Below are 41,568 nucleotides of genomic sequence, written 5' to 3'. Positions count from 1 at the left end.
GAAACAGGGCAGCCGGCTGGGTTCCATTCTGGGAGCCCACGGCGCTCTCTATGCGATTCGCCGTGCCCTTTACCCGCCGCTCGAACGCAATGCCATCAACGATGATTACCTGATCCCTGTGAGGATCCGGGCGCAGGGCTTTAGAAGCATCTATGAGCCCAAGGCCGTGTGCCGGGAGGAATCCCAGACCAACGTGGAAGGGGAGCTTCGCCGCCGCGTGCGTATCACGGCCGGCAATTACCAGCAGATTTGGCACCTGCGCTCCCTGCTGTGGCCGCCCCGCGGCTGGCTGGGCTTTCAGTTTCTCTCGCACAAGGTGCTCCGGACCCTTCTGCCGCTCTGGCTGCTCGGCGCGTTTTTCGCCAGTTGGGGGGAGCCCGCAGTCTTTTACCGCACCGCCGCCCTGGGCCAGACCGCCTTTTACGGGCTCGGGCTCACTGCCCCCGCCTTCCAGCGGCTGGGACTGCGCTCCAAGCTGCTCACCATTCCCTTCTACTTTCTGCTGGTCAATGTGGCCGGGGTGTTGGGAGTGGTCGAACTCCTGCGCCCGCGTCCCTCCCATCTGTGGAAACGGCCTGAGGAGTGTTGAAGGATTCAGACTCCAAACTCCCGAAGTGAGGCGCTCAGACAACACGATCCGTAATGGAGCTCCGAAGTCATGCAGTGTTTCTTTGTAAAATTGGTAAATTGTACGTAAGAATACGATCAGAATAACACCTAACTCTAAGTTAAACAACAGGTTATAGAGTGAAATAAGTTGCCCGTTTTGGGTCGCCGGGCATTGGCATACAAGCTGCTAGGTATATGGGGTACTCATTCAGAGATGCTGTGCCTGAGTACGACCCTATGATTGATCTCATACTGAAACAAAGTCGTTTGAAACCCGTTAGCGAGGAGTAGAAGTCCAGCATGGATGCAGCATTAACTTTTCGAGAAACTCCCTTATACAGACTGCAGCAGAGCTTCGGACATCCGGAGGGTCTTAACCTTCAGGTCCGTCTGGTGCTCAAGCGCGGTTTGGACATCCTGGGTGCGGGAATGGGAATTCTCCTGGCAGCACCTTTGATGGGGCTGGTGGCCTTGGCAGTGAAATTCAGTTCTCAAGGGCCCGTGCTTTACAAGCAGGCACGCCTGGGCAAGGGCGGAGCCGAGTTCACCATCTACAAATTCAGGACCATGCGAGTGGATGCAGAAAGCAACGGGCCTCAGTGGGCGCAGACAGACGACCCGCGCGTGACCCGGATCGGCGGTTTCCTGCGGCGCACGCACCTGGACGAACTTCCCCAGCTCTTCAATGTGCTGGAAGGGAGTATGAGTTTGGTAGGTCCCAGACCGGAGAGACCGGCCTTTGCTGAGGAGCTCAACAAGCAGGTCCCCAGCTATGATCAGCGTCTCTTGGTCAAACCCGGACTTACCGGCTTGGCGCAAATTCATTACCGGTACGACTGCACGGTTGAGGATGTGAAGAAGAAGCTCCGCTATGATCTTCTCTACGTCCGCCGTATGTGCCTGCTTTTGGATTTGCAAATCATTTGGAAGACCGCGACCTTGATTCTGGGTGTGTTCCTGGGCAAGGGCCGGACTTTAGCAGAAGTAAGAATTAAATAACCAACAGAGGGGAGAACGAACATGAAAGTAACATTTGGTAAGGTAAGCCTTGCCTTCGTTGCTGTCTTGGTCGCTTTGACCGTAAGTGGAGGGGCGCAAGCAAGCCCGCTCTCTTCGGCAATCGGCGCCAACTTCACGGGCGAGGATATCAAGTTTACCTCCGACATCGGGCAGTTTGAGCTCGGATGGATCGGCGGGGGTGCCATCAATTGGGCGCTCGGGTTTGACAAGGACTGGACCAATCCGCTGGACGGCGGACGCTACGCGGTGATCAGCGGCGGCGCCGTTGTCACACACATGGGTCCTGGCGACATTGCACCGGTCGCCATGAACGACATCTTTGGCTCCGCTGCGGACATCGTCCGCTTCAACGACTATTTGGCCTCCAACGGCGGCCTCGAAGTTTTTGGAGTGGGCACGGTCAGCACCGTGACCAGCGCCCTGGGTGGCGGACCGACCTTGGCCCTCTCCAGCTTGGGCAATCCGGATGATATCAGCTCTCAGCTCACCTACACGCTGAACTCTCTGATTATCTCCTCCATTACGCCCGGTGTTGGGGTTGGCAATATCCAAACCAACTTCGTGCCAGGAACAGGGTCCCTGAAGCTGGTGGAAGACACCACCCCGGACTTTGATCCGAGCGGAACACTGCCGCTGCCCACCGCCGGTTTTGACCCCACCAACGGCGACTACGGGCTGTACAACAGCCTGGGCACTGCAGGCGATCCCAATGAAGAGCTCTTCCTGGAGCTCACCTACGACACAGCCGGTGGGTCCATCATGCTCCTGAATGAGTCTTGGGCATCCCCGATCGTTGTGGGCGGAGTCATTGTGGATGAGCCTAACTTCGTGATCATCGGCGGCGTCAAGTACTACATCGAAGGCGAGTCCAACTTCATCGGGATTAACAGCCCTCTCAAGGCTTTTGCCGGCAGCGGCTTGGGCCTCTTTGGCGAGAGCACCTGGGATATTGGGGGAAGCCTCGTGTTTGGCGACCCGGATTCCAGAAGTGGCGGCGTGGACGATCCTTCGACATTCACCTTCGGTTATCCGCCACTAGGTTCCCCTCCGACTCTCGAGGGTGGCCCGGTGATTCCTGAGCCTGCAACCACAGCCCTGTTTGGCATGGGTCTTCTGGGCGCGGCTCTGGTCGGACGCCGTAATCGCTTCCGCCTCTAATAGGCAAGTACATTAAGAGACAATAGGGTTTTATCCCCTCTGTACAAGAACAGCCGGCGCAATCCTCAAGGATTGTGCCGGCTGTTTCTTTTTTTTGCTTTGACTTGTCATTCCCCCACAGACTCAAGAAAGTGTCATTCCCGCGCAGGCGGGAATCTAGTTGCTTGGCTGTGGTGCTGAACACCCAGGCTGGACTCTTTATCCGATCTTGAGCCGGGGATACACGGAACGCAGGTGCTCCAACTGAGCCGGATCGGCCTTGGCCAGGACAGCGCTCTTTTGCACAAAGAAATTCTCAAATTCCCTTTGGGAAAACAGGGGAGTGGGTTGGAGAGACTCTTGGGGGAATTGATGGCCGAAGAACATCTTGTAAAGACCCCGCCGGCCGCTGAGCAGGCATTGGTCTTTCAGCTCCTGGACCTGCCGGACGCTGATATGCTTGGCAATGGCCGGGGCCCCGTTGGCCGACTCGTAGTACCGTAAAGGCCCCAGCTCCTCAAAGAAAAGGAAGCGGTAAACCAGATCATGCTTGGGGTTCACCGCAATCACCACCTCATCATAGCCGGCCACATTGTGAATATAGTCAAAGGCCAGCTTAAAGAGATTGAATACCAGGGAGAGCTTCTTGGAGTTGAGCATTAAGAACACCCCCTTGCCGAAGAGGTCATTCCGCACAGCCAGCATGGAGGCCTCAGCCAATTTCAGATTCCGGCTTCTCAGCTCATCCAACTCGGGCTTGTAGATGCGGTCCATCGGAACGCCCAGGGTACTGTCCCCGATCAAACTGACCGTCCCGATGACTTGTCCTTCGGCTACAGCGACAAACGTGGTGGTTGTGGGAAGCGCGTTGTAAATGGAGACCTTGACTCCGGAATCGCTGGGATGGGTATAGCCCCGGCTCAGGTACTCTTTGTGAACCAGGGCATAGGCCTGTTCCAGATCCCCGGCATTTTGAGCCACGCGGAACTCAATATTTTTGAGAAACTTGCGGCACGAAGAATCGGAGGCGGAAGGGCCTGCAAACGCCATGGTCAACCCTCCATCCGGGTGAGAAGCTGGTCACAGATAAACTGGAAATACCTGTGGGCCGCGTCCGGCGGCATTTCCTCAAGGTGCACCCCCAAATCAGCGCCCGCAGGGCTGCCTGTTTCCGGATCTGTCAGGGCTTGGCTCCAGACAACAAGGGCACCCGCCACGACGGGCTCTTCTTGGCCGGGCAGCCACATCTGGACCCTCAGCCGTGTCCCGGTCTCAAGCAACCTGGGACAGGGGAATTTCAGTCCTGACCCGCTCAGGTTCGCGGCTCTCACCTCGCACTCCAGCTGGACCGAGCCTGCCTTGTCCAGCACCTCGTAGTACAATCTCAAGGGCGCCGGCAAACGGTCTGCCTTGCGCCGGTCCGCCAGCGGCGAGTCTTGCTCAGGTTCATCCATCAGAAAGCTTCTCCTTTTCCGGGTTTTCTCTTTTCAACGGAAGTGTATCACACAAACGCACAAATGGAGGAATGTGCCAATTATACAACAGTCCAATGTCTAGTATTATCAACATTTGAATAATATAGCCATCATGTATTAGAATGTGCAAGCCAAAATTTTATGCTCCCGGAAACCTGTTTCTAAGCTACATAGTTACAATATGTTACAAATCTTCCATTTTCCGGCCTGGCACGGGATCTGCTTCAATTCATATACACAAGCTAAAAGCACTTTCTTTTGCTGGGGCTTGCCGCTAGACAACTAGCGCAAAAAGGCCTAGAGTCTCATTGAACATTCAGACTAAACAGCGTGTTATGGGGGAATGAGAATGCCTGTTCGGATGAAATACATACTATTGGTGTTCGCTCTGCCTTTGACTCTGGGCGCTTGCAAGGGCGGCGGAGGAAGCTCTGTTTCCGGAGATTTGACCTCTGCTGCGGTGGCCGCCGGGACAGTGGGCTATTTCGAAACCAGCTATGGACCGGGCGGGGATTCTTACACACCTCCTCCTGGTAACGGATCCACGGAGGAAGACTCTTTCACCGGCACCGGATCCAGTGATGAACCCGGCGCGACCGGAGGCGGCACACAAAGCCTTGCAAGCCTTACCGGTGAGCGGGACGTGGTCACCAATCCCGAGCCCGCTTCATTATTACTGCTCGGGGCCGGTGCGCTGGCATTGGCCCGCAAGCGGCGCAAGCAGCAACGATAACCAGTCTGCAGCACTTTGTGCGACCCTTGTGGGGGCAATGTCGCACGCGATATCGTCGGTCTGAGGTGTAGAGACAGGGCGCATGCGCCCTGTCAACTATTAATGAGGGAGATCATGATTCGTAGCTATCGTACAGTACGTCGTATTTGGGGAATTCTTGAGAGTGAAGTTCGCAAGCACCCCTCTCTCCTGCTTCCCTTCTTGATTGTTGGACTGGCGGACGGAATCCTTCTGACGCTCATCTATCTTGCCCCGCAGGCCCCGGTTTCCACTGTGTTGGCTCCGGTGGTTCGCGCATTTTTCGGCGAGGCCTATCTCCATTACCCGGCTAATTTTGTTGTGATACCCAAGATGTACGGCGTGGGGTATTCCGTTATCTCAGCCACACTGGGCCTGCTTCTCACTGCAACAGCCATTCTGATGCTCCGGGACAGCCACAGCGAACGCCTCCCTCATCCCTGGAAAAGCTTCACCGAATCTATCCGAATCTATGTCCCGTTATTTGCACTCTGGATCTTTCATTTTCTTCTGATTAACGGCATCTTCAAATTCGGAGGCTTGCTGGCCAGCAAACTCGTCGGCCACCTCTGGGCCCGGAATCTGCCCGGTGGGGTGGCAACCATGCAAACCGGTATATTCTGGATCTCCGTTTTTGTGGCTTTGGTTTTTGAATCGGCCATGATCTATTTTATTCCCACGTATCTTTACGGGGACCGCCGTTTTCTGCCAAGCGTGGGGCGTGCTCTCCAGTCTGCGCGCCGGCTGTGGCTCCCGACCCTTCTGCTCGTGGTCTTACCGACATTTCTACTTTTTCCAGTCTTCCAGCTGCGCCGCAACCTCGTGCTTCTCATGAACCATACGGTTCCGGAGACCATGCTCTGGGTGCATGCCGCTTCACTGATATTGACCGTGGTCGTGGATTTTGTTGTCGTAATGAGTGCCGCTCTTCTGCTCCTGGTCGCCCGGGATGCAGGAGAACAGGGCTGAGGAGGTTTTTCCAATGCGATTGATCACTACTCTTAGCATCCTAATCATTAGTAGCCTCGGACTCAGCGGCTGCGGAGGGGACTACCAGGCAGAGAGGCTCATGTGGGAAGCCAGGCAAGAATCCCGGTTTATTCAAGGGGATCCGAAACTCGTGCCCGCGGAAGCGTGGGAAAACGTGGTCCAGGCCTACCAAAAAGTCTTGGACAAAGCACCGGGGAGCAAACTTGCGGCCCAAGCGCAATTCAATATTGCCACGGTATACCTCCGCCAACTGGATCTGGAAAAAGCCCGGGAAGCCTACGGCAAAGTCCTGCAGAACTATTCGAAAGACCGGCGCTTAAGCTCCGAGGCCTACTTTATTATCGGGCGCACTCACGAACTGGAGAACCACTGGGACAAGGCAGTCGAAAGCTACGAAAATCTCGTTCTTTACTACGGCGACACGCTTAAGGGCTTGCAGGTCCCTATTTATATTGCCGAGGGATACAAGAGACGCGGGCAGATCGAGGAAGCCAGGGCCGCCTATGAAAAAGCTCTCAAAGGCTACGATAAGAGGGCGGAGGATTCATCCAGCGGCAATTTCAAAGCTCACGCATACGGATTCAAAGCCTGGGCCTATGAAAGCGAGGGAGACTGGGCCAATGCTCTCAACACACACATGAGCGTGGCCAACGAATATCCCGAGTCCGACCGCGCTCCGCTGAGCCTCTTCACGGCAGCCCTCATCTACCAGCAAAAATTCCAGGACATGGACCGGGCTGTGCAGCTCTACAAGACTCTGCTCAGCCGCTATCCCAAGCACCGCCTCACTCAGTTTGCCATCCTTCAGGTCAGATCCTACGAAGAACAGGGGGCGCTTAAGGACCTCAGTGTCTCTCCAGCGGATGTGGACAGTACCCGCAACCTCGAAATGAAGACAACTGACGAAAACCCGGGTTCTTAACATGACCCGGACTCGATACTGCATCGGGGGGATCTCAGTCTGGCTCCTCAGCGCAGCGCTGCTCAGCTTTCTGTACCTCTACTGGCCCACCTTTGAGTGGATGCGCGCCCGCTTTGTCGAAACCGGCACCAATTACTCCCACGGCTTTCTCATCCCGTTTGTCAGCCTGTGGCTGGTTTGGACCAAGCGGAATGATCTTGCAAGAACACAAGCCAAGAGCTCTGCCACCGGACTCGCATTGCTGGCCTTCTTTTTAATCCTCCATTACCTGGCCGCGGTCTTGAGCGTGCACTTTGTTTCAGGCTTGGCGGTCGTGGGAACCTGCTTTGCACTTTGTCTCACTTTTTGGGGCGCCCAAGTGACCCGTCTCCTGCGCTTTCCCATTGTCTTTCTACTTTTTGCAGTGCCGTTGCCCAGCGTGATGCTCATCCACGTCAGTTTCAAACTCAAGATGTGGGCAGCCACGCTCGCGACTGCCTCTGTAACCGCGATGGGGGTTCCCGCAGTTCAGTACGGCGCACTCATCCGCTTACCCCAGGCCGATGTGCTCGTTGACGACCCTTGCAGCGGATTGCGATCCCTGATTGCCTTGTTGGCGCTCGGAGCGCTAACCACCCAAATTGTGCCCCAAAAAAGTGCGTGGCGCGGCTGGATCCTATTTGCCTCCGCAATCCCGATCGCTTTGTTTACCAATTTTCTGCGGGTCGTTTTTCTCACACTCCTCACCTTTGTCTACGGAACAGAGGCAGCTTCGGGATGGCTCCATGATGCCTCGGGATTTATGGTCTTTGCCTTGGCTTTTATCTTATTGACTTCAATAGGACACTTGCTGAGCCCGCAAACGGAGGCCGCATGCGAAGCCAACGCCTAGCCTTTGGGGCAGTTCTCCTTTTGGCCCTAGCCTGCATTCTTCTGGCCCGCCTCAGCCATACCAACACTTTGGCGCGTGCCAAAGACACAGAGACCCTTCCGAGACAAATCGGCCTTTGGCAAGGAAATGCGGTCGACGTGGATGAGCGCACATTCGAGCTCCTGGGCACCCAAGATGTCCTCATCCTCGAGTACGAGCACCCGGAATATGGCCTGGCCTGGCTGGCAGCAGTTCAAGCTGCTGAAAACCGGGCAGCCTTCCATCCGCCCGAACTCTGTTACGTGGGATCCAATTATGAAGTGCAGCAGAAAAGCGTGGCCAGTGTCGCACACCAGAAGGAAGAATCCACGGTAAACCGGCTCCTCCTCACCCGGGAGGGGATTCCCGCTCTTCTGGCCTACTACTGGTTTGTTTCAGACAGCAAATTGCAGCACAACTACTATATGGAACAGATTCGCCTGGTCAGCGCCCAGTTGGCAGGACGTCCTGCCTCGGGCCTCATGGTGCGTGTCTCCGTGCCTGTAGGGGAGGCCGGGGTCAATGAGGCAGAAAATCGACTTCAAGACCTCGTGCAAGCTCTCCTGGGGCACTTCCAGGGCACGGAAATGACCGGTCCAGGGCCTCAAACTTAATAAAATGTGGCGCCTGATTCACACAAAGTTGTTTTTTTTCAACAGATGCCCTTGACATTGAGTCCAAATCAGCTATATTAACTAAGAACATTTGATATCTCGTTACCTTATTTCCACCTAACCGGATGAACCCCATGAGCCTGATGAGAGACTCGAAGGGCTCTTCTTGCACGGAGGAGCTCCCGATGACTGTGGGAAATCGCGTCATTGACGCCCTGCACGACGGCCTGACGGTTGTGAGCCACGAAGGCATTATTTTGCTCTGGAACCGGGCCATGGAGACCTATTTCGGCATTCAGGCAGCCCAGGCCTTAGGCCGCCCGATTTTGACCGTACTGCCGTTTTTGGAGGATCTAGGCCCCCTTCCCGGGTCCAACCTCAACACGGGCTCTGCATCCCACTCAGAACAGGAACTTCGATGCCCTGAGGGAACAGGCCCCCGGGCAGGCTGCATCTTCAGGGTCCGGATCTCGGCGTTGGAAGACGGGCTCCTTCTCTACTTTTCAGACATCTCTGAGCGCGTGGATCTGGAACGCCGTTTGATTAGCTCTGAGCGGCTCGCTTCCATCGGAAAGCTCGCCAGCGGCGTTGCCCATGAGCTGAATAATCCCTTGGATGGAGTTATTCGATATGTCAATTTGACCTTGGATTTGCTGGAAGGCGAGGGCAGCCCCCAAGAGTACCTTTTGAACGCAAGACAGGGCCTCACCCGGATGGTCAAGATTATCCGGTCCCTGCTGGAATTTTCACGCCACGCCACAATCAGCACTCCCACGATCCAGGACGTGAATGAAGTCATTCAGGAGGCCATCAAGCTATCCGATTGCCAACGCCTCCACCGGGATGTGCAGGTTGTCACATTTTTGGAGAAAGGACTTCTTCCGATTACCGACTACGGCATGGAGCACGTGGTGTCCAACCTTCTGAAAAATGCGATTGACTCCATGCCGGGCGGCGGAACGGTCCGTATTTCCAGCAAAGGGGTAAACGGGTATGTCGTCGTTACAGTTTCCGATACCGGCGGCGGAATCCCCGAAGATATCCGCGATTCCATTTTTGAACCGTTTTTCACCACCAAAGAAATTGGTAAGGGAGCCGGGCTCGGCCTGGCCATCTGCAAAGAAATCATTGATCGTTGTGACGGCTCGATTGAAGTAGAATCAGAGCCCGGCAAAGGAGCGACTTTTCTGCTCCGCATTCCCTGCGTACCCGACGAAGTGGCCGGCATCCTTCATGAAAGAACCGGGCATGAAAACAGGGAAGGCCAGGAGGAATCCTAATGATCGAACAGAAACGTATTCTGGTCGTCGATGACGACGAGCTGATCCGCAAGTCCCTCTACGAGGTCCTCAAGCTCGAAGGTTATGATGTAGACACAGCGCTAAACGGCGAAAACGCCATGCAGCTTTTGGATCGAGACGGCTTTGATGTCATTATCGCTGACCTCAAGATGCCCAAAATGGACGGCATGGCAATCCTGGAAGAAGTAAGAAAGCGCAATACCGACACCGAGGTCATCGTAGCAACCGGCTACGGCAGTATCGAAAACGCCGTGGAATGCATGCGCCACGGGGCTTATGACTATATCACCAAGCCGATCGTTGACGATGAAATCAAGACTACCATCCGCAATGCCCTCACCAAGCATGACTTGATGCGCGAAAACGTCAGCCTCAAGGCTGAGATCAAAACTCTGCAAAACCGCTTCTGCGATATTGTCGGCAGACACGAAAAAATGCAGAGCATTTACAAGATGGTCAAGTCGATTTCCGGAACACGCGCAACGGTTCTTTTGAGGGGAGAAAGCGGAACAGGAAAGCGCATGGTCGCACACGCAATCCATATGAGCGACCCAAAGCGTGCGGACAAACCTTTTGTGGAGGTGAGTTGCGGGGCCTTGCCGCGTGAGATTCTGGAAAGCGAACTCTTCGGACATGTGAAGGGCTCTTTTACTTCTGCCATCAACAACCGCGTCGGGCGGTTCGAAATGGCTCAAGGCGGAACAATCCTATTGGATGAAATTGACACCTTTGCACCGGACCTTCAAGTCAAGCTCCTGCGTTTTCTCCAGCACCGCGAGTTCGAAAAGGTCGGGGATAGCCAGAGTATCCAAGTGGATGTCAAAGTGATCGCTGCCACGAATGTCGACCTGCAGGAAGAGATCCGTAAAGGTAAATTCAGGGAAGACCTTTATTACCGTTTGAACGTCATCGCCATTGACATCCCTCCTCTCAGAGAACGGGGAGATGACTCCTTGCTCTTGGCAGAACATTTCCTCAAGAAATTCTGCAAAGAAATGGACCGCAATATCGTTGGTTTTACCCGGGAGGCCCTGAAGCGCATCTCCGAGTACAACTGGCCGGGCAATGTGCGCGAGCTGGAAAATGCCATCGAGCGCGCAACGATCCTGACCCAGGGCGATGTCATCACTGAAGAGGACCTTCCGGACACTTTAAGGCGTGCAGGAGAAGACGCAGTCTTTACTCCCACAGGGGAACTCTCTCTCAAGGATGCCCTCAAAGACCCTGAAAGAAAGATCATTTTGGACGCACTGCGCCGGGCCGGGGGCAACCGCAAAAAAGCCGCAGTCCTGCTCCAAATCAACCGGACGACCCTCTATAACAAGATGAAAGAATTGGGCTTGGAGAAAGACCTCGAAAGCCCAGCCCACTCCGGTTTCTGAGCCGCCCAGCTCCGCCCCTTTCTTGACACCCGCCACGGGCCTACCCTAAAATGTAGGTCCATTATGACTATCAACACCAATCAGTTGAAATCAGGCCTGGCCATCCTCCTGGATGGCCAGCTTTATACAGTCGTCGAGTACGAGCATGTTAAGCCCGGCAAGGGAGTGGCTTTTGTGCGCACAAAGCTGCGCAGTGTGGATTCGGGCGGCATTATTGACAGAACCTTCCGCGACGGGGACAAACTGGAAGATGTGTTCATTGAGGAACGCAAACTCCAGTTCATGTACCGTACCGATGAAGATTGCCATTTCATGGACCTGGGAAGCTATGACCAACTTGTGATCCCTGCCTCCAAGGTCGGAAACGCAGTTGAACTCATGAAAGAGGGAACGGAGGTTGCTTGCACCTTTCACGGTACCGACCCTTTGAATGTGATTCTCCCGATCTTTGTGGAACTCAAAGTCTCTCACACTGAGCCGGGGTTTAGAGGGGATACGGCCCGGGGCGGTACAAAAGCGGCAACGGTAGAAAGCGGCGCAACCCTGCAGGTTCCTCTTTTCGTCGAGCAAGGGGACACACTCAAGATCGATACCCGCACATGCAAATATGTGGGGCGCGTTTAAGGAGCCATCATGAATCTCAAAGAAATTCGCGAGATGATCCAGCTTATGGATGACAACCAGCTCGTTGAGTTGGAACTTGAGAGGGACGGACTCAAAGTCAAACTCAAGAAGGCGGGCGGAGAAGCCCCAATCGGCTATGCACCCATGACCATGCCTGTTCCTCAAGCAGGCGCTCCGGCGGCCGCAACGCAGGAACCGGCAAGACCCGCTGCAAACACCGTTGAAATCGTCGCCCCTATGGTGGGGACCTTCTATCGTGCCCCTGCACCGGACGCCGCGCCCTTTACGGATACGGGGCAAAAGGTTGAAATCGGACAGGTCGTATGTATTTTGGAAGCCATGAAACTGATGAACGAGATCAAGGCCGAAGTCACCGGCACCATTGTCGATGTCTTGGTCGAAAACGGGGAGCCCGTGGAATTCGGCCAACCGCTTTTCCGCGTACAGGTCTGAACCCACGCTCTTCATAACCCCATCGGTCCTCTCATATGTTTTCTAAAATTTTAGTTGCCAATCGGGGAGAAATCGCGGTACGGGTCATGCGCGCATGCCGCGAAATGGGCATTCGCACCGTAGCAGTGTACTCCGAACCGGATGCAAGCTCCTTACACGTGCGTTTTGCCGACGAAGCAGTGTGTATCGGCAAGGGCCCCTCAGCCCAAAGTTATCTGAACATTCCCGCCGTAATCAGTGCGGCAGAAATTACGGATGTGGACGCCATCCACCCCGGCTACGGTTTCCTGGCGGAAAATGCGCACTTTGCCGAGATCTGCGCCTCCTGCAAAATCACTTTCATCGGCCCCAGCCCTGAGGCCATGCGCCTTATGGGTGACAAGACAAACGCTTTGGAAGTGATGCGCAAAGCCGGTTTGCCCACGGTCCCCGGAAGCAACGGACTGGTCAACACCAAGGAACAGGCCTTGGAGGTTGCCGCAAAGATCAAATACCCCGTCATCATCAAAGCCACAGCAGGGGGCGGGGGGCGCGGAATGCGCATCTGCCACAACGATGCGCGATTAATCAGCGCCTTTGTCACAGCCCAAGCCGAAGCGGAAGCGGCCTTCGGCAACGCGGGCGTCTATATTGAGAAGTATGTGGAGCGCCACAAGCATGTCGAGGTTCAGGTGCTCGCCGATGAACACGGAAATGTCGTGCACTTGGGTGAGCGCGATTGCACCGTGCAACGGCGCCATCAAAAGCTCATTGAAGAATCCCCGTCTCCGGCCATTGACAACAAGCTACGGCGCAAGATAACCCGCGTTACGGTCAAGGGTGTGAAGGCGGCGGGATACTCCAATGCGGGGACCGTTGAATATATCCTGGATGCTGAGGGAAACTTCTACTTTATGGAGATGAATACACGCCTGCAGGTAGAGCACCCTGTATCCGAATTGGTCACCGGAATCGATATTGTCAAGGAACAGATCCGGGTCGCTGCAGGGGAAAAGCTCAGTTTTAAGCAGGAAGAAATCCAATTCACCGGTTCGGCCATCGAGTGCCGCATTAATGCCGAGGATCCGGATGATGACTTCAGGCCCTGCCCCGGCAAGATCGAGCTCCTCAGCTTTCCCGGGGGGCCGGGCGTACGCGTGGATACACACATTTACGGCGGTTACTCGATTCCGCCTTATTACGACTCCATGATTGCAAAGGTGATCGTCAAGGCGCAAAATCGTCAAGAGGCGATTCAGCTCATGCGGCGCGCCCTTACAGAGACTATTGTGGAGCCGATCAAGACGACCGTGCCCATGCACCGGAGGGTACTCGACGCAGACAAATTTATCCATGGTCAGCACTTCACGGACCTCGTCGCAGAAATACAGGCGGAGAGGGAGTAGGGCTCTCTCAGAAAGAGGAGGTAGGGGATGACTGTTCTTAAGACTGTTTGGGTTTTATTTTGGACTCTGCTTTGCGCAGCAGTGGGAGTCGGTTGTGTTGCCGCATTTTCCGGATGGATTTCACCGGAAGCTCTCGCGCAGCAGGTGGAATATATTCTGGGGACAACAGATGGCCGTTTCTTCGTTTTGGCCGTCGGCCTTGGGCTCATTCTCATCAGTTTGGGCTATGCCCAGATTTCCTTGAACCGGCTTCAGAACAGTCAAGTGATTACCTTTGCCAATCAGTCCGGCCCGGTAAGCGTTTCGGTCAACGCCATCCAGGAGCACATCAAGCGTTCGACAGCTTTAATGCAAGAGGTAAAGGATCTGAAAATCGAAATCCGTGCGGGTCGCAAAAAGATTTATGTCACGGCTAAAGCTGCCCTTTGGGCCGACTCGGACCTTCCCTCGGCTTCCCGCAATGTGCAAGACGTCATTAGCAACGAGATTCGCCAGGCCTTGGGCGAAGAAACTGCCGTCCGCGTCGCAGTGCGTGTCACACGTATTGCAAGACGCGCGGGCGCAGAAGCACAACGAGCCGGTGGCTCAACATTTCAAGGAACATTCGAATACGGTGAAGGACTGGAGGAGCAAGCAGTATGACTTTGAAAAAAATCGGAGTTTTGACAGGCGGAGGCGATTGCCCCGGATTGAATGCAGTAATTAGAGCCATTGTGCGCTCTGCGGATCGCGACGGAGTTGAGGTCATCGGTTTTCTCAACGGATGGAGAGGTCTGATTCAGAATGAGTATAAACCTCTGGGGTTGGACAATGTCAGTGGAATCCTCCACCGGGGGGGCACCATCTTGGGAACCTCACGCACCAATCCCTACAAGAAGGAAGAGGACGTCAAGAAGGTCAAAGAAAATTTTGCCGCCAACAAATTAGACGCTTTGGTCGCCATCGGCGGAGAGGACACTCTGGGCGTGGCCGAAAAGCTCTCTGCCGAGGGACTGAGCGTGGTGGGCGTGCCTAAGACCATTGACAATGACTTGCCCGAGACGGATTACACTTTCGGTTTTGACACGGCCATCAATATTGTGACCGATGCGATCGACCGGCTTCATACCACAGCCGAAAGCCACGACCGGGTCATGGTGGTTGAGATCATGGGCCGCCATGCGGGCTGGATTGCGGCGTATTCCGGTTTAGCGGGCGGCGCGGATATGATCCTGGTCCCGGAGATTCCGATTCAGATCGATGAAGTGGTTCGCGTAGTCGAGGAGCGGACAGCTCGCGGCAAGACATTCAGCATTATTGCCGTTGCCGAGGGAGCGCAGTTTGCCGAAGGCGATATGGCCACGGTGGACAAGGAGCTCGATGCTTTTGGTCATGTGCGCTTGGGCGGTATTGGTCAAAGACTTGCCGAGCTCATCGAAGAACGGACCGGCCATGAGACCCGTGTGACGGTTTTGGGGCACACGCAACGGGGTGGTTCTCCTACGGCAATGGACCGCATCTTGGGCACGCGCTTCGGTGTAAAAGCCTATCAAGTTCTCAAGGCAGGCGAAACAGGCAAGATGGTCAGTCTGAAAGGAACAAAGATCGAGGCTGTTCCGATCGCAAATATTAGGGGAAAGCTCAAGACCCTGGATATGGAGTTCTACGAGATTGCCAAAATCTTTTTCGGCTGATTCAAGCACTGAGTCTCTGGTCCGGGACCTCCTCTTGGCATCCATCAAGGCCAAGCAGGGGGTCCTTGACCAATGTGTGCCCCAGATCAATGCAGCAGGCCAAATGATCGGTGAAGCCCTTACAAAAGGACACAAGCTGCTTTTGTTCGGCAACGGAGGTTCGGCCGCAGACGCGCAACATCTCGCAGCCGAGTTTGTGGGACATTTCCGGATACCTCGCAAAGGCCTGCCTGCCATTGCCCTCACCGCCAACAGTTCCACCATAACCGCCATCGGCAACGACGACGGCTATGAACAAGTCTTCAGCCGGCAGATCGAGGCCTTCGCTTCGACGGGCGATATCCTGCTGGGAATCACCACGAGCGGAAAGTCTCCCAATGTAAACCGTGCCATGGACCACGGCCGTGTGCTGGGATGCCGCACCATCGCCCTCACAGGGAAGGGGGGAGGAACGTTGGCGCCCAAAGTCGAAATTCCCATTGTTGTGCCTTCGGACGACACTCAGCTGATCCAGGAATGTCATATCGCCATCGGACATATTCTTTGCCGGATTGCTGAAGACAGCGTGCTCAGCTGCGGCTCAGGAAACTAGTCATGTCCATTCCTGATGGCCTCTCCGCGAGTTATGCCCCACTAGACAAAGCCCTTCAGCAAATTGAAACCTGGCAATCAGCAGGGGAGCAGATTGTTTTCACCAATGGGTGCTTTGATTTAATCCATGTCGGCCATGTGCGCTGTCTGCAAAACGCGAAGCGTTTGGGAACACGCCTTGTCATCGGTCTTAATACGGACCGTTCGGTACGTCACCTCAAAGGCGGGCAGCGGCCTGTTCAGCCTGAATGGGCCCGGGCAGAAGTTCTCATGGCCCTGTCTTGCGTGGATCTCGTAATTCTTTTTGATGAAGCAACCCCCGAAAAGCTGATTGAACAAGTCCGGCCACAGGTCTTAGCTAAGGGCGGAGATTGGCAAGAAGACCAGATTGCGGGCGCAAAATTTGTTAAATCCATTGGCGGGCAGGTTGCCCTCATACCTTTTGTCGACGGTTTCTCCACCACAGAAACACTTTCAAAACTCCGCGATCTAGAATGAGTTCTCATATCTACCGCGTCCTGGACGCAAATTTCAACCGCGCCAAAGAGGGACTGCGAGTTTGCGAAGACCTCTGCCGCTTTGTGATCGATTCCAAGAGCCTTACCCAAGACTTCATGAGTTTGAGGAGACAGCTGACCCAATCCATCACCGCAACAGGCATCCCTTTGGCCCGGATAATCCGGGAAAGAGATTCATTCAAGGATGTGGGGAAGAGCTACTCCAAACACCAGCCAAGACGAAGCAACCTGCTGGATCTGTTCTTGGCAAACTCGGGACGCGCAAAGGAGTCCTTGCGCGTCTTGGAGGAGTGTGTCAAACTGCTGGACTCCAAACAATACAACCGCCTGGAAGATTTACGTTACTCTTTATATCAATTGGAGAAACGTGCCGTTGAACGCCTGGAACCTCTATGTTATAGTAGACGCCGCCTCAGCGGGAAAGCGTAATCCCGCTGAGCTGGCACACGCAGCTTTAGACGGCGGTGCGGACGTAATTCAGTTTCGGTCCAAGCTGGTCTCTGAAAAAGAATTTTTTCAGCAGGCCGAAAAGATTTTACAGGTCTGTCGAAAATTTGACCGGCCCTTTGTTGTCAACGATCGAATCGCAGTTGCATTAGCATTGGGGGCAGAAGGAATTCATTTAGGCCAAGACGATCTGCCACTTGAGCAAGCACGGCGCCTGATCGGTTCAAAAGCGTTCATTGGGGTTTCTACTCACAGTTTGACACAGGCACAGAAAGCCGAAGAGCAGGGTGCGGATTACATCGGTGTGGGGCCTGTATTTTCAACTCCAACCAAACCAAGTTACGAGCCGGTCGGATTGGACCTGGTCAGACAGGTTCATCAGTCTGTCATGATTCCTAAAGTAGCCATTGGGGGGATCGATCTCTCCAATGCCTCGCGCGTGGTGGAAGAGGGAGCCCGATGTATTGCAGTAGTCCGGGCGGTTTGTGCTGCTGCGGACCCGTCTTTCGCCGCTAAGGAGCTCAAGAATCTGCTCCGGATCCCCCATTCTAAGCGGGTGTAGTTCAATGGTAGAACGTCAGCTTCCCAAGCTGAGAACGAGGGTTCGATTCCCTTCACCCGCTCCATCGCTGTCATAAAAAGGGTCTACACTCAACTGCTCCTTTGGAATCAATGACCCGATATCCTGTCTTCTGCATACTGGGATTCTTCGTTTTGGGATGTGCTTCCGCACCATCCGTCACGCAAATTCCGCAAGTGCCTCCCACTCATCCCTCAGGCATTTACCACACTGTTGAACAGGGACAAACCCTTTGGAGTATTGCAAAGACTTACAACATTGAGGTCGAAGACTTAGTCGATGCAAACCGAATTCCCGACGCCGCGCGCATAGAGCAGGGGCAGCGCCTGCTCATCCTCGGGGCCCAAAAGCCTCAAAAGACCGCACCCCGCACTGCCAAGACCGCCAAGTCACCCATTACCGGGCCCAAGGATGAAACCTTTTCTTGGCCTCTGCGCGGAATAGTGGTGGGTTATTACGGAAATACAGAAGGTCAGGTGGCGCGCAAAGGAATTGATATCAAAGCAGCGGAAGGAACAGGAATTCGCGCCAGCCGCAGCGGCCAGGTCCAATTCGCAAGCGATCAAGTCCGCGGTCTTGGAAAATTATTGATTGTAGAACACGCAGAAGGATACAGCACAGTCTACGGACACGTTGACGACATTCTTGTCAACGTGGGGGATTGGGTGGAGCAGAATCAGGTCATTGCACAGGTAGGCAGCACAGGCAGGGCAACAGAGCCCACCTTGCACTTTGAGATTCGCAAGAAGCACGTGCCCCAAAATCCCTTGCACTACCTGCCGTAAGCTCTAAGGCATAACCATGTTTCAGTCTGATACGGATTCACAGCACATTGTTTTCCGGAAAGAGAGCGAGATTCTCAGCAAGAGAATCCAAGGCCTTTCCGAAGGATACCGCCAGAACATTGCTCTATTAGGCCTTCGGGGTATGGGGAAAACGTCTCTTGTACGCTCCTGTCTGGCGCACGCGTCCGAAGCAGGGTGCATTCCCGTCTATTTGGAGCTGGTGCACGGCGAAGATTTCCGGCAGTTGGCGCGACGATGGACAGCCACTTTGCTCCATCAGGCAGTGAAAGATCACGTGCCTAGCCCGGATCGCAGCCTGGACAGCCTCTTGCGCATTGCCGATGAACTCACGCCTTCCTTGGCGCTCTCAGTCAAAAGACTCTTGGCAAAGAGCACTCGGGTTAAGGCTTCCTCAGAGATCTTTACCGAGTTCTTGAGCCTGACATCCTCTTTGAGGGAGGTCACACAAAAACCCTGTGTATTCGTATTGGAGGAATTTCATAATCTTGAAAGTCTGGGTATCCGGAATGCCTTTTCGGTTCTGAGCAGCCATATCATGATCCAGAAACACACCATGTTTCTCTTGACAAGCTCCCATGTTCAACGCGCAAAACATTTGTTAGCGGAAAAACTCACCCTGCTTTTCGGAAATTTCGAAATCCTGGAAATGGCTGCACTGGGGGCCGAGGACAGTTGTCACTTTCTCGAGCAACGCGTTGGATCAACGCGGATTTCTCCTTTGGTCAAGGAATACCTGAGTGAGGTAAGCGGCGGACATCCGTACTACTTGGATATCCTTGGGCAAAAACTGGCCGCCCTCAATGCCCCGGAACCTTGGGAGGAGGTGACTCGAGAGTATGTGGTGGAGGCCCTCTTTCAGCTTCTCTTCCAACCCACGGGCGTGCTCAACCAGCACTTTACCTTAATGCTCGAATGTGTAGCCCAGACGTCCCGGAAGAGACGCGCCGCAGCCGTTCTCCTGGCCCTAAGCGAAGGCCCCCAGCGCTCCGACCATGTGGCTAAGACTATAGGCCTAAGCCGCAAATCCGTCACTTCCGAGCTCGCCCGGCTGCAGGACGCAGATTTGGTCCTGCGCCGCAGCACACTCTATTCCTTGACAGACGGAGTCTTCGCTCTCTGGCTGGACACAGCCTATCGGTGCAGAGAAATGCTTTTTCCACATTCCTTAGTGGCTGCAGCAACAGCTTTTCGTCAGCGGGCTGCGGAGGCAATCGAGACCTTTGGCGCGGAGCTTCCAGAAAATCAAACCGAACAAATCATCAATCTCTTTGAGAGCTTTGGTAACGAAGTCGTTGAAGTAGACTGCCGCTCGCGCCGGCTCCAACGGTTCCAGGAGGTCCGAAGCACCCATGTGGAAGGTTTGGGCCGGATCATCCGAGCCCAAAGCCCCCTGGCCAACTGGGTTTGCCTGTTTCTGGAAAAAGAACCCAGCGATAGGGATGTCTGGGCCTTTTCCCGGTGGTGCCAAGAGTCCCGTCAAAAAATCCACCGCCGCATCATCGCCACTTCAAATAAGATTGACAATACTTCCAGACTGATCGCAAAAGAACTTCATATCTGGGCCTGGGATCTCGATCAGATCAACCAACTGCTGGAAACCTATGGAAAGCCCAAAATCATGAGGAAGAACGGATCGGAGAACGGCAATGCCCACTGAACAAATCCCGGTCAAGATTCAGACACGCATTGATCAAGAGCAGAGAGAATCCGAAAATCTGGCGTCCTACGGCATGAGAAGCATGGACTCCGCAGGTCGCGTGCACACGGAGGAGGAACACCCTTACCGCACTGCCTACCAGCGCGACAGGGACCGGATCGTTCATTCCAGCGCCTTCAGACGTCTGGAATACAAGACTCAGGTCTTCGTCAATATCGAAGGGGATTATTACCGGACAAGATTGACTCACAGTCTGGAGGAGGCCGGCATCGCCCGGAGTGTTGCACGGGCCTTGGGCCTTAATGAAGATCTGACCGAGGCCATTTCCCTGGCCCACGACTTAGGGCATCCGCCTTTTGGCCACGCCGGAGAAGATGCCCTGAGGGCCCTCATGAAGGACTGCGGAGGTTTTGATCACAATTTGCAGGGACTCCGGGTGGTTGAGCTCCTGGAAGAGCGTTCCCCCCAATACCCGGGTCTTAATCTCAGCTGGGAAGTCCGTGAGGGGATTAACAAGGGCAGATGCCCTCTAATACGGCCCGGGAAATCCGGGGATTCCTTCCCCCAGCCCAGCCTCGAGACCCAAGTCGTGGATGTGGCGGACGAAATCGCCTATGACAACCACGATTTAGATGACGGCCTGACTTCCGGGCTCCTCCGGGAAGAGGATCTACTGGAGCTGGACCTGTGGCGCGAGGCCCACAACCATGTCGCCCATGAGTTCGGAGAAATGGATGCCTCGCGCCGCAAGTATCAAATTGTGAGATACCTCATCAACCGGCAAATTACCGATCTTCTGCATGAGTCTGCAAAGCGCCTGGCAGAGTTTAAGATAAAGACACCCGATGAAGCGCGGCGTTGGCCTCAACGGGTGGTATCCTTTAGCCCCAGTATGACAGAGATCAGAAAACCGCTCCGCCGCCTGCTTCTGGACCGCATGTACCGCCATTACCGTGTGATCCGTATGGCAAACAAGGCCCAGCGCTTTATCCGGGATCTTTTCCAGGTTTACCTGGAAAAGCCTGAGCAACTGCCCCCAACCACCCGCCGCCGCATGGAAGAACAGGGCACGGAAAGGGCTATTTGCGACTATATTGCCGGGATGACAGACCGCTATGCCCTCACAGAACATCAAAAATTGTTCGATCCCTATACAAGGGTCTAGCTTAGAAAGATCAGGGCCCAAGTTGACCTGTCCTAAGTGCATGGTATAATTGAGCTATGCGAAGATTGTGGTTGGGTATCTCCATTCTGTGTGTGGTGCTGACTGCCGTGGGTTGTATGGCTCAAGGAAAAGCGGCCCACGAAAGGAGCCGGACCCGCGGTCAAATGGACCTTTTCGGAGAGGATGCAGGATATCGCTTAACGATGTCTCTTCGCCCCGATTCCCACGTCAGCAACCAAGGCGGGATCAAGGTCACTCTCAAGCACTTGGACGGTCCCTCGCTGGAACGAATTTTTGCGAACGAAAAGCTCTTTGGAAAAAATGCCGGGGATAACCCCTATCCGCCGGATGTGGTGGTCTTTTATCTGACGATCACCAATAATTCCGGAGGAAAGATCTCGGTTGACCCCAGGTATTTTGTTATGATCGATGATATGAGTAGTCAGTATCTCACTATGGATCCTGACGCAATCAACGGTCTTGTGGAAGCTAAGTCCTCCGGAGGGGCCTACGCTTTTGTCAAGACCACGGCCTCTGCCGCCGGCGGAATCTACGGCAGCGGTGCAAACCTGGCCGGCTCTCTTGCTTCCCAGGGCCAGCGGAAAAAAACTGTGCTGCTTAGACAAGTTCAATTTACCGGCGGTTATGTGCATGATGGGATTATTTATGACGGCCTCATCGCCTTTCTCAAGGCACACGTAGAGGCACGCAAAGTCCGAGTCGTTCTCCCGGGTTTCAAGAGCAAGTTCAACGTCAAGGATGAGCCGGGCGTTTCCTACGATTTTGATTTTGAGTTTGATATTGTCGCGGAGGAAAAGCCAGAGGCATCGGAAGCAGAACAAGCTGTGGGAAGAAAGATCGAAAACACCTTCATGACGGATACTGCTAAGGATCTACCGGGGGAAAAGGGCATTGGTGCTGGCCAAGTCACGGAAGCCGCAACCCCACCCATAGCGCCATCCATTCAACCCAAGTAGTCGTTTTATGTCCAAGATACAACAAGACGAGCAGATAGAATTGTTTCCGGAGACAGTCTCCGATACCCATAAACGGCCAAGGAAAAAGATGGCTCTCGTGCGCTCCAAGAGCATCAACCTCACGGTCAGTTATGACCAAATTGTGATTGCGGCCCTTGTCGCCACAATGGTCCTATTGGCCACTTTTAGTCTGGGAGTGCACCGCGGCCGCAGTTTAGACAGCATGAGCACAGGTAGCGCCGTGGTCACAGAATTCATTGTGGAGTCGATACCTCAGGCCAATACGGATAAGGCGGAGTCTCAGTCAATTGGCCAGGATCAGCAAAATGCTTCAGCCAAACCCAGCGAAGAAAGGGTTGAGGCGCCCGCGATTACCGGTAATTTCGGCGTCCAGGTAGCTACCTACAAACACTTAAGCGCTGCTGAACGAGAAGTGGAGTTTTTGAAGAGTCAAGGGCATGAAGGGGCTCAAGTGCACCCCAATGGAGATTATTACCAGATAATTGTCGTCGGATTTGAAACAAAGGCACAAGCCACTAAGGTTGTTCAGCAACTGCGATCCCGCCACTCCGACTGCTTCGTTAGAAAGCTTTAATCACAGAATTTGAAACAAACGTAGGCAGGAGAGACCGCCGGGTCTCTTCTGTTACAGTTGAGAACTAAGGTATAGGAGGAAAGGAATGGGACAACATTCCAGTCTGAAAGCAAGCAAGGGAGCTCGGCTAGGTCGAAGTGTCCTGAAGCGCTTTGAACGCATCGAAAAAATGCAAGAAAAGGACGAATGGACTGAAGGACGCTCCATCTACGCTTTACCTAAGGTCAAAATGATCAAAATAAAGGTTACAAAGAAGAAGGCCGGACCGCCCACGGGTGAAGAAGGCGCTGAGGGCAGTGCCTCCACAGATAAGTCCAAAACCTAGGAGCTTCGGCAGTGCTTCGTCCGTCCCTCGCAGGAGGACTTCTGGCGTTTGTGCTACTCTTTTCAGGGCCGGGTGGCGTTGGAGCCGCCCTGCAAGACCAGAGCGCGCCTCCGGTTGTGGCGGTGGTCAGCGGCGAAAGAGTGAACATCCGCGCCGGAGCACATACGAGTTACGAAGTTCTGGGCAAGCTATCTGAAGGTGTGCAGGTTAATGTCTTGGACAGAGAGGGGAGTTGGGTTCGCATTGCGCTCCCGAGTTCCGTTTCTGTTTACGTGCATATGCGCTATGTCGGACGTATCGGATCCGTGAGTTTTATTTCAGGAGATCGAGTCAATATCCGCGCCGGGGCCACTGTGAATGCTCCTATCGTAGGACAGGCTCAGTCCGGCCAAGAGCTTGTAATACGAAAAAAGACCGGAGACTGGTATGAGATCGAACCGCTTGCGCACTGCAGTGGATGGATCTACGAGGAGTATCTTAGCTTTCCCGGGCACAGCTCTTCTGGGGAAAATCCTGCTCATTAGCGCCGGAGGCCACTCATGCTCAACGTGGTTCTGAGTTTGGCCCTGCTGTTGCTCGCGGTTGTCTTGCACGAAGTTTCCCACGGCTGGGTGGCACTCCGGCTCGGAGACACCACGGCCAAAGCGGCTGGACGCCTCACCCTTAACCCCCTGGCTCATCTGGATTTGATGGGAACAGTCATTGTGCCGGGACTACTGATTCTTGCGCACTTGCCTCCGGTGGGATGGGCAAAACCCGTGCCGGTCAATTTTGGAGCGCTGCGGCAGCCCAAGCGGGACATGGTCTTGGTAGGCATGGCAGGCCCACTTGCTAATATCCTGCTCGCAGTCCTCTTTGCGGCATTGTTTCATCTTTCTGTGGGATTGCATTTCAAAACGGGTATCCTGATCGGATACCTGGGTCTTTGGATTAATCTCTTGCTTGCTGTATTCAATCTCATGCCCATACCGCCCCTGGACGGCTCCAGGTTTGTGCTGGGTCTGTTGCCTCCGAAGTGGGGACTTCGTTACTTGAAGTTGGAGCCCTTTGGCTTTCTTATCCTTCTCGCTTTGATTTATGCTGGATTACTGGAAAAGACCGTCTTACCAATCGTAGGAAGACTTGCCGGTCTTCTTGGAGCCGCTTAATTGATGGACCGACCTCAACGCATTCGTCTAAACCTGAGCACTAACCCCTACGATATTGTTATCGGCAGGGGAGTCCTGGACGCCCTGCCCTCTCATTTGGAGCGTGCGGGACTTAATGCCCCCTTGCTTATCGTAAGCCAAAGACCCGTCTGGAAGCATCTTGGCCCCAGACTCCAGCGCGCCCTCAAGAATTACCCGCATCTCTCAGGCCTGCATCTGGTTCCCAACGGAGAAAAGAGCAAATCTCCGGAGCACTACCTGAAGCTCTTGGGCAAGCTCGTGCAATTTTCGGGAGGAGGGGATGTTTGTTTGGCCGCTCTCGGAGGAGGCGTTGTCGGAGACTTGGGCGGGTTTGCCGCCGCAAGCTACCGAAGAGGGATCCCTTGGGTGCAGCTGCCCACCACGCTACTGGCTCAAGTGGATTCGAGCATCGGGGGCAAGACCGGTCTGGATTTGCCTCAGGGAAAAAACCTTGTGGGAGCCATTTACCAGCCTCGGTTGGTCGCGGCAGATGTCAGTTCCTTAAATTCCTTGCCCTTGAGTCAGCTGCGATCCGGTATGGCCGAGGTCATCAAGTATGCCCTTCTGTTCAGCGAAGATTTTTTCACCTATTTGGAACAACACGGCAAGAAGGCCCTGCAACGTGATCAAGGCGTTCTCAAGAAAATTATAGGCACGTGCGCAGGAATGAAGGCCGCTGTGGTGGAGGAAGACGAACGGGAACAGAGCGGGTTCCGTACCCTTCTCAACTTAGGACACACCTTTGCCCACGCCATCGAAAATGTCTCAGCTTATTCTCAGGCATACGATCACGGGACCGCAGTGGGCCTGGGTTTGGTCTGCGCCAGTCACTTGGCCCATTCCCTCGGACTCGGGGCCCGGTCGACTCTGGAGCGCGTAGAGGCCCTGCTCACCACCCTGGGATTACCCACACGCATCCATGGACTCTCCCCGGCAAAGCTTTTTACAGCACAAAGCCATGACAAAAAGCGCCAAGGCGACAAAATGCGCTTTGTACTGCCAGAACGCATCGGGCATTGTACAATCATACCCAATCCTTCTCCGTCCAAAATCAAAGCGACTCTGGACTGGGCCTGTACCTCAACGCGCCAAAGGAGAAGTTCGTGAACGAGACAACTCGAACACACACAGACACCTCAGTCCCGGTCCCGGCCCACCACAAGGCTTTTGGCCACCTGTGGACGGACCCTGGCTTGCTCGAAGAGGCAATGACCCACAAGTCTTATGCCAATGAACACCTGGACCTGCACCTCAAGGATAACGAACGCCTGGAATTCTTGGGGGATGCCGTGCTCGAGACCGTGGTCAGTCACACCCTCTATCAGAAATATCCCCTGGCGCACGAAGGCGACTTGACCAAGCTGCGCGCACAGATCGTCTCCAAAAGCACTCTGGCCCAATGTGCCGAAAAGCTCGAGATCGCCAAACACCTCAAGGTGGGAAAAGGACTGACCCGCCGCCAGGGCAAGCTTTCGGCATCCGCCAGAGCTGTGGAATCCCTGCTGGGTGCTGTGTATCTGGATTCCGGGATTGAGGCAGCCGTCGCCTTTGTCCAAAGAGTTTTTAGGGATGCCTTGCGTTCCATTGAAAAAGGAGAGGGGAGGCAAGACTTCAAATCCTTGTTGCAGGAATACGCCCTGCGCCGTTTCAAGATTACACCTAAGTACGGCGTACTCTCAGAGTCCGGCCCCCAGCACCGCAAACGTTTTATTGTCAGCGTTTCCGTGGGCAACCGAACCTATGGCAAGGGCTCCGGTCTTAGCAAGAAAGCCGCAGAACAATCTGCGGCCAAAAAAGCGCTCAAACTTTTGGGTGTGTCGGTGCGAGGGAAAATCCTGCAACCGCTAATCGAAGAACGCAAAAAGGCCGCGCCCGCCAAACAGACAGAAGCGGCTAGCGAATCCTCACCACTCTCCGAAGCCCCTCAAATTCGAGAGTAACTGCCTGGCTCCGGATGGACTCCACTCGGATCCCGTCCACCACATCGCCTTCAAAGACAACCTCATCATTGAGTATGGCCATCTGCGCGCCGTTGATATCCGCAATCCCGCGCACCTTGCAAGGGGGAAACACCGGAGCGGCCGGGGCAGGGGCCGGTAGCGCAGTGTCTTTGATCAGAGAAAGTTGCAACTCCTGGATACGCTCCAAGGACTGTTCCGCCTTGGCGAGCTCCTTAGAATCGACCGCAGGCGCAGGATGGGGAGACATTGGAAGAGGATCGGCCACTGGAGCCTTAGGAGCAAAGGCAGGGACAGGAGAAACCTCACTACCGCCTGCGGTATTCCCAAGGCCCGGATCTTTCTGCAGACGCAACACCGCGTATTCCACCGAGCCCAGAATAAGGACCAGCCCCAAACCCATGAGAAAAAGCCATGTGGCCGTGCTTTGCCGGGGCTGCTCTGCGGAACGAATCTTTTCAAGCTCCGGCGTAGCATTCAATTCACCGGTTGAGGGTTCCGGCTCCGGAGGAAAGTTGCTGGGTTGATTCCTCGCAGGAGCTTTGGGAGCCACAGGTTTGGGGGGCTTCTCTTTGGAATACGGCCGAGCCAGAATACCCTTTTGAGATCGCTCTTGAGCCTTTCTGAGAGCCTCATGGATGATACTCATGCGACAGCCACACCCTCCTCCAGCTCCTGGATGCAGCGCACAATCAAGGGCCGGTCCAAAGTCCAAGTCTCGTCAACATAGCCGGCAAGCAAAGCCTTGTCACAGACCATATTGATCAACCTGGGAATACCCCGGGAGTAGTTATAAACCGCACCCAAACCCTCCGGAGTGAACTGAATTTCTCCGTTGGATCCTGCCACATTCAAGCGATGTTCCACGTATTCGGTGACTTCATCCGGATCTAATGGCAAGATGTGGTAACGGACTGCAATCCTCTGCCGCAACTGCCGCAGCTGGGCGGATGCCAGCTTATCCCGTAGTTCAGGCTGCCCCACAAGCACAATCTGAATCAACTTCTCCTTATCCGTTTCCAGATTCGAGAGCAAGCGGATCTGCTCCAAGACTGCGGGTTTCAAGTCCTGAGCCTCGTCAATGATCAGCACCACGTTATTGCCAAGAGCAAGCTGATCCAACAAGAACTCATTCAGAGTGTCTTGGATGCTGGCTGAACCCTTCCCTTGGGTCTTGAGCGCCCCAAAGTCAACCGCAATCGCATGGAGCAACTCGGAAGCCGAATAGGTGGGGTTCAGGATGAACGCCGTCTTTGTGCTGGAATCCAGCTGCTGCAGCAGGGCCCGGCAAACCGTGGTCTTGCCCGTACCGATCTCCCCGGTAATTTCCAGGAAACCCTTGCGCTGCTGAATGCCGAAGAGAAGGTGTGAAAAGGCCTCTTGGTGCTTCCGGCTCAGGTAGAGAAAGCTGGGATCCGAGGTCACGTTAAAGGGCCACTCACGCAACCCATAGTACTCCAAATACATCAGCACCCCTTATGGCCATGAAATAATACTTTACCGCAATCCTAACATGGAGCTCTGAGCCGTGTAAACTGCGGCCCCAAGCACGCGCTCAGCACCGCGCTTGACACTTCTCCAAGGCCTAAACTATAATCCTATTGATTGCAGGGAATTAGGAAAACCCCGCGCACGTCCGGCAGAAAGCAGAATCTAAAGCATGAGTCATTCAATCAATCGGAACAAACTCGCTTCAAAACTGGAGAAAGTTCTCCACAGGAATCCTGCTTATGCCGTAGACGCATATGGGTTTGTCTTGGAAGCCCTTCACTTTGTTGTGGACAGACTCCCTGAGGCCCGGCACATCACCGGCAAAGAATTACTCGAAGGCATTCGCGATATGGGTATGGATCACTATGGTCCGATGGCGCCCACGGTTTTTAAACATTGGAACATCAGGAACACGGAAGATTTTGGAAGCATCGTATTCCGGCTGGTCGAGGTTGGATTGCTGGGAAAAACAGAAGACGACAATATTGACGATTTCAAGGATGTCTTCTCTTTCACAGAAGCCTTTAAATGGCGGGGCGTCACTCTCAACGCAGAAGGCCCTTATCTTGACCTCTCCATACCGAATTAAGCATTCTCCCGTAACTCTTTTGACTGTTTGACACCCGTGTGTCGGAAAGGAAAGGAAGATGGATTCCTCGGAACGCAGAAGATATCCGCGAATTGAAAGCCAGCTCGAACTCAAGCTGGTAAACGGGGGAGCGGATATCTTTGCGACCAGCGTCAATATCAGCCGCTCCGGCGTACTCTGTGTGGTCAATCAAGAACTTACCCTAATGACCAAATACCGGATCGCCATCGAGTTGCCCTTTGGAAGCGGCGATAAGGCATCCAGGAAATGGATCAAGTGCGAGGGGGTGGTTGTGCGCGTGCAAACCGCAGAACCGGGTTCTTGGCACATTGCCATCTTTTTCAGTGATATGAAGGAGTCGGACTCCAAGCTCTTGCGGGAGTATGTCGACACCCACCAGCAACAGCAGGGGTACTAGGCTTGGGAGTTTTTAAACCTTGTGGTCTGATTACACTCTTAACAGATTTTGGAGCAAAAGACGCCTATGTGCCTTCAATGAAGGGCATTATCCTAGGCATTCATCCCCGGGCTCAGTTGGTTGATATATCCCACGAACTGCAGAGGGGAGATGTCCGGCGTGCTTCCTTTCTCTGGTCCAGTGTTCACTCTTGTTTCCCTTCAGGCACTATTCACGTAGGTGTGGTAGATCCCGGAGTCGGCACACTGCGGCGTCTCCTTGCCGTTCTTTACAAAGACCATGTGTATCTGGGGCCGGATAACGGGATCATGACTCATTTGCTGGCAGAAGAAACGTTTGAAGAAGCGTATGAAATCCGGCCCAGCAAACTTTCCCTCACCGAAATCAGCGATACCTTTCACGGGCGCGATATTCTGGCACCTGTTGCGGCCAAAATTTGTAAAGGAACCGCATTGAGCCATGTCGGAACTCCGGCGCAGTCCCTCCGCAAGCTCAAGCTACCCCAAGCAAAATTCCGGGGAAAAACGGAAATCGAAGGAGCCATCGAATATATCGATCACTTCGGGAATGCCGTAAGCAATATCCACACAAAGACCCTCCTGAGCCTTTGGCCGCAAGAGGAGTGGAAGAATCTCAGTATCCAGGTGGCTCGCAGAAAGCTGCATGGAATCCTGGCAAGTTACTCATCCGTGAATACAGGGACCCCCCTAGCACTTATCGGCAGTGTCAGTCTCTTGGAAATCGCGGTGCGAGACGGGCACGGGGCACAGAAACTCAGTTTAAAGATCGGCACTCCGATCAGGATCACGCACACACCGCCATGGACGAAAAAATAGATTTTGATAAGGACCAACAGAAACGCAGACGCTCTCAGAGACTGGCCATTACGATCGCCGTTCGCTGGATCCGCCGGGGGAGTACTGTGGACCTCCCAGCCGAGGGTTTTATTGTGAACACCCAGAATCTGGATGAGAACGGTTTCTTCCTGCGGTCCGAGGATGTGGAACCTGTCGGATCAGAATTGGATCTTGAAATCATGATGGAGGACGAAAAAGAATACAAAGTCAAAGGGAAGGTGGCCTGGATTGCGGATCCCCATAAACACCCCTTCTATTACCCTGGGATGGGCGTCGAGTTTGTGGAATTGGATGAAACCGCCCGGAGAGCCATATCGTCCTATGTCAATCACAAGATCAGCAACTATTACGATGCAAAAGAACTCACCGAAATGTACCTTGTCCTGAAGGAAATGGCGGGGAGACTTTTGGAGATCGAGGAAAAGCATCCCAGAGCCGAACGCTTCCGCAAGACGATTGAAAACGCCGTACGGGAAATTGACGACGTAGCCCACATCATCAATAAGGAGGTTTGGGAGGTTCGAAACCTTTGACAGGGGAACCCCTTCACTCCGGTTTTGTGGCATTGATCGGACCCACTAACTCCGGAAAGTCCACACTCCTGAACCGATTGGTGGGAGAAAAAATCGCCATTGTCTCATCCAAACCCCAGACCACCCGTTCGCGAATCCTCGGTATCCTCAATCGCCCCGAGGGTCAAATTGTCTTTGTAGACACACCGGGGCTCCACACCCCAAAGCATTTGCTCGGAAAAGCCTTGATTCAGCGGGCCAATCAGGAAGCGAGTGGTGCTGATCTTATTCTTTACATGCTGGACACCACCAAAGAGCTGCGTGACACAGAGCCCGTTTTGGCTCCTGAACTCACCCGTCTATCCCAAAAAAAAATTCTTTTGCTCAATAAAGTTGATAAGGTTTCAAAACCTGCGCTCCTTCCCTTGATCGAGAGGTATTCAAACCTCGGTTACTTTGAACACATCTTTCCCATCTCGGCAATTAAGGACAAGGACTTCGAATCCCTGCTCAAAGTAATCACCTCTGCATTACCCGAGTCCCCGGCACTGTATGGACCGGACCAAGTAACGGACCAGTCTCCGCAATTCCGGGTCACGGAAATAATCCGAGAAAAGGTGCTTGCCTGCACGCATGAAGAAGTGCCGCACTCGGTGGCAGTAGAAATCGAGGGATGGAATCAGGCTGAGGAGCTTCTCGAAATCCAAGCGCTCATCCATGTGGAACGCGACTCCCAAAAAGGCATCCTGATCGGCAAGGATGGAAGAGTTCTGAAGCGCGTGGGCACAGAGGCAAGGCGGGATATTGAAGCCTTGCTAGGAAATAAGGTATTCTTGCAGTTGTGGGTTAAGGTCTTGGAGAATTGGCGGAAGAATCCGAGCGCCTTGAGGCGGATGGGTTACTCATAGGCAGCGTTCGGGCTCGGCAGGGGAGCCATGTATTTCATCATCTTTGGCGGAATCGCCCTCTTGGCGCTCACTTGGGTGTTTTTGACCCAGGAAGAGGCTCGAGAAGCGCGCCGTACTGAAAACTGGGGCCGGGTCTCGCACATGTGGACAGGTCCTGAGCGCCGTCGTGCCCTGCGTGTGGGCACGGACCTGTATATCACTTACCACAAACTTCCATTGGAAGAGCAGGTGGTGGAACAGGCCTTGTCCGAAGACATCAGCACCTACGGTGCAGGACTCATACTCCCGGAAAAATTTGAAGTCTTGACGGATTTGGTGCTCACGATTCATCTCCCGCCCGACGGGAATCCCCTTGCCGTGAAAGGCCGGGTACGCTGGCGTAAAACCGCCGGCCGGACTGCAACCGGGCAGCGTCTCTTCTATGTAGGCGTGGATTTCCTCGACGTGGACGAAAACAAGCGCAAGCATATTGAGGCGGCCCTGGGAACCCCGGCAAACGAGAAAAGCCCAGACCAGGAATCAACAGGTGGGTGAAGCAATTCGAGTGGTGGGATTAACCGGTACTAATGCTTCAGGGAAAGGGGAAGTCGCGAGATATTTGGTAAGAAAAGGCTTTCACTACTTCTCCCTTTCTGATTCGATTCGCGATGAATTAAAGCGCAACGGCCACCCGGAAAGCCGGGAAAATATGCGCGAATACGGCAATGCTCTAAGAAAGGCAGAAGGTCCGGGCGTCTTGTCCGAACGGATACTGCCGAGCCTCCGGGACAAAAGCATCGTGGACAGCATCCGGAATCCGGAAGAAGCACGGGTGCTTGAGCGGAATACAGAATTCCGCTTTTTTCTTGTCGACGCCCCGGCCGAGTTGAGATTTGAGCGCGCCATGGAGCGAGGCCGTATGGAAAACGCATCTACTTTAGGCGAGTTTCTGGCCCAAGAGGCGCTTGAGTCCTCCAGAGATCCCAATGCCTTGCAACTTCATGCCTGCAGAAAAATGGTCTTGCAGGAGTGGACGAACGCGGGGGATTTGAGTTTATTGTATAAGCAGGTGGACTCCGCACTTTCCGACTGGTACGGCACGTGATTTCTTGCACGATCCCTCAACTCTTTTTCTCCCAGGCACAAAAACGCGCCCATTGTATCGCGTACAGAGCCAAACGCTCCGGCAGCTACGTGGATTTCAGCTGGGAGCGATCCGCTAAGGAGGTCCGGTCCCTTGCGCTCGGACTTCTGGATCTGGGGCTTCAACCAGAAGACCGGTGGGCCATTATTTCCGAAAACCGCCCGGAGTGGATTTTCTGGGATCTCGCGATCATGTCCTGTCGTGCGCTAAGCGTCCCAATCTATACCTCGGACACCGCCGCGGAGATCGCCAAAATCCTCAAAGACTGTGAGGCTGTAGGCATTTTGGCCTCCACACCGGAGCAACTTGACAAGGTTTTGGAGCTGCCCCAAAGCGTTCCTTCACTGCGTCATCTGTTTGTCCTGGACCCACCCGAATCCTTGCCTGAAGGAGTCCGAGCTTACCCCGCATGGTTAAACCAGCCTCGCACAACCCCGGAGGAAAGGCTCAATCAACTCATTTCCGGAGCCTCCAATGAGGAGACTGCAACGCTCATTTACACCTCCGGCACTACCGGTAAGCGCAAAGGGGTGATGCTTTCACACAAGAATTTCCTTTCCAACGCCGAGGCTTGTGCCCAGATTCTTCCTATTTCAGACGCTGATGTCACCTTATCCATGCTGCCGCTGAGCCATGTGTTTGAACGTATGGCAGACTACTATTTGCCTCTCTATTTGGGCTGTACAATTGGCTTTGCGGAGTCTTTGGACACTGTGGGCGAAAACATGCTCGAAGTGCGTCCCACAGTTGTGCTCTCAGTCCCGCGTTTTTTTGAAAAACTCCAGGCGCGTATCGAGGCCGCTATCGAGGAAGCCGCACCTTTGAGACGCCGCCTTTTTCTCTGGGCTAAGGGCGTGGGATGGAAGATGGCTCAGGTTCAACTCGCACGGAAGATCCCTAACTTGAAACTGCGCCTGATTTATGCAATTGCTGAAGTGCTTGTATTCAGAAAGCTCAAGGCCCGGCTCGGGGGCCGGCTTCATTTCTTTGTCTCCGGAGGAGCCCCGCTGCCCGCCGCAGTGGCCCGTTTTTTTGCCTCTGCCGGAGTAGTCATCCTGGAGGGCTACGGCTTGACCGAAACCTCCCCCGTGATCGCCGTGAATCGTATGGATAAGCGCAAATTGGAAACTGTCGGGCCGCTATTGCCCGGTGTCGAGGTACGGATTAGCGAAGAGGGCGAAATCCTGACTCGAGGTCCTCATGTCATGCAAGGTTATTTCCGGAATCAAGAGAAGACCGAGGCCGCTATCGTTGACGGCTGGTTTCATACCGGAGATATCGGGCTCATGGATGAGGACGGTTTTCTCGTAATCACCGACCGGAAGAAAGATTTGATCGTGACCAGCGGCGGGAAGAACGTGGCTCCCCAAAAAATAGAAGCCTTGCTCAAGGAGTCCCCCTTTGTGGCAGAAGCCATGGTCTACGGAGACTGGAATAACTTTCTGGTAGCACTCCTGGTCCCGGATTGGACCCGGCTTGAATCCTATGCTCTCCAAAACAACATCAGCACAGAAGACCGTGCGGCATTGGTCCGGGATGACCGCATTCGTCAACTAATCTATAAACATTTGGAGGCACTAGCGCCGGGCTTATCCAGTTATGAACAAGTGAAGGAATTTGAATTCCTCGATCACGATTGGGGCAGGGAATTCGGGGAGTTAACTCCTACATTGAAACTTAAACGCCAGGTCATTGCGGAAAAATACGCGGACCTAATCAAGTCCGCCTATGAGCGGGCGCGCAAAAACAGACAATGAGCCTATCCGAAACTTGGAAGACAGAGCACGGCCTCGAACTGAGGTTACGGAAATGGAGCGTAGAATCCAGTCCCGCGGCACAACTTTGGATTTCCCACGGATTCGGAGAGCATAGCGGCCGTTATGACGAATTCGCCGGGCATATGACCGGTGCCGGGTGCGAGGTCTTTTCCTGGGACCATCAGGGTTTTGGGGAGTCCCAAGGAAGCCGCGGGCATGTAGATGACTTTTCTGCCTATGCCCGGGACGGCCTGGCAATCATAGAAGCCAACCGGAACAATGAACTGCCCCAGTTTTTACTGGGACACAGCATGGGAACCCTCATTGCTCTGGATTTGATTCTGGATTTCAGGCTCAATGTGGACGGTTTAATTCTCTCAGCCCCGGCCTTCGGCATTGCGCACCAGCCCTCCAAAGTCCAAAAACTCCTGCTCGACAAAGCAGGGCAGGCAATCCATCCTGGTCTGAAGTTCAAGACCGGGACAGATCCTTCTATGGGCACCCACGACCCGGAGATTATTGCCCGGCACAGGGAGGATCCCTTAGCAGTTCACAAGATCAGCCTGGGTCTTTATCGAAATCTGATCCAGACAGGGGAGGCGCACGCCGGACGGGGAACCGAACTCTTCACGCCCCTGCTCCTTTTGCAGGGATCAGAGGATCCGGTGGTGCGTGTGGATTGGGTAAATGCGTATTTTGAATCTGTGTCCAGTACGGACAAGCATATGGAGTTGTGTCCAGGGTGTTATCACGAAGTATTGAACGAGACAGAACGCTCCCAGGTCTACGAGCTTGTATCACGATGGATCTCCGACCGCGTCGGCGCCCCCAAGGTCGCCGGGGATGGCGAATCCTCCTCCTAGCCCTTCTCTTTACACTGGTGTTCCCGCGGAGCTTGTATACCGGATTGTCTTACGGTGTTGCCGCAACTGAAGCCCGCTTTGTTCTGCCCACAGGAGAACTCATCGGCGGAAAGCTTCAAATCCGCTCGGACTCCCGGGGAAGCGGCCACTTCTTAGCGCGGCGTTCCGGCGGGAGGCGCAAGCACCTGGGGGTGGATCTGGCCGCGCCTATGGGCAGTCCGGTGATTGCCGGACGCAGCGGGTGGGCCCGATCCATCGTCAAAGAGGACGGATACGGGAAATACGTCGAGATCCATCACATGGATGGATATTGGACCCGTTATGCTCATTTAGACAGCCTCAGCCTGCCCGAGATTGCCTGGGTGCACCAGGGGGACCTGATCGGAACGGTAGGGAACACAGGGAACGCCAGCCACCCCCAAATGATCCCGCACTTGCATTTCGAGGTCCGCCTGAATGAACGTATCCTCAATCCTGAGAAAGGGATCCTACAGGGATTGGAAGCCTATGAATGATTTGGTACAATGCATTGATGTATAAAGAATTCCCCACCCTACTTGCCCTGGAAGACGGAAGCGTCTTTCGGGGTTTTTCTCAGTTTCCGAAGGCTCAAACCTCGGGAGAAGTCGTGTTCAACACCTCCATGGTAGGCTACCAGGAGGTATTGACGGACCCATCCTATCGCGGCCAAATCGTCGCCCTAACCTACCCGTTAATCGGCAATTACGGCGTGGTTGCGGAAGACAGCGAATCCGCTGGAATCTGGCTGGCAGGCTTTGTGGTCCGCCAGCTCTCCCCGAGGCCCAGCAATTGGCGGGCGGAGCGCAGCCTGGAGGAGTTTCTCAACGAGGCCGGCGTGCCCCTCCTGCAGGGGATTGATACGCGATCCCTGACCCGCCGCTTGCGTATTCACGGCTCCCTTCGCGGAGTAATCGGGACAGAGGAGGAGGGGGCAGAGGCCTTGGTGGCCCAAGCCCGCGCAGTGCCCTCAATGGTGGGCGCCAACCTGGCAAGTGAAGTCAGCTGCGGGGAAGCCTGGAATTTCAGCACCCGGCAGGGGACTCCGTCAAAGAGTCCCCTAAAGATCGCCGTTATTGACTTTGGAGTGAAGTGGAACATTCTCCGCTCGCTGCACAGCCGGGGTTGCGAAGTGCATGTACTGCCCGGCACAAGCAGTCTTTCCGATATTCAAAAGCTGAATCCCGATGGTGTTCTTCTTTCCAATGGCCCCGGGGATCCTGCCGCGGTTACGCCGGGGATCGAACTGACCCAACAGCTTTTTGGACGCTGGCCCCTTATGGGAATCTGCCTGGGCCATCAGATTTTGGGTCTGGCTCTGGGAGCAAAGACTTACAAGCTCAAATTCGGGCACAGGGGAATCAATCATCCGGTAATGGACCTATCCACACGCAGGGTGGAGATTACCAGCCAAAATCACGGCTTCTGCGTAGATCCCGAATCCTTTGACAAGGCCAAAGACATTGATGTCTCCCATATCAGCCTCTATGACAAGACCGTGGAGGGGATCCGGCACAAGGAACTTCCGATTGTCTCAGTTCAGTATCACCCCGAGGCAGCCGCAGGACCCCACGACTCCCGATACCTATTTGATGAATTCCTTGACCTTGTGAAAAAGCATGCCAAAAAGAACTGACATCCACAAGATTCTCCTCATTGGATCCGGCCCCATCGTGATCGGCCAGGCTTGCGAGTTCGATTACTCCGGTACTCAAGCCTGCAAAGCCCTGGCTGAAGAAGGCTATGAAGTGGTGCTCGTCAACTCCAACCCTGCAACGATCATGACCGACCCGGAGTTTGCGCACAGAACCTATATTGAGCCTATTGTGGCTGAGGCCCTCGAATCCATCATTGAAAGGGAGCGGCCCGATGCGCTTCTTCCGACGCTGGGAGGACAAACAGCCCTGAATGCGACCGTGGAACTGGCCGATAAGGGCGTCCTCAAAAAATATGGGGTTGAACTCATCGGGGCCAATGTGGAGGTCATTAAGAAAGCAGAGGATCGCGAGCTGTTCAAGGAGGCCATGGCGAATATCCATTTGGAAGTCCCCCGCTCCGGAATTGTGCGCGATCTGGAATCTGCCAAAAAAATCCTGGCTGAGCTCGGAGGATGTCCGGTCATTATCCGGCCTGCTTTTACTTTGGGCGGCGTGGGGGGCAGCATTGCCAACTCCGAGGAAGAGTTCGAAGCCAAGATTTTGAAGGGCCTGGAATACAGCCCTATTTCCCAGGTACTGCTCGAGGAATCCGTGAAAGGCTGGAAGGAATTCGAGCTCGAGGTGATGCGCGATCTGGCCGACAACGTGGTCATTATCTGCTCCATTGAGAACTTTGACCCGATGGGCGTACACACAGGCGACAGCATTACCGTAGCGCCTGCCCAGACGCTCACCGATCGGTGCTACCAAGAAATGCGCGATGCGGCGATCAAGGTGATCCGTGAAATCGGTGTGGAAACCGGCGGGTCGAATATCCAATTTGCCGTCAATCCCCAGGACGGACGCCTGGTCGTCATTGAAATGAACCCGCGGGTCTCCCGCAGCTCGGCGTTGGCTTCGAAAGCCACGGGATTTCCCATTGCCAAAATTGCAGCCAAGTTGGCCGTGGGATATACCCTGGACGAACTGCCCAATGACATTACCCGCCAGACCCCGGCCGCCTTTGAACCCACCATTGATTACTGCGTGGTCAAGATACCCCGCTGGGCCTTTGAGAAATTCCCGGAAGCGGATTCCGAACTCACTACCCAGATGAAATCTGTGGGCGAAGTCATGGCCATTGGACGCACTTTCCGCGAGTCTCTGCAAAAGGCCGTGCGTTCCTTAGAGATCGGGGGAGACGGTCTATCGGATCCACGCAATATGACCTTTAACGAAAGCGAAATGCTCGCAGGTCTGCGGAAGCCCAATGCCCAGCGCCTCCATCAGATTATGATGGCCTTTCAGTCGGGATGGACTACCGAACAAATCTTTGCTGAAACCGCCATCGACCCCTGGTTTCTGGATCAATTGGCTATCATTTGTGAACAAGAATTGCGCTGGCGCAAGAGCGCCCAGGCAGGGGAACAATGGGACGAAAGGACTTGGCGCAAGATCAAGTCCGAGGGATTCTCGGATCCGGAGATTGCCCGCTGGTACGGTAAATCAGAACTGGAAATTCGAAAAGAACGCCTCAAACAGAAGGTGGCGCCCAGCTTCAAGCTTGTGGATACCTGTGCTGCGGAATTCGAGGCCTACACCCCCTATTTCTACTCCAACTACGATCCTGAGGACGAGCTGCAGGCCGCGTCCGAGGGAAAAAGTGTCCTGATACTCGGTGCAGGCCCCAACCGCATCGGGCAGGGGATCGAATTTGATTATTGCTGTGTGCATGCGAGCTTTGCCGTACGCGAGCTCGGACTCACGAGCATCATGTACAACTCCAATCCCGAAACCGTCAGCACGGACTACGACACTTCGGACCGGCTGTATTTTGAGCCTATTACTCTGGAGGAAGTCCTCAACGTCGTGGAAAAGGAGAAGCCCAGGGGAGTCATCGTACAGCTGGGCGGCCAGACTCCCCTCAAGCTCGCTGTGGCCCTGCAAGAGGCCGGCGTGCCCATCTTGGGGACCCCTTCCGATGCCATTGACCGCGCAGAGGACCGGGAGCGCTTTCACCAACTCATCACCAAGCTTAAACTCCGCCAGCCCGAGAGCGCCACCGCCACTTCCCTCAAACAAGCCCAGGAGATTGCAACACAAATCGGCTATCCCGTACTCATCCGCCCATCCTATGTGCTCGGTGGACGCGCCATGGAAATTGTCTATGACGACGAAGATCTCCAGACTTTTGCAAAAACCGCACTCAAGGTCTCCGGCAAACACCCAATCTTGATCGACAAATTCCTCGAACAGGCGATCGAGGTGGATGTAGACGCTGTCTCCGACGGCGAAACCGTCTGCGTCGCAGGAATCCTGGAGCACATAGAACACGCCGGAACCCACTCCGGGGACGCTGCCATGGTTCTGCCGCCCCATAGCTTGACGGATTCAGTCATCAAAGAGCTGAAACGCCAAACCAGGCTCCTCGCTCTGGAACTCGGCGTAATCGGCCTCATGAATATCCAGTTCGCCGTCAAGCAAAACCAAGTCTACATCCTCGAAGTCAATCCGCGCGCAAGCCGGACTGTTCCCTTTGTGAGCAAGACCACAGGCATTCCCTGGGCTAAAATCGCAACCAAGGTCATGCTCGGCGCAAAACTCAAGGACCTCAAAGCAGGGGAGATTTCACCCAAACACTATGCAGTCAAGGAATCCGTATTCCCCTTTGTCCGGTTTCCGGGTGTGGACGCAGTCCTCGGGCCGGAAATGCGCAGTACCGGAGAAGTCATGGGCATTGACCACAATTTCGGCATGGCCTTTGCCAAATCGCAGTTTGCGGCAGGCCAGATCCTGCCCAAAACCGGCACTGTTTTTCTCAGCGTAACCGATTCAGACAAAGCAGCCTTATTACCGCTGGCCAAACGCCTCACAGACCTCGGATTTAATCTCGCAGCCACAAAGGGGACTGCCCAGTACCTCAATGACAAGAGGGGGCTTAAAGTCACCCAAATCAATAAACTCTATGAAGGCCACCCCAATGTCGTGGACGCCATTAAGGCAGGGGAAATTCACCTGGTGATCAACACACCGTCGGGAAAACAAACCAAGAAGGATGAAACCAAAATCCGCAGCACGGCTGTCTTTCACGGCGTCCCGCTGGTCACCACGCTCAATGCCGCAGATGCCAGTGTGGAGGCCTTGGAGTACTTGAGCCAAAGCAGCGGGGGAATCCCTGTTTGCTCCATCCAGGAATACCACTCAGAAAACCTAAGCAACGCAAAATAGGCTAGAAGACAGAGTCCCCTGATTTTTGGCCGTTTTACCCTGTAGTTAACATAATATGTATTATAGGACACAGTAATTGGCCTCAGCACCGGTTTACCGGCATGCCTCTTCTTAGGCTTTCACACGACTATCCGGGATCTTCCTGAACAAGACTGCGGCCACACACATATACCCTACCAAGGTCATTACAGCAATGCGGTAGCCCATTTCCGGGGCATTTATCCGGCTAAACACCAAGGTGGTCAGGGCCCACACCATGGGCCCCACAATGGCCGAAATCCGCCCTACAAGGCCGAAAATGCCGAAAACCTCCCCTATGACCTCCTCGGGGAACATCTCGATGATCAGGGTTCTCGAACACACCCAAATGGCCCCGAAGCAGGTGCCTGCAAGGGGGCCGACAACCCACAATACCCCGGGACTGAAGCTGGTGGCGGCCAGGACCATGGTTAATGCCCAAAATGCCAGCGTCAGCCGCATCGCAAAGTGGGATCCCCTCTTATCCGTTATTTGTCCGAAAGCCAGGGCGCTGAGGATTGCAAATACCGTTGAAAGGATTATGAACCAATGCATTTCGTCGGGCTTGAGTCCTATAATCTTTTGAGCATAAACCGACATGAAAACGTTGATAGCGCTGACTGCGTTAAATGCCAAAAAGGCACACCAGAGCAGCACCACACCCCCAGGCACTCCCTTTATCCGTGCCAAGGCATTTTTAAAATCCTTGAGGGTATAACTCAGTCTGAGCTGCGACTCCCCTGTCCCAGGCTCTTTGATGAATAGGAGACAGGGCAAGGCTCCCACCAGAAACAGCACGGCCGTGGGCACAAAAGTCGCCTGATGCCCGCCGGCATTGAGGAAGGGTTTGGCGACGATCACTCCGATAATGGTTCCGACATAGCCCAGTCCCACTCCATATCCTGAAATTTTCCCCCTGTTTTTTGCATCGCTGATCTCGGGCAAAAGGGCATTGTAAAAAACTCCTGCAGTCTGGAAAGCCACGTTGGCCACACAAAAGAATGCCAGTCCCAGCATCAGGCTGCTGACATAACCCATGGCTGCCGTAAATGCGACGCACAGGCAGGTCATCACCGCCAAAAAAGGTATGCGTTTGCGCAAACGGTCGGACCAGGCCCCTAATCCGGGCATTAGAAAGCCGGAGACAATAATCGAAATTGTAATGGCTGAGCTGTAAAGCAGATCAGAACCGCCCTTTTCCACGGTGACCCAAAGGGCAAAGTGGTAGGAAATAATATTGATGGCAAAAATACTGTTGGCAAAATCGTAGAGCGACCAGGAAAAGACCGCGGCTGTCTTCTTCAACCAAAGATCTCCCGGGATTTTGCTTGGCCGCGCGCATTCTCCAGATCTGCCAGCTCCAGCAAAGTGAGTTCGGGCCGATTCTGGCGCAAGCGCTTCACGGCTGCATAGTAATCACCCGGTCTTCCTCCCTCTAAACGGATCGCTGCATACTTAAAACCTGTGCCGCACTCCGGACACCGATGCGCTGTGAGTTCCACGCCCAAGGCCCGGCATTTTCCACAGCTACCGGAAAGCTGGCCCACCACAAGGAGCTCGTTCCAAATCTGCTGCCAATCCAATTCGCACCACTTGCGGATATTGGCCTTTGCTGACATGATCACTCCCCTGTTTGCTTTGCAGCTCTTTGACGGAAGACCCAATGGCCTCCTGATTCTTCAGCGGACTCCACCCGGACTTCCAGATCGGAAAACTGCGCTCCCTGGCCTGTCCAATCGGCCTCCCCGCTCACCCGGCCGGCAACCCCCACAAAACTGAGCGGAGAAACACGCTGAGCCAACTCGGACTGCATCGGTTTCCACTCCACATGGCCTTGGTGCGCCATGCCCTGGGGTTCGGCCCACAGTCTGAGTCGGGCTTCCACTGAAGCGCCTTGCACGCGGCCGGCCAATCGCGAAATATTCAGTTCCCGGCCGCTTAGCTGCCCTGTGATCCGGATATCTTCAAAGCGCACGCCCCTCCAATCCAGGCTGGAAATCCGGATAAAAGGAGCGGACCCTGGATCTGAACCCGCCTGTGCTCCGAAATAAACAGGCAAGCCTCCTTTGACCTTGGCCATCCCAAATCCGATGCGTTCATCCTGATGTTCAGGGATATTAAAATGCAGCTCTCCCT

The 41,568-nt window shown here is 54.3% G+C and carries 48 protein-coding genes and 1 tRNA gene; 42 read left to right on the top strand and 7 right to left on the bottom strand.

The genetic code is table 11. The features are described 5' to 3' along the window. The 3 genes from JW937_10280 to JW937_10270 all read left to right on the top strand — a co-directional run. Positions 1 to 589 (top strand): glycosyltransferase family 2 protein (locus tag JW937_10280; protein ID MBN1587796.1); only part of this gene is annotated, 589 nt, incomplete at its 5' end. 320 nt (positions 590 to 909) lie between these two features. Beyond that, positions 910 to 1,608, top strand: a complete 699-nt coding sequence (locus JW937_10275; GenBank protein MBN1587795.1) for a sugar transferase — start codon at positions 910 to 912, stop codon at positions 1,606 to 1,608. 21 nt (positions 1,609 to 1,629) lie between these two features. Further along, positions 1,630 to 2,787 (top strand): PEP-CTERM sorting domain-containing protein, encoded by a 1,158-nt coding sequence (locus JW937_10270; protein ID MBN1587794.1) that lies wholly within the window; start codon positions 1,630 to 1,632, stop codon positions 2,785 to 2,787. A gap of 198 nt (positions 2,788 to 2,985) precedes the next feature. Here the strand turns inward: JW937_10270 and JW937_10265 are convergent, their stop codons facing one another. Continuing rightward, on the bottom strand, positions 2,986 to 3,816 hold the full coding sequence (locus JW937_10265) for a hypothetical protein (protein ID MBN1587793.1): 831 nt from the start codon (positions 3,814 to 3,816) through the stop codon (positions 2,986 to 2,988). 2 nt (positions 3,817 to 3,818) lie between these two features. Then, a complete protein-coding gene (locus JW937_10260; GenBank protein ID MBN1587792.1) occupies positions 3,819 to 4,220 on the bottom strand; it encodes a PilZ domain-containing protein in 402 nt (133 codons plus the stop codon). 382 nt (positions 4,221 to 4,602) lie between these two features. Here JW937_10260 and JW937_10255 point away from each other — a divergent pair, with 382 nt between their 5' ends. From JW937_10255 to rnc, 27 genes are all read left to right on the top strand, one after another. Next, positions 4,603 to 4,974, top strand: a complete 372-nt coding sequence (locus JW937_10255) for a PEP-CTERM sorting domain-containing protein (protein MBN1587791.1) — start codon at positions 4,603 to 4,605, stop codon at positions 4,972 to 4,974. Between the two features lie 114 nt (positions 4,975 to 5,088). Then, on the top strand, positions 5,089 to 5,961 hold the full coding sequence (locus tag JW937_10250; GenBank protein MBN1587790.1) for a hypothetical protein: 873 nt from the start codon (positions 5,089 to 5,091) through the stop codon (positions 5,959 to 5,961). Positions 5,962 to 5,974: 13 nt separating this feature from the next. After that, the gene (locus JW937_10245; GenBank protein ID MBN1587789.1) at positions 5,975 to 6,904 is read left to right on the top strand and encodes a tetratricopeptide repeat protein; all 930 of its coding nucleotides are present in this window, start codon (positions 5,975 to 5,977) and stop codon (positions 6,902 to 6,904) included. Between the two features lies 1 nt (position 6,905). Then, a complete protein-coding gene (locus JW937_10240) occupies positions 6,906 to 7,775 on the top strand; it encodes an exosortase/archaeosortase family protein (protein ID MBN1587788.1) in 870 nt (289 codons plus the stop codon). After that, positions 7,757 to 8,407 (top strand): EpsI family protein, encoded by a 651-nt coding sequence (locus JW937_10235; protein ID MBN1587787.1) that lies wholly within the window; start codon positions 7,757 to 7,759, stop codon positions 8,405 to 8,407. The genes JW937_10240 and JW937_10235 overlap by 19 nt, the downstream gene beginning before the upstream one ends. A gap of 185 nt (positions 8,408 to 8,592) precedes the next feature. Then, positions 8,593 to 9,687, top strand: a complete 1,095-nt coding sequence (locus JW937_10230) for a PAS domain-containing protein (protein MBN1587786.1) — start codon at positions 8,593 to 8,595, stop codon at positions 9,685 to 9,687. After that, positions 9,687 to 11,090 carry a sigma-54-dependent Fis family transcriptional regulator gene (locus JW937_10225; protein ID MBN1587785.1) on the top strand — a complete coding sequence of 468 codons (1,404 nt, stop codon included), beginning with the start codon at positions 9,687 to 9,689 and terminating at the stop codon, positions 11,088 to 11,090. Before JW937_10230 ends, JW937_10225 begins: the two co-directional genes overlap by 1 nt. A gap of 63 nt (positions 11,091 to 11,153) precedes the next feature. Next, entirely contained in the window at positions 11,154 to 11,714 is a 561-nt protein-coding gene (gene efp / locus JW937_10220; GenBank protein MBN1587784.1) for an elongation factor P, read from the top strand. Between the two features lie 9 nt (positions 11,715 to 11,723). After that, positions 11,724 to 12,167 carry an acetyl-CoA carboxylase biotin carboxyl carrier protein gene (accB, locus tag JW937_10215; GenBank protein ID MBN1587783.1) on the top strand — a complete coding sequence of 148 codons (444 nt, stop codon included), beginning with the start codon at positions 11,724 to 11,726 and terminating at the stop codon, positions 12,165 to 12,167. A gap of 35 nt (positions 12,168 to 12,202) precedes the next feature. Beyond that, complete coding sequence (gene accC / locus JW937_10210; protein ID MBN1587782.1) at positions 12,203 to 13,552, top strand: acetyl-CoA carboxylase biotin carboxylase subunit; 1,350 nt, start codon at positions 12,203 to 12,205, stop codon at positions 13,550 to 13,552. A gap of 27 nt (positions 13,553 to 13,579) precedes the next feature. Next, on the top strand, positions 13,580 to 14,194 hold the full coding sequence (gene amaP / locus JW937_10205; protein ID MBN1587781.1) for an alkaline shock response membrane anchor protein AmaP: 615 nt from the start codon (positions 13,580 to 13,582) through the stop codon (positions 14,192 to 14,194). Beyond that, the gene (locus tag JW937_10200) at positions 14,191 to 15,225 is read left to right on the top strand and encodes a 6-phosphofructokinase (GenBank protein MBN1587780.1); all 1,035 of its coding nucleotides are present in this window, start codon (positions 14,191 to 14,193) and stop codon (positions 15,223 to 15,225) included. The genes amaP and JW937_10200 overlap by 4 nt, the downstream gene beginning before the upstream one ends. After that, positions 15,203 to 15,817 (top strand): D-sedoheptulose 7-phosphate isomerase, encoded by a 615-nt coding sequence (locus JW937_10195; protein ID MBN1587779.1) that lies wholly within the window; start codon positions 15,203 to 15,205, stop codon positions 15,815 to 15,817. Before JW937_10200 ends, JW937_10195 begins: the two co-directional genes overlap by 23 nt. Before the next feature lie 2 nt (positions 15,818 to 15,819). Further along, the gene (gene rfaE2, locus JW937_10190; GenBank protein MBN1587778.1) at positions 15,820 to 16,314 is read left to right on the top strand and encodes a D-glycero-beta-D-manno-heptose 1-phosphate adenylyltransferase; all 495 of its coding nucleotides are present in this window, start codon (positions 15,820 to 15,822) and stop codon (positions 16,312 to 16,314) included. Then, on the top strand, positions 16,311 to 16,763 hold the full coding sequence (locus JW937_10185) for a thiamine-phosphate pyrophosphorylase (GenBank protein MBN1587777.1): 453 nt from the start codon (positions 16,311 to 16,313) through the stop codon (positions 16,761 to 16,763). Before rfaE2 ends, JW937_10185 begins: the two co-directional genes overlap by 4 nt. Beyond that, positions 16,708 to 17,343, top strand: coding sequence for a thiamine phosphate synthase (gene thiE / locus JW937_10180; protein ID MBN1587776.1), 636 nt, complete (start codon positions 16,708 to 16,710; stop codon positions 17,341 to 17,343). The genes JW937_10185 and thiE overlap by 56 nt, the downstream gene beginning before the upstream one ends. Beyond that, positions 17,334 to 17,407 (top strand) — tRNA-Gly (locus JW937_10175). The genes thiE and JW937_10175 overlap by 10 nt, the downstream gene beginning before the upstream one ends. Before the next feature lie 46 nt (positions 17,408 to 17,453). Beyond that, complete coding sequence (locus JW937_10170) at positions 17,454 to 18,146, top strand: peptidoglycan DD-metalloendopeptidase family protein (protein MBN1587775.1); 693 nt, start codon at positions 17,454 to 17,456, stop codon at positions 18,144 to 18,146. 16 nt (positions 18,147 to 18,162) lie between these two features. Next, on the top strand, positions 18,163 to 19,824 hold the full coding sequence (locus JW937_10165) for an AAA family ATPase (GenBank protein MBN1587774.1): 1,662 nt from the start codon (positions 18,163 to 18,165) through the stop codon (positions 19,822 to 19,824). Next, positions 19,814 to 20,989: a deoxyguanosinetriphosphate triphosphohydrolase gene (locus JW937_10160; protein ID MBN1587773.1), complete on the top strand. Its 1,176-nt coding sequence runs from the start codon at positions 19,814 to 19,816 to the stop codon at positions 20,987 to 20,989. The genes JW937_10165 and JW937_10160 overlap by 11 nt, the downstream gene beginning before the upstream one ends. 56 nt (positions 20,990 to 21,045) lie before the next feature. Beyond that, positions 21,046 to 21,966 carry a hypothetical protein gene (locus JW937_10155; GenBank protein MBN1587772.1) on the top strand — a complete coding sequence of 307 codons (921 nt, stop codon included), beginning with the start codon at positions 21,046 to 21,048 and terminating at the stop codon, positions 21,964 to 21,966. A gap of 88 nt (positions 21,967 to 22,054) precedes the next feature. Next, positions 22,055 to 22,561 (top strand): SPOR domain-containing protein, encoded by a 507-nt coding sequence (locus JW937_10150; GenBank protein MBN1587771.1) that lies wholly within the window; start codon positions 22,055 to 22,057, stop codon positions 22,559 to 22,561. Between the two features lie 85 nt (positions 22,562 to 22,646). Then, positions 22,647 to 22,886: a small basic protein gene (locus tag JW937_10145; GenBank protein MBN1587770.1), complete on the top strand. Its 240-nt coding sequence runs from the start codon at positions 22,647 to 22,649 to the stop codon at positions 22,884 to 22,886. A gap of 50 nt (positions 22,887 to 22,936) precedes the next feature. Beyond that, positions 22,937 to 23,410 carry an SH3 domain-containing protein gene (locus JW937_10140; GenBank protein ID MBN1587769.1) on the top strand — a complete coding sequence of 158 codons (474 nt, stop codon included), beginning with the start codon at positions 22,937 to 22,939 and terminating at the stop codon, positions 23,408 to 23,410. Positions 23,411 to 23,425: 15 nt separating this feature from the next. Beyond that, the gene (locus JW937_10135; GenBank protein ID MBN1587768.1) at positions 23,426 to 24,034 is read left to right on the top strand and encodes a site-2 protease family protein; all 609 of its coding nucleotides are present in this window, start codon (positions 23,426 to 23,428) and stop codon (positions 24,032 to 24,034) included. A gap of 3 nt (positions 24,035 to 24,037) precedes the next feature. After that, on the top strand, positions 24,038 to 25,162 hold the full coding sequence (gene aroB / locus JW937_10130; GenBank protein MBN1587767.1) for a 3-dehydroquinate synthase: 1,125 nt from the start codon (positions 24,038 to 24,040) through the stop codon (positions 25,160 to 25,162). Next, on the top strand, positions 25,159 to 25,995 hold the full coding sequence (gene rnc / locus JW937_10125; GenBank protein ID MBN1587766.1) for a ribonuclease III: 837 nt from the start codon (positions 25,159 to 25,161) through the stop codon (positions 25,993 to 25,995). The genes aroB and rnc overlap by 4 nt, the downstream gene beginning before the upstream one ends. On the opposite strand, the gene JW937_10120 is transcribed toward rnc, so the two are convergent. Beyond that, positions 25,949 to 26,662 carry a hypothetical protein gene (locus tag JW937_10120; GenBank protein MBN1587765.1) on the bottom strand — a complete coding sequence of 238 codons (714 nt, stop codon included), beginning with the start codon at positions 26,660 to 26,662 and terminating at the stop codon, positions 25,949 to 25,951. The genes rnc and JW937_10120 overlap by 47 nt on opposite strands. Beyond that, positions 26,659 to 27,480 carry an AAA family ATPase gene (locus tag JW937_10115; GenBank protein MBN1587764.1) on the bottom strand — a complete coding sequence of 274 codons (822 nt, stop codon included), beginning with the start codon at positions 27,478 to 27,480 and terminating at the stop codon, positions 26,659 to 26,661. The genes JW937_10120 and JW937_10115 overlap by 4 nt, the downstream gene beginning before the upstream one ends. A gap of 193 nt (positions 27,481 to 27,673) precedes the next feature. Between JW937_10115 and JW937_10110 the strand changes: the two genes are divergently transcribed. From JW937_10110 to carB, 12 genes are all read left to right on the top strand, one after another. After that, on the top strand, positions 27,674 to 28,093 hold the full coding sequence (locus tag JW937_10110) for a hypothetical protein (GenBank protein ID MBN1587763.1): 420 nt from the start codon (positions 27,674 to 27,676) through the stop codon (positions 28,091 to 28,093). Between the two features lie 58 nt (positions 28,094 to 28,151). Continuing rightward, positions 28,152 to 28,511 (top strand): PilZ domain-containing protein, encoded by a 360-nt coding sequence (locus JW937_10105; protein MBN1587762.1) that lies wholly within the window; start codon positions 28,152 to 28,154, stop codon positions 28,509 to 28,511. A gap of 68 nt (positions 28,512 to 28,579) precedes the next feature. Continuing rightward, positions 28,580 to 29,347, top strand: coding sequence for an SAM-dependent chlorinase/fluorinase (locus JW937_10100; protein MBN1587761.1), 768 nt, complete (start codon positions 28,580 to 28,582; stop codon positions 29,345 to 29,347). Beyond that, entirely contained in the window at positions 29,332 to 29,901 is a 570-nt protein-coding gene (locus JW937_10095; GenBank protein MBN1587760.1) for a PilZ domain-containing protein, read from the top strand. The genes JW937_10100 and JW937_10095 overlap by 16 nt, the downstream gene beginning before the upstream one ends. Next, complete coding sequence (era, locus tag JW937_10090; GenBank protein MBN1587759.1) at positions 29,898 to 30,788, top strand: GTPase Era; 891 nt, start codon at positions 29,898 to 29,900, stop codon at positions 30,786 to 30,788. The genes JW937_10095 and era overlap by 4 nt, the downstream gene beginning before the upstream one ends. Positions 30,789 to 30,815: 27 nt before the next feature. Next, complete coding sequence (locus tag JW937_10085) at positions 30,816 to 31,322, top strand: PilZ domain-containing protein (protein MBN1587758.1); 507 nt, start codon at positions 30,816 to 30,818, stop codon at positions 31,320 to 31,322. Continuing rightward, positions 31,315 to 31,872, top strand: a complete 558-nt coding sequence (locus JW937_10080; protein ID MBN1587757.1) for an AAA family ATPase — start codon at positions 31,315 to 31,317, stop codon at positions 31,870 to 31,872. The genes JW937_10085 and JW937_10080 overlap by 8 nt, the downstream gene beginning before the upstream one ends. Then, complete coding sequence (locus JW937_10075; GenBank protein MBN1587756.1) at positions 31,869 to 33,668, top strand: long-chain fatty acid--CoA ligase; 1,800 nt, start codon at positions 31,869 to 31,871, stop codon at positions 33,666 to 33,668. The genes JW937_10080 and JW937_10075 overlap by 4 nt, the downstream gene beginning before the upstream one ends. Next, a complete protein-coding gene (locus JW937_10070; protein MBN1587755.1) occupies positions 33,665 to 34,531 on the top strand; it encodes a lysophospholipase in 867 nt (288 codons plus the stop codon). Before JW937_10075 ends, JW937_10070 begins: the two co-directional genes overlap by 4 nt. A 44-nt stretch (positions 34,532 to 34,575) precedes the next feature. Next, positions 34,576 to 35,046 carry a M23 family metallopeptidase gene (locus JW937_10065; protein ID MBN1587754.1) on the top strand — a complete coding sequence of 157 codons (471 nt, stop codon included), beginning with the start codon at positions 34,576 to 34,578 and terminating at the stop codon, positions 35,044 to 35,046. Positions 35,047 to 35,063: 17 nt separating this feature from the next. Further along, positions 35,064 to 36,185, top strand: a complete 1,122-nt coding sequence (gene carA / locus JW937_10060) for a glutamine-hydrolyzing carbamoyl-phosphate synthase small subunit (GenBank protein MBN1587753.1) — start codon at positions 35,064 to 35,066, stop codon at positions 36,183 to 36,185. Continuing rightward, on the top strand, positions 36,169 to 39,414 hold the full coding sequence (carB, locus tag JW937_10055; protein ID MBN1587752.1) for a carbamoyl-phosphate synthase large subunit: 3,246 nt from the start codon (positions 36,169 to 36,171) through the stop codon (positions 39,412 to 39,414). The genes carA and carB overlap by 17 nt, the downstream gene beginning before the upstream one ends. A 111-nt stretch (positions 39,415 to 39,525) precedes the next feature. Here carB and JW937_10050 read toward each other — a convergent pair whose 3' ends face one another. The 3 genes from JW937_10050 to JW937_10040 all read right to left on the bottom strand — a co-directional run. Beyond that, the gene (locus tag JW937_10050) at positions 39,526 to 40,737 is read right to left on the bottom strand and encodes an MFS transporter (protein ID MBN1587751.1); all 1,212 of its coding nucleotides are present in this window, start codon (positions 40,735 to 40,737) and stop codon (positions 39,526 to 39,528) included. Next, on the bottom strand, positions 40,734 to 41,051 hold the full coding sequence (locus JW937_10045) for a hypothetical protein (protein MBN1587750.1): 318 nt from the start codon (positions 41,049 to 41,051) through the stop codon (positions 40,734 to 40,736). The genes JW937_10050 and JW937_10045 overlap by 4 nt, the downstream gene beginning before the upstream one ends. A gap of 2 nt (positions 41,052 to 41,053) precedes the next feature. Beyond that, positions 41,054 to 41,568 (bottom strand): hypothetical protein (locus JW937_10040; GenBank protein ID MBN1587749.1); only part of this gene is annotated, 515 nt, incomplete at its 5' end.

This window comes from Candidatus Omnitrophota bacterium (genome assembly GCA_016929445.1).
In the GTDB taxonomy this organism is placed as follows: Bacteria; Omnitrophota; Gorgyraeia; order JAFGIU01; family JAFGIU01; genus JAFGIU01.
This window is presented reverse-complemented; position numbering and strand designations above follow the sequence as displayed.

What these genes read in the sequence shown, in the direction of transcription:
- JW937_10275 (MBN1587795.1), top strand. Translation starts at nt 910, where the DNA reads ATGGATGCAGCATTAACTTTTCGAGAAACTCCCTTATACAGACTGCAG.
- JW937_10270 (MBN1587794.1), top strand. Translation starts at nt 1,630, where the DNA reads ATGAAAGTAACATTTGGTAAGGTAAGCCTTGCCTTCGTTGCTGTCTTG.
- JW937_10265 (MBN1587793.1), bottom strand. Translation starts at nt 3,816, where the DNA reads ATGGCGTTTGCAGGCCCTTCCGCCTCCGATTCTTCGTGCCGCAAGTTT.
- JW937_10260 (MBN1587792.1), bottom strand. Translation starts at nt 4,220, where the DNA reads ATGGATGAACCTGAGCAAGACTCGCCGCTGGCGGACCGGCGCAAGGCA.
- JW937_10255 (MBN1587791.1), top strand. Translation starts at nt 4,603, where the DNA reads ATGAAATACATACTATTGGTGTTCGCTCTGCCTTTGACTCTGGGCGCT.
- JW937_10250 (MBN1587790.1), top strand. Translation starts at nt 5,089, where the DNA reads ATGATTCGTAGCTATCGTACAGTACGTCGTATTTGGGGAATTCTTGAG.
- JW937_10245 (MBN1587789.1), top strand. Translation starts at nt 5,975, where the DNA reads ATGCGATTGATCACTACTCTTAGCATCCTAATCATTAGTAGCCTCGGA.
- JW937_10240 (MBN1587788.1), top strand. Translation starts at nt 6,906, where the DNA reads ATGACCCGGACTCGATACTGCATCGGGGGGATCTCAGTCTGGCTCCTC.
- JW937_10235 (MBN1587787.1), top strand. Translation starts at nt 7,757, where the DNA reads ATGCGAAGCCAACGCCTAGCCTTTGGGGCAGTTCTCCTTTTGGCCCTA.
- JW937_10230 (MBN1587786.1), top strand. Translation starts at nt 8,593, where the DNA reads ATGACTGTGGGAAATCGCGTCATTGACGCCCTGCACGACGGCCTGACG.
- JW937_10225 (MBN1587785.1), top strand. Translation starts at nt 9,687, where the DNA reads ATGATCGAACAGAAACGTATTCTGGTCGTCGATGACGACGAGCTGATC.
- efp (MBN1587784.1), top strand. Translation starts at nt 11,154, where the DNA reads ATGACTATCAACACCAATCAGTTGAAATCAGGCCTGGCCATCCTCCTG.
- accB (MBN1587783.1), top strand. Translation starts at nt 11,724, where the DNA reads ATGAATCTCAAAGAAATTCGCGAGATGATCCAGCTTATGGATGACAAC.
- accC (MBN1587782.1), top strand. Translation starts at nt 12,203, where the DNA reads ATGTTTTCTAAAATTTTAGTTGCCAATCGGGGAGAAATCGCGGTACGG.
- amaP (MBN1587781.1), top strand. Translation starts at nt 13,580, where the DNA reads ATGACTGTTCTTAAGACTGTTTGGGTTTTATTTTGGACTCTGCTTTGC.
- JW937_10200 (MBN1587780.1), top strand. Translation starts at nt 14,191, where the DNA reads ATGACTTTGAAAAAAATCGGAGTTTTGACAGGCGGAGGCGATTGCCCC.
- rfaE2 (MBN1587778.1), top strand. Translation starts at nt 15,820, where the DNA reads ATGTCCATTCCTGATGGCCTCTCCGCGAGTTATGCCCCACTAGACAAA.
- JW937_10185 (MBN1587777.1), top strand. Translation starts at nt 16,311, where the DNA reads ATGAGTTCTCATATCTACCGCGTCCTGGACGCAAATTTCAACCGCGCC.
- JW937_10170 (MBN1587775.1), top strand. Translation starts at nt 17,454, where the DNA reads ATGACCCGATATCCTGTCTTCTGCATACTGGGATTCTTCGTTTTGGGA.
- JW937_10165 (MBN1587774.1), top strand. Translation starts at nt 18,163, where the DNA reads ATGTTTCAGTCTGATACGGATTCACAGCACATTGTTTTCCGGAAAGAG.
- JW937_10160 (MBN1587773.1), top strand. Translation starts at nt 19,814, where the DNA reads ATGCCCACTGAACAAATCCCGGTCAAGATTCAGACACGCATTGATCAA.
- JW937_10155 (MBN1587772.1), top strand. Translation starts at nt 21,046, where the DNA reads ATGCGAAGATTGTGGTTGGGTATCTCCATTCTGTGTGTGGTGCTGACT.
- JW937_10150 (MBN1587771.1), top strand. Translation starts at nt 22,055, where the DNA reads ATGGCTCTCGTGCGCTCCAAGAGCATCAACCTCACGGTCAGTTATGAC.
- JW937_10145 (MBN1587770.1), top strand. Translation starts at nt 22,647, where the DNA reads ATGGGACAACATTCCAGTCTGAAAGCAAGCAAGGGAGCTCGGCTAGGT.
- JW937_10135 (MBN1587768.1), top strand. Translation starts at nt 23,426, where the DNA reads ATGCTCAACGTGGTTCTGAGTTTGGCCCTGCTGTTGCTCGCGGTTGTC.
- aroB (MBN1587767.1), top strand. Translation starts at nt 24,038, where the DNA reads ATGGACCGACCTCAACGCATTCGTCTAAACCTGAGCACTAACCCCTAC.
- JW937_10120 (MBN1587765.1), bottom strand. Translation starts at nt 26,662, where the DNA reads ATGAGTATCATCCATGAGGCTCTCAGAAAGGCTCAAGAGCGATCTCAA.
- JW937_10115 (MBN1587764.1), bottom strand. Translation starts at nt 27,480, where the DNA reads ATGTATTTGGAGTACTATGGGTTGCGTGAGTGGCCCTTTAACGTGACC.
- JW937_10110 (MBN1587763.1), top strand. Translation starts at nt 27,674, where the DNA reads ATGAGTCATTCAATCAATCGGAACAAACTCGCTTCAAAACTGGAGAAA.
- JW937_10105 (MBN1587762.1), top strand. Translation starts at nt 28,152, where the DNA reads ATGGATTCCTCGGAACGCAGAAGATATCCGCGAATTGAAAGCCAGCTC.
- JW937_10095 (MBN1587760.1), top strand. Translation starts at nt 29,332, where the DNA reads ATGGACGAAAAAATAGATTTTGATAAGGACCAACAGAAACGCAGACGC.
- JW937_10085 (MBN1587758.1), top strand. Translation starts at nt 30,816, where the DNA reads ATGTATTTCATCATCTTTGGCGGAATCGCCCTCTTGGCGCTCACTTGG.
- JW937_10070 (MBN1587755.1), top strand. Translation starts at nt 33,665, where the DNA reads ATGAGCCTATCCGAAACTTGGAAGACAGAGCACGGCCTCGAACTGAGG.
- carA (MBN1587753.1), top strand. Translation starts at nt 35,064, where the DNA reads ATGTATAAAGAATTCCCCACCCTACTTGCCCTGGAAGACGGAAGCGTC.
- carB (MBN1587752.1), top strand. Translation starts at nt 36,169, where the DNA reads ATGCCAAAAAGAACTGACATCCACAAGATTCTCCTCATTGGATCCGGC.
- JW937_10045 (MBN1587750.1), bottom strand. Translation starts at nt 41,051, where the DNA reads ATGTCAGCAAAGGCCAATATCCGCAAGTGGTGCGAATTGGATTGGCAG.